This is a genomic window from Massilia niabensis (assembly GCF_042655085.1).
GTDB lineage: Bacteria > Pseudomonadota > Gammaproteobacteria > Burkholderiales > Burkholderiaceae_D > Telluria > Telluria niabensis.
Genome location: NZ_JBHSMU010000007.1, coordinates 1 through 57,671 on the forward strand (window position 1 = coordinate 1; position 57,671 = coordinate 57,671).

Annotated in this window: 44 protein-coding genes and 1 tRNA gene (1 of these 45 running past the window's edge); 32 read left to right on the forward strand and 13 right to left on the reverse strand. The window is 64.6% G+C overall.

The annotated features are described in order from the left end of the window. The 13 genes from ACFPN5_RS06065 to ACFPN5_RS06125 form a co-directional block, all read left to right on the forward strand. A partial coding sequence (locus ACFPN5_RS06065; protein WP_465263164.1) for an EF-Tu C-terminal domain-related protein occupies positions 1-76 on the forward strand: 76 nt, incomplete at its 5' end. Between the two features lie 137 nt (positions 77-213). Beyond that, positions 214-289 (forward strand) — tRNA-Trp (locus ACFPN5_RS06070). Between the two features lie 36 nt (positions 290-325). Further along, a complete protein-coding gene (gene secE / locus ACFPN5_RS06075) occupies positions 326-712 on the forward strand; it encodes a preprotein translocase subunit SecE (protein WP_379781170.1) in 387 nt (128 codons plus the stop codon). After that, on the forward strand, positions 712-1,356 hold the full coding sequence (gene nusG, locus ACFPN5_RS06080) for a transcription termination/antitermination protein NusG (protein WP_379781172.1): 645 nt from the start codon (positions 712-714) through the stop codon (positions 1,354-1,356). Before secE ends, nusG begins: the two co-directional genes overlap by 1 nt. Before the next feature lie 112 nt (positions 1,357-1,468). Beyond that, the gene (gene rplK / locus ACFPN5_RS06085) at positions 1,469-1,900 is read left to right on the forward strand and encodes a 50S ribosomal protein L11 (RefSeq protein WP_192055850.1); all 432 of its coding nucleotides are present in this window, start codon (positions 1,469-1,471) and stop codon (positions 1,898-1,900) included. Then, positions 1,900-2,595, forward strand: a complete 696-nt coding sequence (gene rplA / locus ACFPN5_RS06090; protein WP_379781174.1) for a 50S ribosomal protein L1 — start codon at positions 1,900-1,902, stop codon at positions 2,593-2,595. The genes rplK and rplA overlap by 1 nt, the downstream gene beginning before the upstream one ends. A 273-nt stretch (positions 2,596-2,868) precedes the next feature. Beyond that, the gene (gene rplJ / locus ACFPN5_RS06095; protein WP_379781176.1) at positions 2,869-3,399 is read left to right on the forward strand and encodes a 50S ribosomal protein L10; all 531 of its coding nucleotides are present in this window, start codon (positions 2,869-2,871) and stop codon (positions 3,397-3,399) included. Positions 3,400-3,462: 63 nt separating this feature from the next. Next, the gene (rplL, locus tag ACFPN5_RS06100) at positions 3,463-3,837 is read left to right on the forward strand and encodes a 50S ribosomal protein L7/L12 (RefSeq protein WP_379781178.1); all 375 of its coding nucleotides are present in this window, start codon (positions 3,463-3,465) and stop codon (positions 3,835-3,837) included. A 278-nt stretch (positions 3,838-4,115) separates the two neighbouring features. Then, positions 4,116-8,225: a DNA-directed RNA polymerase subunit beta gene (gene rpoB / locus ACFPN5_RS06105; RefSeq protein WP_379781180.1), complete on the forward strand. Its 4,110-nt coding sequence runs from the start codon at positions 4,116-4,118 to the stop codon at positions 8,223-8,225. Between the two features lie 149 nt (positions 8,226-8,374). Then, positions 8,375-12,625 carry a DNA-directed RNA polymerase subunit beta' gene (gene rpoC / locus ACFPN5_RS06110; protein WP_379781182.1) on the forward strand — a complete coding sequence of 1,417 codons (4,251 nt, stop codon included), beginning with the start codon at positions 8,375-8,377 and terminating at the stop codon, positions 12,623-12,625. 127 nt (positions 12,626-12,752) lie between these two features. After that, entirely contained in the window at positions 12,753-13,250 is a 498-nt protein-coding gene (locus ACFPN5_RS06115; protein ID WP_379781184.1) for an arsinothricin resistance N-acetyltransferase ArsN1 family B, read from the forward strand. A 28-nt stretch (positions 13,251-13,278) separates the two neighbouring features. Further along, positions 13,279-13,842, forward strand: coding sequence for a cysteine hydrolase family protein (locus ACFPN5_RS06120; RefSeq protein WP_379781186.1), 564 nt, complete (start codon positions 13,279-13,281; stop codon positions 13,840-13,842). 203 nt (positions 13,843-14,045) lie between these two features. Next, entirely contained in the window at positions 14,046-14,732 is a 687-nt protein-coding gene (locus ACFPN5_RS06125; protein WP_379781188.1) for an alpha/beta hydrolase, read from the forward strand. Between the two features lie 38 nt (positions 14,733-14,770). Here the strand turns inward: ACFPN5_RS06125 and ACFPN5_RS06130 are convergent, their stop codons facing one another. Further along, positions 14,771-16,030, reverse strand: coding sequence for a hypothetical protein (locus tag ACFPN5_RS06130; protein WP_379781190.1), 1,260 nt, complete (start codon positions 16,028-16,030; stop codon positions 14,771-14,773). 210 nt (positions 16,031-16,240) lie between these two features. Here ACFPN5_RS06130 and sodC point away from each other — a divergent pair, with 210 nt between their 5' ends. Next, the gene (gene sodC / locus ACFPN5_RS06135; RefSeq protein WP_379781192.1) at positions 16,241-16,768 is read left to right on the forward strand and encodes a superoxide dismutase [Cu-Zn] SodC; all 528 of its coding nucleotides are present in this window, start codon (positions 16,241-16,243) and stop codon (positions 16,766-16,768) included. A 57-nt stretch (positions 16,769-16,825) separates the two neighbouring features. Here the strand turns inward: sodC and ACFPN5_RS06140 are convergent, their stop codons facing one another. The 3 genes from ACFPN5_RS06140 to ACFPN5_RS06150 form a co-directional block, all read right to left on the reverse strand. Continuing rightward, positions 16,826-18,457, reverse strand: coding sequence for a M28 family peptidase (locus tag ACFPN5_RS06140; RefSeq protein WP_379781476.1), 1,632 nt, complete (start codon positions 18,455-18,457; stop codon positions 16,826-16,828). A 63-nt stretch (positions 18,458-18,520) separates the two neighbouring features. Beyond that, on the reverse strand, positions 18,521-20,860 hold the full coding sequence (locus ACFPN5_RS06145) for a M28 family peptidase (protein ID WP_379781195.1): 2,340 nt from the start codon (positions 20,858-20,860) through the stop codon (positions 18,521-18,523). Positions 20,861-20,968: 108 nt separating this feature from the next. Continuing rightward, positions 20,969-21,649, reverse strand: coding sequence for an energy transducer TonB (locus tag ACFPN5_RS06150; RefSeq protein WP_379781197.1), 681 nt, complete (start codon positions 21,647-21,649; stop codon positions 20,969-20,971). 252 nt (positions 21,650-21,901) lie between these two features. On the opposite strand from ACFPN5_RS06150, the gene ACFPN5_RS06155 reads away from it, so the two are divergent. From ACFPN5_RS06155 to ACFPN5_RS06175, 5 genes are all read left to right on the forward strand, one after another. After that, on the forward strand, positions 21,902-22,549 hold the full coding sequence (locus ACFPN5_RS06155) for a response regulator (RefSeq protein WP_379781199.1): 648 nt from the start codon (positions 21,902-21,904) through the stop codon (positions 22,547-22,549). Between the two features lie 102 nt (positions 22,550-22,651). Continuing rightward, complete coding sequence (locus ACFPN5_RS06160) at positions 22,652-23,494, forward strand: hypothetical protein (RefSeq protein WP_379781201.1); 843 nt, start codon at positions 22,652-22,654, stop codon at positions 23,492-23,494. Beyond that, the gene (locus ACFPN5_RS06165) at positions 23,491-24,999 is read left to right on the forward strand and encodes a sensor histidine kinase (RefSeq protein WP_379781203.1); all 1,509 of its coding nucleotides are present in this window, start codon (positions 23,491-23,493) and stop codon (positions 24,997-24,999) included. The genes ACFPN5_RS06160 and ACFPN5_RS06165 overlap by 4 nt, the downstream gene beginning before the upstream one ends. 29 nt (positions 25,000-25,028) lie before the next feature. After that, complete coding sequence (locus ACFPN5_RS06170; RefSeq protein WP_379781205.1) at positions 25,029-26,717, forward strand: M14 family zinc carboxypeptidase; 1,689 nt, start codon at positions 25,029-25,031, stop codon at positions 26,715-26,717. A 148-nt stretch (positions 26,718-26,865) separates the two neighbouring features. Beyond that, a complete protein-coding gene (locus ACFPN5_RS06175) occupies positions 26,866-28,566 on the forward strand; it encodes a PQQ-dependent sugar dehydrogenase (RefSeq protein WP_379781207.1) in 1,701 nt (566 codons plus the stop codon). A gap of 67 nt (positions 28,567-28,633) precedes the next feature. Here ACFPN5_RS06175 and ACFPN5_RS06180 read toward each other — a convergent pair whose 3' ends face one another. From ACFPN5_RS06180 to ACFPN5_RS06195, 4 genes are all read right to left on the reverse strand, one after another. Then, positions 28,634-29,269, reverse strand: coding sequence for a phasin family protein (locus ACFPN5_RS06180; protein ID WP_379781209.1), 636 nt, complete (start codon positions 29,267-29,269; stop codon positions 28,634-28,636). Between the two features lie 222 nt (positions 29,270-29,491). Further along, positions 29,492-31,300, reverse strand: coding sequence for a DUF885 domain-containing protein (locus ACFPN5_RS06185; protein WP_379781211.1), 1,809 nt, complete (start codon positions 31,298-31,300; stop codon positions 29,492-29,494). A 12-nt stretch (positions 31,301-31,312) separates the two neighbouring features. Next, positions 31,313-32,446, reverse strand: a complete 1,134-nt coding sequence (locus ACFPN5_RS06190; protein WP_379781213.1) for a branched-chain amino acid ABC transporter substrate-binding protein — start codon at positions 32,444-32,446, stop codon at positions 31,313-31,315. Positions 32,447-32,514: 68 nt separating this feature from the next. Next, a complete protein-coding gene (locus ACFPN5_RS06195) occupies positions 32,515-33,000 on the reverse strand; it encodes an Lrp/AsnC family transcriptional regulator (protein ID WP_379781215.1) in 486 nt (161 codons plus the stop codon). Between the two features lie 168 nt (positions 33,001-33,168). On the opposite strand from ACFPN5_RS06195, the gene ACFPN5_RS06200 reads away from it, so the two are divergent. The 5 genes from ACFPN5_RS06200 to ACFPN5_RS06220 all read left to right on the forward strand — a co-directional run bounded on the left by ACFPN5_RS06200 (position 33,169) and on the right by ACFPN5_RS06220 (position 47,177). Next, positions 33,169-34,713: an aminotransferase class V-fold PLP-dependent enzyme gene (locus tag ACFPN5_RS06200; RefSeq protein WP_379781217.1), complete on the forward strand. Its 1,545-nt coding sequence runs from the start codon at positions 33,169-33,171 to the stop codon at positions 34,711-34,713. Between the two features lie 134 nt (positions 34,714-34,847). Then, complete coding sequence (locus ACFPN5_RS06205) at positions 34,848-43,358, forward strand: GH36-type glycosyl hydrolase domain-containing protein (RefSeq protein WP_379781219.1); 8,511 nt, start codon at positions 34,848-34,850, stop codon at positions 43,356-43,358. Beyond that, positions 43,355-44,221: an outer envelope protein gene (locus ACFPN5_RS06210; protein ID WP_379781221.1), complete on the forward strand. Its 867-nt coding sequence runs from the start codon at positions 43,355-43,357 to the stop codon at positions 44,219-44,221. The genes ACFPN5_RS06205 and ACFPN5_RS06210 overlap by 4 nt, the downstream gene beginning before the upstream one ends. Before the next feature lie 108 nt (positions 44,222-44,329). Next, on the forward strand, positions 44,330-45,400 hold the full coding sequence (locus ACFPN5_RS06215) for a sugar-transfer associated ATP-grasp domain-containing protein (protein ID WP_379781223.1): 1,071 nt from the start codon (positions 44,330-44,332) through the stop codon (positions 45,398-45,400). Between the two features lie 124 nt (positions 45,401-45,524). Further along, positions 45,525-47,177 carry a CehA/McbA family metallohydrolase gene (locus tag ACFPN5_RS06220; RefSeq protein ID WP_379781225.1) on the forward strand — a complete coding sequence of 551 codons (1,653 nt, stop codon included), beginning with the start codon at positions 45,525-45,527 and terminating at the stop codon, positions 47,175-47,177. Positions 47,178-47,226: 49 nt separating this feature from the next. On the opposite strand, the gene bfr is transcribed toward ACFPN5_RS06220, so the two are convergent. Beyond that, positions 47,227-47,697, reverse strand: a complete 471-nt coding sequence (gene bfr / locus ACFPN5_RS06225; protein ID WP_192055800.1) for a bacterioferritin — start codon at positions 47,695-47,697, stop codon at positions 47,227-47,229. Positions 47,698-47,793: 96 nt separating this feature from the next. Then, positions 47,794-48,006 (reverse strand): (2Fe-2S)-binding protein, encoded by a 213-nt coding sequence (locus tag ACFPN5_RS06230; protein WP_379781227.1) that lies wholly within the window; start codon positions 48,004-48,006, stop codon positions 47,794-47,796. Positions 48,007-48,194: 188 nt separating this feature from the next. Between ACFPN5_RS06230 and ACFPN5_RS06235 the strand changes: the two genes are divergently transcribed. The 4 genes from ACFPN5_RS06235 to ACFPN5_RS06250 all read left to right on the forward strand — a co-directional run bounded on the left by ACFPN5_RS06235 (position 48,195) and on the right by ACFPN5_RS06250 (position 51,228). Then, positions 48,195-48,452 (forward strand): FeoA family protein, encoded by a 258-nt coding sequence (locus ACFPN5_RS06235; protein ID WP_379781229.1) that lies wholly within the window; start codon positions 48,195-48,197, stop codon positions 48,450-48,452. 3 nt (positions 48,453-48,455) lie between these two features. Beyond that, complete coding sequence (gene feoB / locus ACFPN5_RS06240) at positions 48,456-50,336, forward strand: ferrous iron transporter B (protein WP_379781231.1); 1,881 nt, start codon at positions 48,456-48,458, stop codon at positions 50,334-50,336. A 2-nt stretch (positions 50,337-50,338) separates the two neighbouring features. Further along, positions 50,339-50,602, forward strand: a complete 264-nt coding sequence (locus ACFPN5_RS06245) for a DUF6587 family protein (RefSeq protein WP_379781233.1) — start codon at positions 50,339-50,341, stop codon at positions 50,600-50,602. A gap of 86 nt (positions 50,603-50,688) precedes the next feature. Then, a complete protein-coding gene (locus ACFPN5_RS06250; protein ID WP_379781235.1) occupies positions 50,689-51,228 on the forward strand; it encodes an REP-associated tyrosine transposase in 540 nt (179 codons plus the stop codon). Positions 51,229-51,238: 10 nt separating this feature from the next. On the opposite strand, the gene ACFPN5_RS06255 is transcribed toward ACFPN5_RS06250, so the two are convergent. Both ACFPN5_RS06255 and ACFPN5_RS06260 read right to left on the reverse strand, forming a co-directional pair. Then, the gene (locus tag ACFPN5_RS06255; protein ID WP_379781237.1) at positions 51,239-52,144 is read right to left on the reverse strand and encodes a DUF72 domain-containing protein; all 906 of its coding nucleotides are present in this window, start codon (positions 52,142-52,144) and stop codon (positions 51,239-51,241) included. An 84-nt stretch (positions 52,145-52,228) separates the two neighbouring features. Then, positions 52,229-53,809: a methyl-accepting chemotaxis protein gene (locus ACFPN5_RS06260; RefSeq protein ID WP_379781239.1), complete on the reverse strand. Its 1,581-nt coding sequence runs from the start codon at positions 53,807-53,809 to the stop codon at positions 52,229-52,231. 205 nt (positions 53,810-54,014) lie between these two features. Here ACFPN5_RS06260 and ACFPN5_RS06265 point away from each other — a divergent pair, with 205 nt between their 5' ends. Genes ACFPN5_RS06265 through ACFPN5_RS06275 form a run of 3 tightly spaced genes read left to right on the forward strand, consistent with a single transcriptional unit; the run spans position 54,015 to position 55,914 of the window. Further along, positions 54,015-54,686 (forward strand): glutathione S-transferase, encoded by a 672-nt coding sequence (locus ACFPN5_RS06265; RefSeq protein ID WP_379781241.1) that lies wholly within the window; start codon positions 54,015-54,017, stop codon positions 54,684-54,686. 6 nt (positions 54,687-54,692) lie between these two features. After that, positions 54,693-55,469 (forward strand): 5'-3' exonuclease, encoded by a 777-nt coding sequence (locus ACFPN5_RS06270; protein ID WP_379781243.1) that lies wholly within the window; start codon positions 54,693-54,695, stop codon positions 55,467-55,469. Positions 55,470-55,512: 43 nt separating this feature from the next. After that, on the forward strand, positions 55,513-55,914 hold the full coding sequence (locus tag ACFPN5_RS06275) for an ANTAR domain-containing response regulator (RefSeq protein WP_379781245.1): 402 nt from the start codon (positions 55,513-55,515) through the stop codon (positions 55,912-55,914). Positions 55,915-55,940: 26 nt separating this feature from the next. Here ACFPN5_RS06275 and ACFPN5_RS06280 read toward each other — a convergent pair whose 3' ends face one another. Continuing rightward, the gene (locus ACFPN5_RS06280) at positions 55,941-56,663 is read right to left on the reverse strand and encodes a helix-turn-helix domain-containing protein (RefSeq protein WP_379781247.1); all 723 of its coding nucleotides are present in this window, start codon (positions 56,661-56,663) and stop codon (positions 55,941-55,943) included. A gap of 234 nt (positions 56,664-56,897) precedes the next feature. Between ACFPN5_RS06280 and ACFPN5_RS06285 the strand changes: the two genes are divergently transcribed. Beyond that, positions 56,898-57,671: the beginning of a sensor domain-containing phosphodiesterase gene (locus ACFPN5_RS06285; protein ID WP_379781249.1), read on the forward strand. Its footprint extends 1,038 nt past the window's final position; 774 of the gene's 1,812 nt are visible here — the first part of the coding sequence; the start codon lies at positions 56,898-56,900; the stop codon falls past the right edge of the window.

Sequence of the window (57,671 nt, forward strand, 5' to 3'; positions counted from 1 at the left end):
AGAAGGCCTGCGCTTCGCAATCCGCGAAGGCGGCCGTACCGTCGGCGCCGGCGTGGTTGCAAAGATCCTGGCTTAAGTTTCAAGAAGTTTGTAGTAGGCATTAAAAAGTAGTAAACCTTTTGAAGGAGAGAATTTATTCCTCTCCTTCAAAAAAAACATTCTCCACCATACGCGCGTATGGTGTAGAATGCGCGATTCAGCTGAAGTCTTCGTAGGGGTGTAGCTCAATTGGCAGAGCGTCGGTCTCCAAAACCGAAGGTCGCGGGTTCGATTCCCTCCGCCCCTGCCACCGAATTCTGGTGCGCAGCACCGAAAGTAAAGAAGAATGTCTAATCAATCCGTGCAAACCGTTAGCACCTCGAATGACAAGTTTAAGGTGGTCCTGGCGGTGGTTGCCGCGATTGCAGGCGTAGTCGGGTTCTTTTACCTGAAAGGCCAAAACAAACCAGCCTTGGTCGCCGGCGGCGCCCTGATGGCTGGTTTAGTTTTTGCTCTCCTGCTTTTGTGGACGTCCACCACCGGCCGCGAGTTCTTGAACTTCGCCAAAGAGTCCGTCCGTGAGGTCAAGAAGGTTGTCTGGCCGACCCGCAAGGAAGCGACTTCGATCACCATGATCGTGTTCGCTTTTGTCGTCGTCATGGCGCTCTTCCTGTGGGGCACGGACAAGCTGCTGGGATTCCTGTTGTACGACCTGGTTCTTGGGTGGAAATAATGAGCGATAACGTGCAAGACAATGCGCCGGACGAAGTTCCGGCGGCCGGCGTCCCGGCACAAGATGCTGGTGCAGCTCCGGTTGACGCCGCTCCGGTGAGCGTCCCGGTCAGCAACAAGCGCTGGTACGTCGTTCACGTCTACTCCGGTATGGAAAAGAGCGTCATGCGCGCCCTGACCGAGCGCATCGAGCGCGCCGGCATGAGCGAGCAGTTCGGCCAGATCCTGGTCCCGACCGAAGAAGTCGTGGAAGTCAAGAACGGCAGCAAATCGGTTACCGAGCGCCGCTTCTTCCCTGGCTACGTGCTGGTCGAGATGGAAATGACCGACGAGACCTGGCACCTGGTGAAGAACACCAGCAAGGTCACCGGTTTCATCGGCGGCAAATCGAACAAGCCAACCCCGATTCCAGCGCGCGAGATCGACAAGATCATGCAGCAGGTCCAGGAAGGCGTCGAGAAGCCACGGCCGAAAGTGCTGTACGAAGTGGGCGAGCAGGTCCGCATCAAGGAAGGCCCGTTCACCGACTTCAACGGCAACGTCGAGGAAGTGAATTACGAAAAATCGAAGGTGCGTGTGACTGTCACCATCTTCGGCCGCGCAACTCCGGTGGAACTGGAGTTCGGGCAAGTCGAAAAAGTTTAAACGCAATAATCGGAGCGTCGCAGCAGCAAGGCGGAATCCGGTAAGAGGAGCCCCGCCGAGCTAGGTAGTAGCGGTGGGGCGCTACTACTCAAAGCCAATTTAGGAGCCATCCATGGCCAAGAAGATTATTGGTTTTATCAAGCTGCAAGTTGCAGCTGGTAAAGCAAACCCATCCCCACCGATCGGCCCAGCACTGGGTCAGCGCGGCCTGAACATCATGGAATTCTGCAAGGCGTTCAACGCCCAGACCCAGGGTCTCGAGCCAGGCATGCCGATCCCAGTCGTGATCACCGCGTTCGCCGACAAGTCCTTCACCTTCGTGATGAAGACCCCACCGGCAACCTACCTGATCAAGAAAGCCGCTGGCATCACCAAAGGTTCGCCGAAGCCACATACCGACAAGGTTGGCACGCTGACCCGTGCGCAGGCTGAAGAAATCGCAAAAACCAAGCAGCCGGACCTGACCGCAGCCGACATGGACGCCGCAGTGCGTATCATCGCCGGTTCGGCACGTTCGATGGGCATCACGGTGGAGGGTCTGTAATGGCTAAGCTGTCCAAGCGCGTCAAAGAAATGAAAGCGAAAGTCGACCGTAACAAGGTCTACGCCTTCGACAACGCACTGTCGCTCGTCAAGGAATTCGCAACCGCCAAGTTCAACGAGTCGATCGACGTCGCCGTTCAACTGGGCGTGGATCCGAAGAAGTCGGACCAGGTCGTTCGTGGTTCGGTCGTCCTGCCAGCAGGCACCGGCAAGACCGTTCGTGTCGCCGTGTTCGCCTCCGGCGACAAGGCCGAAGCTGCCCGTGCAGCCGGCGCCGACATCGTCGGTATGGAAGACCTGGCTGAGCGCGTCAAAGCCGGCGACATGCCGTTCGACGTCGTCATCGCCTCGCCAGACACCATGCGTATCGTCGGTACCCTGGGCCAGATCCTGGGCCCACGCGGCCTGATGCCTAACCCGAAGGTCGGCACCGTCACCCCTGACGTCGCCACCGCGGTGAAGAACGCCAAAGCCGGTCAGGTCCAGTACCGTACCGACAAAGGCGGCATCATCCACGCAACGATCGGCCGCAAGTCGTTCGCTGACGCCGACCTGAAGGCCAACCTGGCTGCCCTGATCGACGCACTGAACAAGGCCAAGCCGGCCACCTCGAAGGGCGTATACCTGCGCAAGGTGGCGATCTCGTCGACGATGGGCGCTGGCGTCCGTGTCGATCACGCTTCGATCGCCGCTTAAATTTTAGAAGAATCAAGTCCCCGCAAAACATTAGCGGGGCGCATCTTTGGGCTGTCGGGGCTGAATCAGCTCCGGCAGGCAATCAAAGACCGTTGGGCCGGGAGCAGTGGTTGGGCAACTGGTTAATACATCACCCAACGCAGATGGTGTACCCGAACAAGTTTTGTAGTCCATGCTGCGTGAATTCATCCGCGTTAGTTTGACTTCTTAACTTCGGACGCCGTGTTCGAACCGATGCGAACGCTTTTGTTTGCATCATTTAAGGAGATGACCGTGGGTCTTAATCTGAATGACAAAAAGGCTGTCGTCGAAGAAGTGAGCGCGAAAGTAGCATCCGCGCAAACGATCGTCGTCGCCGAGTACCGTGGCATCCAGGTTAGTCACTTGACGAAACTCCGTGCAGCCGCGCGCTCGCAGGGTGTGTACCTGCGTGTTCTGAAGAACACGCTGGCACGCCGCTCTGTCGAAGGCACGCAGTTTGCCCCGCTGGCTGACGCCATGACCGGTCCGCTGATCTATTCGATCTCGGACGACGCCGTTGCTGCCGCTAAAGTCATCGCTGACTTTGCGAAAACCAACGACAAGCTGGTCGTGAAAGCCGGTAACTACGCTGGTAAGCAGCTCGACGTTGCTGCTGTTACCGCGTTGGCAAGCATCCCATCCCGTGAAGTCCTCATCTCGCAGCTGTTGGGCGTGATGCTGGCTCCGGTGTCGGGCTTTGCACGTGGCTTGGCTGCCCTGGCAGCGAAAAAAGGCGAAGGTTCGGAAGCTGCTCCTGCAGCCGAAGAAACCGCTGCAGCGTAAGCGCGGCCTTTTTTCTCAAGTAACTGATCTGTACTACAAACACACACAAATCTGGAGTTTCAAATGGCAATTAGCAAAGACGATATCCTGAACGCAGTGAGCGAAATGTCCGTCATGGACCTGAACGACCTGGTCAAGGCATTCGAAGAGAAGTTTGGCGTGTCGGCAGCTGCAATGGCAGCACCGGCAGCTGGCGGCGGCGCTGCTGCTGCTGCTGTCGAAGAGCAGACCGAATTCAACGTCGTGCTGACCGAAATCGGCGCGAACAAGGTCGGCGTCATCAAAGCCGTCCGTGAAATCACCGGTCTGGGCCTGAAAGAAGCCAAGGACGTGGTTGACGGTGCACCAAAGACCGTCAAGGAAGCCATGCCTAAAGCTGACGCTGAAGCCGCCAAGAAGAAGCTGGAAGATGCTGGCGCCAAGGCAGAACTGAAGTAATCAAAAGCAATGGGCATCGCAAGGTGCCCAACGCCCGAGTCAAAGCTTGCAAGCCCCGTCGGAAGGCGGTGCTGCGGCTTTGGCTCTTTTGTCGTCCCTGCGGCAAACGCAACATGCTTGGTACCACCGCAACACGGCAGGAATCGTAGCACAGCATCAGCAGCACGCTAGTCCCTTTTCATTTGATGGAACAGCAAGAGACTTGAGGCCTTGTATGTGGTCGCTCCACCACTGGCAATCCCTGAATTCTCATCCTTTCTGTCACTCACGGAGTGTCCATGCACTACTCATTTACTGAGAAGAAACGCATTCGCAAGTCGTTCGCGAAGCGCGCCAACGTTCACAACGTTCCATATCTTCTGGCTACCCAGCTTGAATCCTACGAGAATTTCCTGCAAGCGGACGGCGTGCCGTCCGGCCGCAAGAACGAAGGCCTGCAGTCGGCCTTCAGCTCGATCTTCCCGATCGTGTCGCACAACGGCTTCGCTCGTCTCGAATTCCTGTCCTACGTGCTGGGCGACCCCGCGTTCGACGTCAAGGAATGCCAGCAGCGCGGCCTGACCTTCGCCTCGCCACTGCGCGCCAAAGTGCGCCTGGTGATCCTGGACAAGGAATCGCCGACCAAGCCGGTCGTCAAGGAAATGAAAGAGCAGGAAGTGTACATGGGCGAATTGCCGCTCATGACCGCTAATGGTTCGTTCGTCATCAACGGCACCGAACGTGTGATCGTCTCCCAGCTGCACCGCTCGCCGGGCGTGTTCTTCGAGCACGACCGCGGCAAGACGCACTCGTCGGGCAAGCTGCTCTTCTCGGCACGTATCATTCCTTACCGCGGCTCCTGGCTGGACTTCGAGTTCGACCCGAAAGACATCCTGTTCTTCCGCGTCGACCGTCGCCGCAAGATGCCGGTGACGATCCTGCTGAAGGCCATTGGCATGACGCCGGAACAGATCCTGGCGAACTTCTTCGTGTTCGACAACTTCACCCTGCGCTCGGAAGGCGGGGAAATCGAATTCGTGTCCGAGCGACTGCGCGGCGAAGTTGCGCGCTTCGACATCGTCGATCCGAAGACCGGCAAGACCCTGGTCACCAAGGACAAGCGCATCAATGCCAAGCATGTGCGCGATATCGAAGCGGCCGGCATCAAGGCCATCTCGGTTCCTGAAGACTACCTGATCGGCCGTATCCTGGCCCGCAACATCGTTGACGCCGACACCGGCGAAATCATCGCGTCCGCCAACGACGAGCTGACCGACGAGCTGCTGGGCAAACTGCGCGACGCCGACGTCGACGCGATCCAGACCCTGTACACGAACGACCTGGACCAGGGCGGCTACATCTCGCAGACCCTGCGCACCGACGACACCGCCGACCAGATGGCCGCGCGCGTGGCGATCTACCGCATGATGCGTCCTGGCGAACCACCAACCGAAGAGTCGGTGGAAGCCCTGTTCAACGGCCTGTTCTACAGCCCTGAGCGCTACGACCTGTCGGCCGTCGGCCGCATGAAGTTCAACCGCCGCATCGGCCGCGACGAACTGACCGGCGCCATGACGCTGTCGAACGACGACATCCTGGCCGTGATCAAGATCCTGGTCGAGCTGCGCAATGGCCGCGGCGAAGTCGACGATATCGATCACCTGGGTAACCGCCGCGTGCGTTGCGTGGGCGAACTGGCCGAAAACCAGTTCCGCGCCGGCCTCGTGCGCGTCGAGCGTGCAGTGAAAGAACGCCTCGGCCAGGCCGAAGCGGACAACCTGATGCCGCACGATTTGATCAATTCCAAGCCGATCTCGGCCGCGATCCGCGAATTCTTCGGTTCGTCGCAGCTGTCGCAGTTCATGGACCAGACCAACCCGCTGTCGGAAATCACGCACAAGCGTCGTGTTTCCGCCCTGGGACCTGGCGGCCTGACGCGCGAACGTGCGGGCTTCGAGGTGCGCGACGTGCACCCGACCCACTACGGCCGCGTCTGCCCGATCGAAACGCCTGAAGGCCCGAACATCGGCCTGATCAACTCGCTGGCACTGTACGCCCGCCTGAACGAATACGGCTTCCTGGAAACCCCGTACCGCAAGGTCGAAGGTTCGAAGGTCACCGACAAGATCGATTACCTGTCCGCCATCGAAGAAGGCCGCTACATCATCGCCCAGGCGAATGCAGCGATCAACGAAGAAGGCCAGCTGGTCGACGAACTGGTCTCGGCACGTGAAGCCGGCGAAACGATCCTCGTCTCGCCAGAGCGCATCCAGTACATGGACGTCGCCCCTGGCCAGATCGTCTCGGTCGCAGCCTCGCTGATTCCGTTCCTCGAGCACGATGACGCGAACCGTGCACTGATGGGCGCGAACATGCAGCGCCAGGCCGTGCCTTGCCTGCGTCCTGAAAAGGCGCTGGTCGGTACCGGTATCGAGCGCACCGTCGCGGTCGACTCGGGTACCACCGTGCAGGCCATCCGTGGCGGCGTCGTGGATTACATCGATGCGGGCCGTGTGGTTATTCGTGTCAACGACGACGAAGCAACCGCGGGCGAAGTCGGTGTCGACATCTACAACCTGATCAAGTACACCCGTTCGAACCAGAACACCAACATCAACCAGCGTCCGATCGTGCAGGTTGGCGACCGCGTTGCCCGTGGCGACGTGATTGCCGACGGCGCATCGACCGACCTGGGCGAGCTGGCCCTGGGCCAGAACATGCTGGTCGCGTTCATGCCGTGGAACGGTTTGAACTTCGAGGATTCGATCCTGATCTCGGAAAACGTCGTCAAGGACGACCGTTACACCTCGATCCACATCGAAGAGCTGTCGGTTGTCGCCCGCGACACCAAGCTCGGCGCGGAAGAAATCACCCGCGACATCTCGAACCTGGCTGAAAACCAGCTGGCGCGCCTGGATGAATCGGGCATCGTCTACATCGGCGCGGAAGTCACCGCCGGCGACGTGCTGGTCGGTAAGGTCACGCCAAAAGGCGAGACCCAGCTGACGCCGGAAGAAAAGCTGCTGCGCGCGATCTTCGGCGAAAAAGCGTCGGACGTGAAAGACACCTCGCTGCGCGTGCCTTCGGGCATGGTCGGCACCGTGATCGACGTGCAGGTGTTCACCCGCGAAGGCATCACCCGCGACAAGCGCGCCCAGCAGATCATCGACGATGAGCTGAAGCGTTTCCGCCTGGACCTGAACGACCAGATGCGTATCGTGGAGGGCGACGCCTTCCAGCGTCTGGAGCGTATGCTGGTGGGTAAGGTCGTCAACGGTGGCCCGAAGAAGCTGGCGAAAGGTGCGGTTATTACGTCGGAATACCTGGCGGACCTGGACAAGTTCCACTGGTTCGACATCCGTCCGGCTGATGATGAGTCCGCTAACGCACTCGAAGCGATCAAGGAATCGATCAACGAGAAGCGTCACCAGTACGACCTGGCCTTCGAAGAGAAGCGCAAGAAGCTGACGCAAGGCGACGAGCTGCAGCCTGGCGTGCAAAAGATGGTCAAGGTCTACCTGGCCGTCAAGCGCCGCCTGCAGTCGGGCGACAAGATGGCAGGCCGCCACGGTAACAAGGGTGTGGTCTCGCGTATCGTGCCGGTGGAAGACATGCCGTTCATGGCGGACGGCACTCCAGCCGACGTCGTGCTGAACCCGCTGGGCGTTCCGTCGCGTATGAACGTCGGCCAGATCCTCGAAACCCACCTCGGTTGGGCAGCGAAGGGCCTGGGCCTGCGTATCGGCGAAATGCTGCAGAAGCAGGCAGCCGTCGAAGAAGTCCGTGGTTTCCTCGGCCAGGTCTACAACGAGACCGGCAAGAAGGAAGACCTCGACGGCTTCAACGACGAGGAAATCATGGGCCTGGCCGGCAACCTGAAGAAGGGTGTGCCGTTCGCGACGCCGGTCTTCGACGGCGCGCACGAGTCGGAAATCCATCGCATGCTGGACCTGGCTTACCCGGACCACATTGCCGCGCACCTCGGCATGACCCCGTCGAAGAACCAGGTCACCATGTACGACGGCCGCACCGGCGAAGCGTTCGAGCGCAAGGTCACCGTTGGCTACATGCACATGCTGAAGCTGCACCACCTGGTCGACGACAAGATGCACGCGCGTTCGACCGGTCCGTACTCGCTGGTGACGCAGCAGCCGCTGGGCGGTAAAGCCCAGTTCGGTGGCCAGCGCTTCGGTGAGATGGAGGTGTGGGCACTGGAAGCGTACGGCGCATCGTACGTGCTGCAGGAAATGCTGACTGTGAAGTCGGATGACGTGAATGGCCGTACCAAGGTGTACGAGAACCTGGTCAAAGGCGACCACGTGATCGACGCCGGCATGCCTGAATCGTTCAACGTGCTGGTCAAGGAAATCCGCTCGCTGGGTATCGATATCGACCTCGAGCGTAACTAAGAAGCAGAGAAGGGAGGCAAGGTCGAGCAATCAGGCCTTGCCTTTTGGACGGGAGCCCCAAAGTACTCCCGTTCCCCTTTCGAAATGCCGCTTGGTTTGGGTCGCACTAGCGTCCCGAAATAGAAATTTAGTCACCTCTGGAGTGATACATGAAAGCACTGCTCGATCTATTCAAGCAAGTACAGCAAAACGAGAGCTTCGACGCCATCAAGATTGGCCTGGCGTCGCCCGAAAAAATTCGTTCGTGGTCGTTCGGTGAAGTCAAGAAGCCCGAGACCATCAACTACCGTACCTTCAAGCCTGAGCGTGACGGCCTGTTCTGCGCCAAGATCTTTGGCCCGATCAAGGATTACGAGTGCCTGTGCGGCAAATACAAGCGCCTGAAGCATCGTGGCGTGATCTGCGAGAAGTGCGGCGTCGAAGTCACGCTGGCCAAGGTGCGCCGTGAGCGCATGGGCCACATCGAACTGGCTTCGCCAACCGCGCACATCTGGTTCCTGAAGTCGCTGCCGTCGCGTCTGGGCATGGTCCTGGACATGACGCTGCGGGATATCGAACGCGTCCTGTACTTCGAAGCATACGTCGTGACCGATCCTGGCATGACCCCGCTGAAGAAGTGCCAGATCATGTCGGAAGACGATTACGCCGCCAAGTACGAAGAGTACGGCGACGACTTCACCGCCTACATGGGCGCCGAAGGTATCCGTGAACTGCTGCGCTCGATCGACATCCACCGCGATGCCGAAGCCCTGCGCGTGGAACTGAAGGAATCGAAGTCCGAAGCGAAGATCAAGAAATACGCCAAGCGCCTGAAAGTGCTCGAGGCATTCCAGCGTTCGGGCATCAAGCCGGACTGGATGATCATGGAAGTGCTCCCGGTCCTGCCGCCGGAGCTGCGTCCGCTCGTCCCGCTGGATGGCGGCCGTTTCGCGACCTCCGACCTGAACGACCTGTATCGCCGCGTCATCAACCGTAATAACCGCCTGAAGCGCCTGATGGAACTGCGCGCACCGGAAATCATTACGCGTAACGAAAAGCGCATGCTGCAGGAAGCAGTCGACTCGCTGCTGGACAACGGCCGTCGCGGCAAAGCGATGACCGGTGCCAACAAGCGTCCGCTGAAGTCGCTGGCCGAGATGATCAAGGGTAAAGGCGGCCGTTTCCGTCAGAACCTGCTGGGCAAGCGCGTCGACTACTCGGGCCGTTCGGTCATCGTGGTCGGTCCGCAGCTGAAACTGCACCAGTGCGGCCTGCCGAAGCTGATGGCCCTGGAACTGTTCAAGCCATTCATCTTCAACAAGCTCGAACTGATGGGTCTGGCAACGACCATCAAGGCGGCGAAGAAGCTGGTCGAAATCCAGGAACCGGTGGTCTGGGACATCCTGGAAGACGTCATCAAAGAACACCCGGTCATGCTGAACCGTGCACCAACCCTGCACCGTCTCGGTATCCAGGCGTTCGAGCCGGTCCTGATCGAAGGTAAAGCAATCCAGCTGCACCCGCTGGTCTGCGCGGCGTTCAACGCCGACTTCGACGGTGACCAGATGGCCGTCCACGTGCCGCTGTCGATCGAAGCGCAGATGGAAGCGCGTACCCTGATGCTGGCGTCGAACAACATCCTGTTCCCGTCGAACGGCGAGCCGTCGATCGTGCCGTCCCAGGATATCGTGCTGGGTCTGTACTACGCAACGCGCGAGGCGATCAACGCCAAGGGCGAGGGCATGCTGTTCCCGGACGTGTCGGAAGTCATCCGCGCGTACGACAACAAGGAAGTCGAACTGGCGACCCGTATTACGGTTCGTATCGTCGAGTTCCCACGTGTTGCCGGCAGCGACGAGTTCGAGCGCACCGTGACCCGTTACGAGACGACCGTCGGCCGTGCGATCCTGTCCGAGATCCTGCCGAAGGGCCTGCCATTCTCGGTGCTGAACCGCGCCCTGAAGAAGAAGGAAATCTCGAAGCTGATCAACACGTCGTTCCGCAAGTGCGGCCTGCGTGCGACCGTCGTGTTTGCCGACAAGCTGATGCAGTCGGGCTTCCGCCTGGCGACGCGCGCCGGTATCTCGATCGCCGTCGACGACATGATGATCCCGGACGTCAAGAAGGGCATGATCGCGACCGCCGAAGCGGAAGTGAAGCAGATCGAGCAGCAGTACAGCTCGGGTCTGGTCACCGCCGGCGAGCGTTACAACAAGGTCGTCGACATATGGGGCAAGACCTCCGATGAAGTCGGCAAGGCGATGATGGACCAGCTGAAAGTCGAGCCGGTCACCCGTCGTGACGGCACCCAAGGCACCCAGGAATCGTTCAACGCGATTTACATGATGGCCGACTCGGGCGCCCGTGGTTCGGCAGCCCAGATTCGCCAGTTGGCTGGTATGCGAGGCCTGATGGCCAAGCCGGACGGTTCGATTATCGAAACGCCGATTACCGCGAACTTCCGCGAAGGCCTGAACGTGTTGCAGTACTTCATCTCGACGCACGGCGCCCGTAAGGGTCTGGCCGACACCGCGCTGAAGACGGCAAACTCGGGTTACCTGACCCGCCGCCTGGTCGACGTGACCCAGGATCTGGTGGTGATCGAGGACGATTGCGGCACCAACAACGGCACGCACATGAAGGCAATGGTCGAAGGTGGTGAAGTCATCGAAGCCCTGCGCGACCGTATCCTCGGCCGCGTGACGGGTCACGATGTCGTCAATCCTGAGACCCAGGAAACCGTGTACCCGGCCGGCACCCTGCTGGACGAAGACATGGTCGAAGAGATCGAGCGCCTCGGCATCGACGAAGTCAAGGTCCGCACCCCGCTGAACTGCGACACCCGTTATGGCCTGTGCGCATCCTGCTACGGCCGCGACCTGGGCCGCGGCTCGATGGTCAACAGCGGCGAAGCAGTCGGTGTGGTTGCAGCACAGTCGATTGGTGAGCCGGGTACCCAGCTGACCATGCGTACCTTCCACATCGGTGGTGCGGCGTCGCGTGCGGCAGTGGCATCGTCGGTGGAAGCCAAGTCGAACGGCACGGTGCGCTTCACGGCCACCATGCGTTACGTGACCAACGGCAAGGGCGCGCAGATCGTCATCTCGCGTTCGGGCGAAGTCCTGATCACGGACGACCACGGCCGCGAGCGCGAGCGCCACAAGGTGCCGTACGGTGCGACCCTGATGGTCAAGGACGGCATGACCGTCAAGGCCGGTATCGCGCTGGCCACCTGGGATCCGCTGACCCGTCCGATCATTACCGAGTACGCCGGTACGATCCGCTTCGAGAACGTGGAAGAGGGCGTCACCGTTGCTCGCCAGGTCGACGAAGTGACCGGTCTGTCGACCCTGGTCGCAATCGATCCGAAGCGTCGTGGTTCGGCTGGTAAAGTCGTGCGTCCGCAGGTCAAACTGCTGAACGAAGAAGGCCAGGAAGTCAAGATCGCCGGCACCGAACACGCCGTGACGATCGGTTTCCAGATCGGCTCGCTGATCATGGTGAAGGACGGCCAGGCTGTCTCGGTGGGTGAAGTGCTGGCACGTATCCCGACCGAATCGCAGAAGACCCGTGACATTACCGGTGGTCTGCCACGCGTTGCCGAGCTGTTCGAAGCACGTTCGCCGAAAGACGCGGGCATGCTGGCCGAAGTCACCGGTACCGTCGCCTTCGGTAAGGAAACGAAGGGCAAGCAGCGTCTGGAAATCACGGACATGGACGGCAACAAGCACGAGTTCCTGATTACCAAGGACAAGCAAGTGCTGGTGCACGACGGCCAGGTGGTGAACAAGGGCGAGATGATCGTCGATGGTCCGGCCGATCCGCAGGACATCCTGCGCCTGCTGGGTATCGAAGCGCTGGCCCGTTACATCGTCGACGAAGTGCAGGACGTCTACCGTCTGCAGGGCGTGAAGATCAACGACAAGCACATCGAAGTGATTGTTCGTCAGATGTTGCGCCGTGTGGCGATCGTCGAAGCCGGCGACACCGACTACATCGTCGGCGAGCAGGTGGAGCGTTCGGAGCTGCTGGAAGAGAACGATCGCATGGACGCCGCAGGCAAACTGCCGGCAACCTACGAAAACGTGCTGCTGGGTATTACCAAGGCATCGCTGTCGACCGATTCGTTCATCTCGGCCGCATCGTTCCAGGAAACCACCCGCGTGCTGACCGAAGCGGCGATCATGGGCAAGCGCGACGGCCTGCGCGGCCTGAAGGAAAACGTCATCGTCGGCCGCCTGATTCCTGGCGGTACCGGTCTGGCATTCCACCGTGCCCGCAAGGAGAAGGAAGTGTGGGAGGCGGAAGAGCGCCAGGCACTGCTGCAGCAGGAGAAGGCCAACATGGCTGCCGAACTGCAGGCGATGGAAGACCAGCAGAATGCTGCAGCTCCGGCTGAGCATCATGGGGATGGCGAGTAATCGTCGGAACTAGCTGAACAAGACGGCACCTTCGGGTGCCGTTTTTTTTTGCCCATGGTCCCTAGAACGAATACACGCTACTATCAAGCATAGTTGCTTAATAAACATTCCTGCTGACCCGTCCACCATGACACGAATCATTCGCCCCGTGCACCCCGCCGATGCGGACCGCATCTGCGCCATCTATAACCATTACGTCGCGACCACCACCATCTCTTTCGAAGAAGAGCCGGTAGCGGCAACCGAGATGCAGCAGCGCATCGCGGATGTCACTGCAGCGGAACTGCCCTGGCTGGTGATGGTCGATGGCGACACGCTGATCGGCTACGCCTACGCTACCAAGTGGCGTGCCCGGGCTGCCTACCGCTATTCCGTCGAAAGCTCGATCTATCTCGACCCGGACTATGCAGGGAGGGGTGCGGGCGGCACGCTGTACGAGGCCTTATTGGCTGAACTGAGCCAGCATGACCTGCATCTGGTGATCGGCGGGATCGCGCAGCCGAACGAGGCCAGCGTGCGGTTGCACGAACGGCTGGGGTTTCGCAAGGTGGCGCACTTCAGCGAAGTGGGGCTGAAATTCGGGCGCTGGGTCGATGTTGGGTACTGGCAGTTGGCATTGAACTAATATTGATATGAACGGACTCGTGACGCGAATGCACAAACCACTTCCATGTCTCATCATTATCGATATGCAAAAGGGGATGGCGCAGCCTGAAGCAGGGACCCGCAACAATTCTGATGCGGAATTGCATATTGCTCAGCTTTTGAATACTTGGCGCGCTGCCGGTGCGCAGGTCGTGCATGTGCGGCACATTTCGCGCTCATCGGCGTCGCCCTTCGCGCCAGGGCAATCCGGGGTCGAGTTTCAGGAAGCGCTGCTGCCACTGCCGCACGAGCATGTGGTCGAGAAAAACGTCACGGACGCGTTCATTAATACGGGGCTCGAGCGTTGGCTGCGGGTGCGTGGGGTGGATGAGGTCGTCTTTGTTGGCGTGAGCACCAATTATTCGGTGGAAGCGAGTGCGCGTACGGCGGGTAATCTCGGCTTCAAGTCGGTGGTCGTGTCGGACGCGACCTTTGCATTTGCCATGCGTGACTATGCGGGCGTGCAGCGCAGTGCGGAGGAGGTGCATGCGATGTCGCTGGCGAATCTGGATGGGGAATACGCGACGATTATGACGACGCAGGCTTTGCTTGAGCAGACGGCTGCGGGCTGACAGGGGCATGCTTCCGGACGGTACATTGGCTGGTTGAACGCGTGGGCGGCATTACCGCAGCGTGAATGCGTGTTGGCGGGTGTAGCCGCACACCCTACATCCCTCCGATATGCAGTGGTGTTCGGCCGCAAACAACACCAGGCGAATCTCGCGCCATGGGCCATCGCACGGTTTTACACTGCCCTCGAACAGGAGGGAACAGCATGAACGACCGTGGTCATCTTGACGTGGAGCTGCCGGCGGCCGGCGCCGTGCCAACGTCGGGCGCCGCGACCGGCCTGCAAAAGCTGGATATCGGGAGCCGGCGCGACAGTTATATCTATGTGCCGGAGCACTATCGGGTGGATCGGCCGCTGCCGCTGGTCCTCCTGCTGCACGGGGCCGGCGGCCATGCCCACGATGGCTTGCGCATCTTCCTGCACCTGGCCGATCACGCCGAGCTGATCCTCGCCGCGCCCGCATCGCATGCGACAACTTGGGACATCATCGCCAAACGCACTTATGGGCCGGACCTGGCCATGGTGGACCGGACGCTCGCGCATGTGTTCGCGCACTACGCGATCGACACGAACCGCATCGGCATTGGCGGCTTCTCGGACGGGGCATCGTATGCGCTGACGCTGGGCCTGGCCAATGGCGAACTGTTCACCCACGTGCTGGCGTTGTCGCCCGGGTTCATCGGTCCAATCGAACAGCAGGGTGCGCCCGCCGTCTTCATTTCCCATGGCGACGCCGATACCGTGCTGCCGGTCGACCCGTGCAGCCGCGCGATCGTTCATCAATTGCGGGCGGCGGGGTATCCGCTGACGTACCGGGAATTCCACGGTGGACATGAGATCCCGCCGGATATTGCGACAGACGCCATCAGCTGGTTCACCGGCAGGCAATAGCGATCCGGCACTGCTGTCAGGCGATCAGCAATGCAGGATCAGCAACGGACGGATGGATTGCTGACAACCATCCTCTTTCCTTGTGTAAGCGCCACGAAGTCGTTCAAGAAATTGCGCAGCGATTCTTCGAAAATACCGCTGTGCTGGATAACGAGGTCGTTATTTGTGTACGCAACGATGAACGGGTTATAGGGCGTGTTCTTCAGCGGCTTCACATGCACATTCTGGAAGCTGCGCTCGGCGCCCAAGTCCATCTTCGCCAGGACGCATGGCCGCTCCACATAATCGGACGGATCGAACGGCCTTTCGCCAAGCGGGCGTTCCAGGTCGACGTGTATTACATGGGTGCGATGCGGGACGTACTCGCCTAGGGCCAGTCCCCACAACTCCGGTGGCCCGCTCATGCGTTGGCCAAAACCTTTCCCGAGCATTCTCGCCGCCGGAAACATCCATTTTCTTGCCCAGTCACCTTCCGACGATAGCACGAGCAACAAAGGCGATTGGGCCGGATGATACGAGCGTCGCGTGCTCAGCTGGTGGATGCTTTCGTACTGCCCGGCTTCCAGGGCCGGGTTGACCAGTACGGTCAGGTCGCCATATCCCTGCAGTACCGCACCGTTTGGAGCGGTATTGAGCTCGTGCTCCAGAGTCTCGGCGACCGCCTTGAAGGCGACCTGTCCCCCAAAACTATGACCGAAGGTTGCAAGGCCCATGAATGGCGCGCCGGGGCGGTTCATCCGGGCTTTGTTGCGCTCGCGGTAAATCCGATTCAGGTTCAGCAGGAACGGTTTCAGGTCGCCCGCGCCGACCTGCTCCGCAGCCTTTTTGCGTCCCCAGAACGTCAGGTAGTTAAGAGGCATCGGCAAGGAGCGGCCACGCCAGCCCACGTAGATGCCGATTACCTTCACGTCACCGCTCGTGGTCAGGGCAAGCCGCGATGCGGTGTAGGGGCCCGGGTTGCCGGTTGGCGCGTCGTCAAGAACAGCCCGGGTTCGCGCCAGCGCGCGGGCAAAGTCGAGCACGTTTGCATCGTCGGTGCGGGCATTGTGATGCCAGCCATGGACGAAGGTGAGGACAATGGTGTTGGTGATCCGGGACTGGTAGGCAATCGTGTCAAGCGCACGCTGTGCTACGGCGGTATCCCATATGTTTCCCTTGTCGTCAAACTGCAGGACGAAGTCATGAGGCTCGTGAAAGAAGCCTTTATCCTGGCGAATGTTGCCGTGACCGTAGCTGCATCCCCACAGCGCCAGCGGCAGTAACACGAGTAGCAGGCAGAGGTAGAGCGCGCGCATCATGCCCCCGAACGTCGTTACCAACCATGCTAGCAGGGTTGTAAATACGCGTATCGACGTTTGTGCGACGCAAAGGACAAAGGGCAAGGCACTCGACTGGCGACGTGAGCCCCGTACGCCGGTCCTACAGAGCACCCCTCGGCAGTCGAATGGTCTACACTCGGGCGCGTTGAATTGTCTCGTTCAAAAACCGGACTAGTGAAAGGGAATCAGATGAAAGCTCAATGGATTTGCGCGGCGCTGCTGTGCTCGACGTATGTAGGGGCGGCCGTGCACGCGGCCGAGATGCGGGCGACGATGAATACGGTGTCGGAGAAGGGTGTCGGCGCGTCGGCCGGGACCGTCACGATCAGCGAAACGAAATACGGGCTGGTCTTCACGCCGGCATTGACCGGATTGCCGCCAGGGGTGCATGGGTTCCACGTGCACGAGAGCGGCAGTTGCGGGACCAACCAGAAGGATGGGAAAGCGGTGCCGGCGGGCGCGGCGGGCGGGCATCTGGACACCACCGGGGCCAAGAAGCATGGCTTGCCGTGGGGCGACGGGCATATCGGTGATTTGCCGGCTTTATACGTGGAGAGTTCGGGGGCGGCGAATAATCCGGTGTTGGCACCGCGCTTGAAGGCGGCCGATGTCAAAGGCAAGGCCTTGATGGTGCATGCGGGTGGGGATAATCATGCGGATCATCCGGCGCCTTTGGGTGGGGGCGGGGCGAGGATTATGTGCGGGATTATTCAGTAAAAACAGAAACGCCCGGCCGATTTTTCGGGCCGGGCGTTTTTGATTGCAGAACGTGGATTACTTGGCGGCGGCGCGGATCTTGCCGAACGCGTCGCCTGCTTTCCACTGCGGCATCTTCGGCGAGTCGGCGATCATGCGGCCCAGGTTCAGCGTGAACTGCGCCTGCTGCACCATGCCGGTCAAATCCCAGCTCGGGTCGTATTCGTCGTTCTGCTGGTGATAGCGCGCGCGGTAGGCCTTGGCCTTGGCGTTGTTCGCTTCCACGTCCTTGGTCCAGGCGCTGCCGCCCCCGACCGAGAAGGCCGGGATGCCGGCTTTCGCAAAACTGAAGTGGTCGCTGCGGAAGTAGCCACCCGCGAGGTCCGGCTTGGCTTCGGCCACGACAAGGCCCATCGATTTCGCGGTGGCCGCCGCCATCGCGCCCAGATCCGTGCGCTCGCTGCCCTGCACACCGATGTCCTTCGCCGCGCCGACGAAATTCAGGCTGTCGAGGTTGAGGTTGGCGGCGGTTTTCGCGGCAGGCCACAGCGGTTTCGCTGCGTAGGCCGCGCTGCCCAGCAGGCCCTGCTCTTCCGCCGCCACCCACAGGAACATCTGCGAACGCTTGGCCGGGTTGCGCGAGGCTTCCTGCGCCATCGCCAGCAGGCCCGCGGTGCCCGATGCGTTGTCGACGGCGCCGTTGAAGATGGTGTCGCCCTCGGTGCCCTGCTTGCCCATGTGGTCCCAGTGGGCGCTGTAGATGACGACTTCGTCCTTCAGCTTCGGATCGGTGCCCGGCACGATGCCGGCCACGTTGTATTCGTTCAGCATGCGGACCGCGGCGCGGGTCTCGCCTTTTACGCGCGCGTTCAGGGTCACCGGCTTGAAGGACTTGTCTTCGGCGGCGGCGCGCAGTTTATCGAGGTCCTGGCCGGCGGCGGCGAACAGTTTGCGGGCAGTGGCGTCGGTCATCCAGCCCTGCATGGCGCTGCCGAGGTCCTTGTCGGCGAGCTGGAAGCGCTCCGCGGCGGCCCAGCTGTTCTGCACCACGCTCCAGCCGTAGGAGGCCGATGCGTCGGTGTGGATCAGGAGGACGCCGGCCGCGCCCTGGCGCGCCGCTTCCTCGAGTTTGTAGGTCCAGCGGCCGTAATAGGTCAGGCCGGCGCCGTTGAAGCGCTTCGGTTCTGCCGCAGTCGGGGCCGGATCGTTCACCAGCATGACCAGCACTTTGCCTTTCGCGTCCAGGCCCTTGAAGTCGTCCCAGCCTTCTTCCGGCGCGCTGATGCCATAGCCGACGAAGACCAGTTCCGCATCCATCTTGTGCTCGGGCTTCGCATCGCCCGGCCCCCACACCCAGTCCGCGCCGAACTGCAGCGGCAGCGCCTTGCCACCGGCGACCAGTGCCACATTGCTCTGCTGCGGCAGCGAACGCACGCCGGCAATTTTCACCTCCTGGCGGAAGCTGTTGCCGTTGGCGGGTTTCAGGCCGGCGGCCAATGCCTGCGTCTCCAGGTAGGTGACGGTCAGCTCGCCGCCGCGCTGGCCGGTGCCGCGTCCTTCGACGGCGTCCGACGCCAGGAAGGCCAGGTGGCCGCGCAGTGGCGCTTCTTTCACAACAGCGGCCGGTGCCTTGGCGGCGTGGGCGGGATAGCAAAGCGCCAGGCTGCTGGCGAGGGCGGTGAGGACGACGGAGGAGACGATCTTGTGCATGGAATCCTGCTGCGAATAGTTGATGGGTACGCTCATGGCGCGCGCCACATTGTATTGCAAGCGCTAGTAAAACCACAGCACATCGGCCGAGACGGACTTCGCGCTTAACGGCACCAGCGGCGTGCCGCCTGCCGGCCGTGCCGGCAACGAGCGCAGCAGCCGTTCCGGCAGCCCGGGCAGGATTTCCTCGACCTTCACGTTGAAGATCGGATCGCCCAGCACGTCGATGCGAAAATGCAGCAGTTCGTCCTCCATCCCGTACAGCACGATGGTCAGCGTCTTGGCCTCCACGTCGAGCAGCACGCGCTTGTTCACGGTCACACGGGTCGGCCGCGCGTAGTTCACCTGCAGACGGATCTCGGGCGCGCGGTTTTTCGAGATCAACGTGAAGTCGGCATACCGGTTCGGTGTCTTACCGTTGCGCAGGATGCGCACGAACGGGAATTCGAGGCCGTCGCGCGGCGCCCAGGCATACCACTGCCTCGGGCTCTCCCAGCCGAACACGTTCACGAAGATATGGGGCTCTTTCAGGTTGGAGAACAACGTGCGCTCCCAGGGATCGAGCGGCGCGTCCGGGTGCAACCAGTAGGCATCCCAGCTCGGCATGTCCTTGTAGTAGACCAGGCCATCGGCGCGGATGAGTGGGGCCTCCTGGAATTCGTCGGCGCTGCCGGCCAGCGCCAGCCCGCCCAGGCCGGCCAGCAGCAGGACACGGGCGACATAGCGCCGCGCCTGCGCCAGCAGGATCGTGGACACGCCCAGCAGCAGCGCCAGCATCGCCACCGGCAGGTTCATGCGCAGCGGCGAGAGCGCCATGTAGGTATCGCGCAGCGCCGGCAGCACCAGCACCACGGCCGGGAGCACGCCAAGCAGCAGCACGGCCAGCCGGGCGGGGGCCGGCCAAGCGGCCACCCGGCGCGAGTGCAAGGCGAAAAACGACGCCAGCGCCCCCAGCAGCGGCCAGGCGAGCAGGTAGCTGGCGCCCGGCGCCAGCCAGCTTGCCAGCACCAGCACCAGCATCAGGCTGATCAAGCCGCCCAGCATAGCAGCTGCCGTGCCGGTCAGCCGCTGCAGGATGCGCTGCGCAACGATGAACAGCGCGGCGCAGAGCGCGCATATCGCGCCGAGATAGAGCAGCGCTTGTTGTGCATGCCAGGGCGCCACCGGATTCCATGCGCGGTGCAGCGCGGGCACGTGCATCCACAACTGCCAGGCCAGCATGCCGAGCGCGATCGCGATCGAGGGCGCGATGAAGCCGGCCTGCAGCAGCGCCGGATAGCGCACGCCAGCGCGCCGCATCGCGATGCCAACGGCGCCCACCAGCAGCAGGCAGGCCAGCGGCGTGGCGATCCAGGCCAGGGCGCCGTTGTAGTGCACGGTCCCGACGAACGGCAGCGCGAAAACCACTTGCCCGTTCGATGCCCGCGTATCGAGTTCCTGCGCGCCGAAGTGGCGCGCCAGGCGCAGCATCGCGCCGCCCATGTGCTGCAGCGTGGCGCGTTCCAGCCGCGCGGGGGTATCGAGCACGCCGGCGCCGTCGAACGGACGGCCGCGGTTCGCGAACTGCAGCACCGGCACCTCCAGCCGGGCCAGGGCGCCGAGGCGCAGTGGCCGCGGGGCCAGCTGATAAATCTCGTGCATCAGCGAGGAGCCGCGCACGTCGGGCACGGCCTGCAGCCAGCCATCGATGGCGGCGCTGTTCGCGCCATGCGTGTTGACCAGCTCGAGCGGGCCGCCGCTGCCGGCGCCGTCGAAGCGCAGCGCCAGCCCGACCTGGCGCGCCCACGGGTGCTGTTCAACAAAAGCCTGCATGCCGAGGCTGCCGACACGCTCGCCGTCGGCGAACAGCACCAGCACGTCGTTGGCGAGCGGCGCGCTGGTATGCAATGCGTGCAAGGCGCGCAGGGTTTCCAGCAGCGCGGCCACCGGCGCCGCGCCGCTGGCCGCACCGAGACTGGCCTGGGCGCTGTCGAGATGCGCGACGAGCAGCAGGCCCGGGCGGCGCAGCCGGTCCGGCGCCGTGCCGGGCAGGCGCACCAGCACGTTGTGCACCACGCCCATCGTCGACTCGTAGTTGGCGTTGTAGTCCACGTAGTTCTTCAGCACCACCGCTCGTTGCACCTGCGGCTCCAGGCCGAGTGCGCGCAGCTGATGGAGCAGGTAGTCGCGCGCTGCGCGGTTGGCATTGCTGGCGATCGGGCGCGGCGTGCGCGCCAGCACGGCGAGGTGGGCTGCCGCGCGCGCTGCCGAGAACTGCGCCGCCGGCGCGTCGGGCGGCGCGGGCGTTGGCAGGGGCGGCTGCGTCGGCCGCAGAGCGGCCCACCCGAGGGCTGCAACGAGCAACAAGCCGGCTGCGAGGCCAGCCAGGCCACCGGGAGCGGGTGCGGCGGAATCAGGGAACATGAAATGCATCCTTCGTTGTGCAGGGGTGAGCAGGGGCCTGCCGAATGCGCAGGCACAAAAAAACCCGCCAGGCTGAGGGGTGGCGGGTAAAAAGGGACTCGGTTCAGCTTATTCGAGCGACCACACGTAGGCGATCTGCGCCCAGCCGGCTTCGGCTACGCCGTTGTTCATCGCAGGCTTGAACTGGCACAGGCTCAGGGCATTCACGGCGGCCCGGTCGAGGTCGCGCGAGCCGCTCGACTTCTGTACGCGCGAACCGGTCACGCGACCATCGGTTCCGACCAGCAGGGCCAGGGTGACGGTGCCGGTGTCGCCGTTGCGGGCGGCGCTGATCGGGTACTCGGGCTTGGCGCAGCCGCTGGCGTCGGCCAGTACGGCGCTCCGCATTGCACCCATGTTTGCGCCGCTGTTGGCCGATGGCGTGGTGGGCTGGGGCGGGGTCTCGGCCTGATACGGCTGTGCCGGTTCCGGCAGCGGTTGCGCCTCCATCGTCGCCCGCACCGGGTTGTCCATCGGTGGTGGCGGCACGTCGATTTCCACCTTCGGCACCGAGATCTGCGGCGGCGCCACCTTCGGCATTGGGGTCGGCGGCACGAGCGGCGGTGGTAGCGGCTCCACGGGCTTGGGCGTCATGAAGACGGTGATATCGTCGGGCAGGCTCGGCATCGAGATGCCCTTGTTGTTCATCATGTTGACGACGCCGACCGCGATCAGGGCGTGCAGCCCGGCGACCAGGGCAAATTTGCCGGCTTTGCTTCCGTTGTCGTGTTCCAGGTGAGCGAAATGCATGGCGATCTCCTTTTGTTATGCCCCGAGCGAACGGCCGATCGCGGCTTTTTGCTTACGGAAAGTGCGTCATATGTCTAACGTGTAGAAATAATATATGCCATCAACTAGCAATAAGTAAAGCGATTTCTTGGTAATTGTGTATGGGGGCCGTTGTATGGAATAATCCCCTTCTACCCAATCCGCCTTCTGTCCAATGGCAGACATCGCTGCCAGAGGCGGGTAAGGATGTAACGACACCGAACGGAGAGACGAGTGACGAACCAGAAAACAATCCGCGTCATGCTGGCCGACGACCACCCGATCGTAATGACGGGGTTCGCGATGTCGCTCGCCGCCGAGGGCATGGACGTGGTGGGCCAGGCGCGCACCCCGAGCGAAGCGGTGGCGCTATATTCGGAACTGCAGCCCGACGTCGTCGTGCTCGACATCCGCTTCGGTACCGAATTGACCGGGCTCGATGCGGCCCAGAACATCCTGCGCGCGGACCCGCACGCGAAGGTCGTCTTCCTGAGCCAGTTCGACCAGGACAGCCTGATCAAGGAAACCTACCGCATCGGCGCGCATGCCTTCGTGACCAAGGATTGCGACCCGGCCGACCTGGCCGCGGCCGTGCGCCAGGCGCATGGCGGCAAACTCTACTTCCCGCCGCAGATCGCCGAGCGCCTGGCCAGCATCGCCGTGCGCGGCGACGTGTCGCCGCAATCGCAGCTCGACGAGCGCGGGCTCGAGATCTTCAAGCTGATGGCCGAAGGCCTGACGAATGCCGAAATCGCCGAGAAGCTGAACCTGTCGACCAAGACCATCAGCAATACCAGCCAGTCGATCAAGGAAAAGCTGGGCGTCGATCGCCAGGCCCACATCACCAAGCTGGCCGTGAAGTACGGCCTGATCCAGCCTTAACGCGCAATGCGCTTCGCCAGTACGTCGATGTGCAGGCTGGCGGCCGGGTTGGCCTTGACCTTGGCACTCGGGCTGGCCTCTAGCGTGGCAGTGGCAGCGTCCGTGCCTGCACCCGTTGTCCGACCCGTGCCCACCTCCGGCTACCGCTTCCAGATCGTCACCGGCGACGACAGCAGCGTCACCGCGCGCATCGCCGAAGACCTGTACAAGCGCCTCGTGCCCACCTTTGCCGGCTTTCGCACCGAACTGGCCCAGCGCCGGCGCATGGTGTATGTCGCGATCGGCCCGATCGCCCTGCGCGAGGTGGCAGGGCGCCGCTGCGATTGCGTGGTCATTGCCGCTTTTACTTCGAGCCAGGTGTGGCAGTCGGTGGTCGACAAGCTGCCGCCCGCGCGCGCAAAAGCCATGACCGCGGTGTATGCCGAACCCGCGCCAGCCGACCAGCTGCGCCTGGCCGCGCTGCTGTACCGGCGCCCGGTGCGCGCCGCGGCCATCCTCGGCCCGGAGACCGGCTTTCTCTTGCCGCATCTGGTCCCCCATTTGCTCGGCCAGGCCGAGATCGTGCACGCCCCGAGCGGCGCCGACATGAGCGACGTCCTGGCCCGGATCGGCCGCAGCGAGGTGCTGCTGGCGCTGCCCGACAGCGCGGTGTATAACCCCGAAAACATCCGCAACATCCTGCTCTCGACCTACCGCCGCAAGCAGGGCGTGATCGGTTTTTCAAGCGACATGGTGAAGGTCGGCGCCCTGGCGACGACCTATTCCGAGGTCGAGGACATCAACGCCCAGGTGGCGGAAATGGCCGCCCGCTTTGTCGCCACCGGCGAGCTGCCGCCGCCCCAGTTCCCGCGCTACTTCCGCACCGCGATCAACGAGGGCGTGGCGCGCTCGCTCGACATCGCCGTGAGCGATGAAGCGCGCCGGTTTGCGCGCCCGCGGCCATGAAACTGAGATCCCTGCAATTCTGGCGCAGCTGGAGCATCGGCCTGCGCATGGCCTTCATTACCATGTTGCCGGTGGTGTTCCTGTTCACGGCATTCGTCTGGTACTCGTGGTACGCGCACCGCGCGCAGGTGGCCGAGGAACTCAGCGAACGCGGGCGCATCCTGGCGCGCGCGCTGGCCGAGACGAGCGAATACAACGTCATTTCCGGCAACCTTACCGACCTGCGCCTGACGATCAACGGCCTGGTGCAGTCGGATAAAAGCATCCGCCAGGTCGACATCGTCGATGCCGAGGGCAAGACGGCGGTGCGCGTCACCTCGACCCTCGCCCAGGACGCCGAGCCGCATTTCTACGAGGCGCCGATCCGCAAGCAGGTCGTCTGGATCAACCTGTTTTCGGATAACGGCACGCCGCACGTGTCGGCGTCCAGCGACGCGCGCCCGCCCACGCTGACCACCGAAATCGTCGGTGCCGTGCGGGTGACGATGTCGCCCTCGAACATGCTGGCCAAGCAGGCCGGGCGCTTTCGGATCGAGCTGGCGATGGCTGCCCTGGCGCTGGTTGCCAGCGGCGTGCTGGCCTGGGTGCTGGCCCGGTCGCTGACGCTGCCTTTAAAAGAGGCGATCGACGCGCTGCGTTCGATCCGCGGCGGCCAGTACCGGGTCGAGCTGCCGGTGACCACCGGTGGCGAGGTAGGGGAGCTGCAGGCCTCCATTGGCGAAATGTCGGTGGCGCTCGAGCGCTCCACGCAGGACCTGGAAAACAAGGTGGCCGAGCGCACGCGCGACCTGGTCGAATCGCGCAACGAGGCGCTGCGGGCCGACGCCGACAAGAGAAAGCTGATCCAGAAGGTGAACAGCATCATCGAGGACGAGAGGAAGAGCATCGCGATCGAGATCCACGACGAACTGAATGCCTCGCTGATCGCGGTGCGCCTGGAGGCCCAGAGCATCGGCATGCTGGCGGCGAAAGCACCGCCAGCGCCGGAAGTGGACGAGATCCGCGCCAAGGCCGGTGCGATCACAAAGTTGGCGCTCGACCTGTACGCCAACGGCCGGCGCCTGGTGCGCCGCCTGCGCCCCGAAGTGCTCGACATGCTGGGCCTGCACGGCGCCGTTGAGGAGATGCTCCGCCATTACGACAGCGGTTCCGGCTGCCGCTTCGCCTTCCACTCCGAGGGCGACTTTTCGCGGCTCGGCAATGAGCTGGCCATCTCCGCCTACCGCATCGTGCAGGAAGCGCTGTCGAACGTCATGAAGCACGCGGGCGCGACGTCCGCCGAGGTGACGCTGGTGCTCGATGCGGTGAGCGACCTGCTGCGCATCGAGGTCGAGGACAACGGCAGCGGCTTCGATCCGACGCACAATTCGGAAGGCATCGGCATCATCGGCATGCGCGAGCGCGTGTATGCGCTGCACGGCACGATCGCCGTACGCTCGGCGCCCCAGCGCGGCACCACGGTGACCATCACACTGCCACTCTCTAGCGCAACTGCTGTATCGTAGCGGCTTGCCTTAAACCTCCCCTCCAGATCATGTCGAACGAATTGAAGACGCCCTACGAGCAGGGCAACCAGAACCAGACCACCACCTGGAGCGATTGCATCGCCTGGTATGAAGAACTCGCGCAACGCTACCCGAACGTACTGCGCTTTGGCGTGGTCGGCACCTCGGACGCCGGCGTGCCGATCCACGCGGGCGTGGTCAGTGCCGATGGCGTGTTCGACCGCGAGCAAATCAAGGCGGCCGGGCGCCCGGTCTTCTTCAACAATAACGGCATCCATCCGGGCGAGCCGGAAGGCGTCGACGGTTGCATGGCGCTGGTGCGCGACTTCTGCACCCAGCCCGAACGCCTCGCCGCGCTGGGTAACACCGTGTTCCTGTTCGTCCCGCTGTACAACGTCGACGGCAGCATCAATCGCGCCGACACCTCGCGCGTGAACCAGGACGGCCCGGAGCAGTTCGGCTTCCGCGGCAACAGCCGCCACCTCGACCTGAACCGCGACTTCGTCAAGTGTGACACGCTCACTGCCCAGGTGTTCAACAAGCTGTTCACCAGCTGGGATCCGGACGTGATGGTCGACACCCATACCTCGAACGGCGCCGACTACAGCTACACGATGACGCTGATCCACACCCAGGCGGACAAGCTGGGCGGAGAATTGGGCGCCTTCCTGACCGGCACCATGCTGCCGGCGATGTACGCCGAGATGGACGCGCGCGGCTGGCCGACCTGCCCCTACGTCAATCCCGTCAAGGACAGCCCGGACCACGGCATCGCCGAATTCCTGGAAACGGCGCGCTTCTCGACCGGCTACGCGGCGCTGCACCACACGATCGGCTTCATGCCCGAGACGCACATGCTCAAACCCTTCAAGGACCGCTACGAGTCCATGCGCGCCCTGGTGGAAACCGCGCTCGACTTCACGGTGAAGCATGGCGCCCAGATCCAGGGGCTGCGCCGCGCGGCGAAAGCGGCAGGGCGCACCCGCGCCGAGTGGCCGATCCACTGGGTCATGGACGAGCAGAACACGTCGACCTTCCGCTTCAAGGGCTACGAGGCGAAGTACAAGCCGAGCGCGCTGGGCGACTACACGCGCCTGTACTACGACCGCACCAGCCCGTGGGAGCGCGACATCGCCTACTACAACCGTTTTAACGCGGACGTGACGGTGAAGGCGCCGAAAGCCTACGTGATCCCGCAGGCCTGGCGCGAAGCGATCGAGCGCCTGGAGTTCAATGGCGTGACGATGGAACGCGTGGCTGAAGACCGCATGCAGGAAGTGGCGTACTACCATGTCGTGTCAGTCGCCTCGCGGCCGAACGCGTACGAGGGCCACATGTTCCACGACGACGTGCAGCTGGAAAAGCGCAGTGGATCGGTATTGCTGCGCGCCGGCGACGTCATCGTTTCGCTCGACCAGGACCGGGCGCGCTACGTCGTCGAAACCCTGGAACCGCTCGCCCACGACAGCTTCTTCCGCTGGGGCTTCTTCAACAGCGTGCTGGAGAAGAAGGAAGCGTATTCGGACTACGTGTTCGAGGACGAAGCAGAGAAGCTGCTGGCCGAGGAGCCCGAGCTGGCCGTGAAGTTCGGCGCCTGGAAGGCCGCCAACCCCGCGCTGCTGGCGAACCAGGAGGCAGTCCTCGACTTCATCTTCGCCAACTGCGCCAGGTACCGCGAGCCGGAATGGCGCCGTTATCCGGTCTTCATGATTCAGTAACGCGACACCTGCATGCCGCGTACCGGATACGCGGCCCGTCCTGTAGGGGTCATTGAGGCCAATGGCCTCAATGACAGGTTCACCGGGCTCTTGAGCCCACGCGGATCCAGCACACCAATAACAGAACAGGCAACAGCCCCAATCACGCATGAAAAACCCTATCCACGCCGCCCAGGCCACGATCGCCGCCGCCTGCCTGGCGCTTACGGGCATCGCCTCCGCCGCCCCCACCATCGGCCAAACCTACTTCGAACAAAACTGCGCCAGCTGCCACACGGTCGACTCCAAAATGTCCTCCCGCGCCGGCCCCGGCCTGTACAACGTCATCGGCCGCAGGGCCGCCGGCGTCCCCGGCTTCAACTACACCGACGCCATGACGAAAGCCGGCGCCGCCGGCAAGACCTGGACCCGCGAAGAACTCGACCTCTTCCTGCGCGACCCGAACAAGAACGTCCCGGGCACGGCGATGCCGATCGGCGTCGCCGATACCGCCCGCCGTGCCGCCGTGATCGACTACCTGGCCACGCAAAGCGGCAAGGCCGCCGCGCCCGCCAATGTCGCCAGCGCGAAGGTCGCCGGCACCGGCGACAGCGCCGCCTGGACCGCCGACAAACCCGGCGACCTGCACCACATCAAGGTATCCGGCCTGGTCGCCCCCTTCGGCACCGAAAGCGCCGGCAACGGCCCGAAACTGGCCGCGCGTCCCGATGGCGCCATGCCGGCCGTCCCGAAAGGTTTCAAGGTCGGCATCTACGCCGACGGCCTCGGCAAACCGCGCCTGCCGCTGCGCGCGCCGAATGGCGACATCTTCCTGTCCGAAGCGGCCAAGGGGCAGATCACCGTCCTGCAGGCGAATGGCGGCGACAAGGCCGGCACCGTGAGCGTCTTTGCCACCGGCCTGTCGCGCCCTTACGGCATGGCCCTGTGGCCCTCCGCCAGCAAGCCGACCCACCTCTACGTGGCCAACGTGAATTCGGTGGTGCGCTTCCCGTACACCGTGGGTGACTTGAAGGCCAAGGGCGAGCCGGAAGTCGTGATTGAAAAAATCAGCGACACCAGCGGCGGCCACGTCACGCGCACGATCGCGTTCTCGAACGACGGCAAGACCATGTTCCTGTCGGTCGGCTCGGCCACCAACTACGCCTCGAAGATCGGCCCGACGCCGCCGCAGCCGCTGGCGCAGTGGGAAGCAAAATACGGCGTCGGTGCCGCCTGGGGCGAAGAGACCGAGCGCGCCGCCGTGCTGGCTTTTGATCCGGACGGACGCAACCGCCGCCCCTATGCCAACGGCCTGCGCAACTGCGTCGGCATGATCGTGCACCCGACAACAAACGACCTGTTCTGCAGCGTCAACGAGCGCGACGAGCTGGGCGACAACCTGCCGCCGGACTACATCACCCGTGTCAAGAAGGACGGTTTCTACGGGTGGCCGTGGTACTACATCGGCGCCAACGAAGACCCGCGCCTGAAAGGTATCCGCCCCGACCTGAAGAACAAGGTGCTTGTCCCCGACACCCTGATCCAGTCGCACTCGGCGCCGCTGGGCATGGTGGTCTACCATGCGCCGAAGGGCGCGAAGCACGCCTTCCCGAAGGCCTACGAGGGCGACATCTTCCTGGCGCTGCACGGCTCCTGGAACCGCGGCATCCGCACCGGCTACAAGGTGGTGCGCGTGATGATGAAGAACGGCGTGCCGACCGGGCAGTACCAGGACTTCATGACCGGCATGGTGCTGAGCGACCGCGATGTCTGGGGTCGTCCGGCGGCGGTCGAGGTGGCCGCCGATGGGGCGCTGCTGGTGGTGGATGATGGCGGCGGGGTGGTGTGGCGGATTACGCCGCAGGCGTGATGCTCCGGTTCCCGTAGCGTGGGCAGCGTCGCTGCCCACGCCAACTACCGATAACGGGACAGGCAGCTTAGATCGACTTGCTTGCTTTGGTATCGATCCGACTGCCTTGCGACGCCTGACTGCCTTGCAGGTTGCCCTGGAACGAGGCTCGGTCGCCGTCTACGTGGACTTGCGCATCGGCGCTCCCTGCCTGGCCCGCGGCCTGCATGCTGCCGTGGTGCGTACTGCCATTGGCCCGTTGCGCAGCGCCGTTTTCAAACGGGTCGCGGAAGCTTTTCAGCGACTCTTCCTGGTGCCGCACGCTGCGTTCCGTCTCCTCGCTAGCCGTGCGTGCAACTTCATCGGCCAAACTGCGTGCGGTGCGGGACGTTTCCTGCACATGCTGTTCAGCGACCCGCGCAAACTCGACCTGCGAATCCGCGGCAATACGCGATACATGCTGCTGGTAGGCGCGCAGTTTTTCCGAGGCAGGCTGTGCGCGTGCCGCCGACACGGAAATCATGTCGTTCGGGCTGTTAGTGGTCAGCAACTGCTGGCTGACGATTGTGCTTTCTTCGAGCAGGGTTTGACCGAGCTGGAGGTTGAGCTTGCAAAGCTCCTGGAACGAGTGCGACAGCGATTTCGACATATCGTTCAGGAATGCGGTTTGTGCATTCAGATGGGTGCGGACTGCGGGCGTGACGGAGTGCGAGAACGGGAACATGGCATACCTCATGAAGTGAAGGTTCACAAACAGGTGGAGCACGTCAGTTACTCAAATGCGGCATCTGGCGGGCCACGCGAACGTGCAAGGTAACTGCTGAGTTGCACATCGTCGGGCTCAGGATTGGGCCCGAGATCCTCACCTTAGGCGCCATTTGTGACAGGCATTTGACATGAGGAGGACAAATGCCGGCGGATGGTGTTACCCGCCGGCTACATGGCTTTACTTCGACGCCGCAATCCAGCGATCCACCTTCGCCTCCAGCAGCGACAGCGGCAGCGTCCCTTCACCCAGCACGATGTCGTGGAACTTGCGGATGTCGAATTTCGCCCCCAGCGCAGATTCCGCCCGGCGGCGCAGTTCGACGATCTTCAGCGAACCGATCTTGTAGCCCAGCGCCTGGCCCGGCCACACCATGTAGCGTTCGATCTGCGCGCGCGATTCCGCTTCGCTGTAGCCCAGCGTCTCCGAGAAATACTTGATGGCTTGCTCGCGGGACCAGCCCTTGGTGTGCAGGCCGGTGTCGACCACCAGGCGTGCCGCGCGCAGCATTTCGTCGTTCAGGTGGCCGAAATAATCTTCCGGCTTGTCGAACAGGCCCATCTCCTTGCCCAGCGTCTCGGCGTACAGCGCCCAGCCTTCCGTGAAGGCGTTGTTGCCGCCGAAGCGGCGGAAGTTCGGCAGGCCCAGTTCCTGCACCAGCGCGATGTGGAAGTGGTGGCCCGGCGCGCCTTCGTGCAGGTACAAGGTCACCATGCCGGTGCTGCCGTACTGGCGCGGGTCGTTCACGACCGACCAGAACACGCCCGGGCGGGTGCCGTCCACGGCCGGCGGGGTGTAGTGGTCGGAGGCGGTGGCGCGGCTCAGTTCAGGCTCGAGGCGCAGGTCGAGCGGCGCCTTTGGCTTGAGGTTGAACATCACCGGCAGCTTGGTGCGCAGTTGCGCGTCCAGCTTGCGGTAGACCTCGATCACTTCCTGTTCGGTCTTGAACGGCTTGAATTTCGCCTGCTGCGCCACCCAGCCCGGCAACCCGGCGGCAGGCCCCGTGTAGCCCATCTTCGGTCCGATGCGGCCAAACTCTCCCTGGATGCGCGCCACTTCCTTCAGGCCGATCTGGTGGATTTCTTCCGGCTTCAAATTGGTGGTGGTCTGGCTGGCGACGCGCACCAGGTACCAGTCGGCGCCGTTCGGCAGCGCGTTCCAGCCGCTGCTGGTGCGCGTGGCCGGCAGGTATTCCTTCTCCAGGAAGGTCGCCAGGCGCGCCAGTGCGGGATTCAGTTTGCCGCCGACGGCGTCGCCATACAGCTTGGTGAGTGCGCGCTTATCGGCATCGGAGAAACTGGCCGGGAAATTCTTCACCGGGGTGTAGTAGATGCTGGCTTCCGTCGATGCCGCCACCAGCTGCTTGAACTGGGGCAGGGCGGAAGTCATCACCGGCTTTGGATGCACGATGCCGCGCTTGATCCCTTCGCGCATGTTGGCGACGGCCTGGTCGACCCAGGGCCCGAGCTGCGCCAGCCGGCTGGCGTAGGCGCGGTAGTCCTTGACGGTGGTGAGCGGCTGCGCGCCCTGGCCGCTGGCGTAGTTCGCCAGCGTCACCGGCAGGCTGTCCATCTGGTTGATCGGCAGCAGGTGTTCCGGGAAGGGCTCGAAACGCAGGGCTGTGGTCAGCTCGTAGTCGAGGATGTCGTAGCTGGTCTGGTCGCGCGTGTTCAGGCCGTCGCGCTTGATGGCGCGCAGGCGCTTCTGGAAGGCTTTATAGCGTGCAAATTGTTTAGCCCGTTCGGTCGGCGAGATCGACATGCCGATCTGGTCGATGAAGCGGTTGTCGCCGCTCTCGCTGCTCGACACCGGGTCGAAGCGGGCGAGGGCGTCGTAGTATTCGTCGGCAAGGACGTTCAGCGCCTTTGCGGCTTGCGGGTTGGCGGCTGCCTGTTTGGATGGGGCGGCGGCCTGCGGCGCAGCAGTCGCAGGTGCGCAGGCGATCATTGCGGCGGCGGCCAGGGCGCCGAGCTTGAAAATCTGGGTCATGTCGTAGTTCCGTTAATAGCTTGCCAGCGGCGCCAGCGCGCCATTCTTGAAAGTGTAGACGGTGACGGCGGTCTTTTTCAGGTTGCCCTTGTCGTCGTAGCCGTAGGTGCCGACCACGCCCGGATAGCTGAGGGTGCGCAGCTGCTGCGCCACCGCGGCCGGCGCGAGGCTGTTGGCGGCCTTCATGGCCTGGGCGATGAACATCGTCTGGTCGTAGAACGAGGGCGCGTAGACGTCCGGCTCGCGCTTGAAGCGCCCCTTGTACTTGGCCAGGAAGGCCGGACCGGTTGGCTGTTTGGCGATGATTGCGCCGGCCTGTGCGCAGCGCACGTTTTCGCCGACGGCCGGGCCGCCGAGCTTGGCCATCTCGGGGCTGCACAGGGTGTCGCCGCCGAGCAGCGGCACGTTCAGGCCGAGCGCCTTCATCTGGCGCGCCATCGGGGCGGCCTGCGGCGCATAGCCGCCGAAGAAGACCGCGTCGACCTTCTTCGCGCGCAGCGAGGTGAGGATGGCGGCGAAATCGCTCGCCTTGTCGTTGGTGAATTCGTGGCCCGCGACCTTCATGCCGGCAGCCTGCGCCTGGCGCTTGAATTCGGTCGCGATGCCGGTGCCGAAGGCCGTGCGGTCATCGATGATGCCGACGTTCTTCAGCTTCAGTTCGCGCGCGGCGTAATTCGCCATCGAGCCGCCGACCTGGGCGTCGCTGGCGACGATGCGGAACACGCCTTTGTAGCCGCTCTGCGTGATCTTCGGATTGGTGCCGACCGTGGACATCAGGGCGCCGGCATCGTTGTAGACGCGCGAGGCGGGAATCGCGACACCCGAGTTGTAGGGGCCGAGCACGAACTTCACGCCGCCGTCGGCCAGCTTCTGGGCCACCGTGACGCCTTGTTTGGGGTCGCCGGCGTCGTCTTCGGACTGCAGCTCGAAGCGGAGAAGCTTGCCCGCGACCTTGATCTTCTGGGCGTTGAGTTCCTCGACGGCGAGGCGCACGCCGTTTTCGTTGTCCTTGCCGGCAAAGGCGTTGGCGCCCGAGAGGGGCCCGGTCACGCCGATTTTGACGACTTGTTCCTGCGCCAGCGCAGCACTCGACGCGCACAGCAGCGCGGCCAGCGCCAGTGGCGCCATGTTCATTTTAGTTGGCATCAGCCTGTCTCCGTTATGTTCCAAACGGACGCCATCATGCCACGAATCAGCTCAGCGGTGCGGTCGTCTCAGGCAGGCAGGCCATGCGCAATCAGTTCCAGCGGCAGGGCGGTCGTGCACTTGATCTGCTCCATCGAAAAGGCCGAGGACACGCCGCTCAGTTGCGCCGTCTTGATCAGCTTTTTGTAGAAGCGGTCGTAGCCGGCGATGTCGGTGGTGGCCACCTTCAGCAGGTAGTCGACGTCGCCGCTCATGCGGTGAAATTCCAGCACCTCGGGCAGGGCGACGACGGCGGCGGCAAAGCGCGCCAGCCATTTTTCGTCGTGTTCGCTGGTGCGCACGCTGACGAACACGGTGACCGGCAAGCCGACCTTCTGGCGGTTGATGATGGTGACGCGGCTTTCGATGTAACCCTCTTCTTCGAGGCGCTTGACGCGCTTCCAGCAGGGGGTGCTGGAGAGGCCGACCTTTTCGCTGAGACCGGAAATGGACAGCGTCGCATCGGCTTGCAATGCGGCGAGGATCGCACAATCAAACTTGTCTAGTGAATTCATTTTAGTTATAGGTCACTAACAGAACGTACATGCTAAATCTGGGCGAATATTAGCAGAACTAGAAACGTGCTCTCCGCCCCATCTAGGTAACATATTGCTTAACCATAACACGATCTCGCCGTGTTGACGCTTTTTGGGCGCTTTTTACAATGGCTTTTTACAATAATCATGCATAGTGAAATTTACCTCGATGCGAACGCGACGTCCACGGTGCTGCCGGCGGCAGTCAGTGCCGCCCTGGCGGCGCTGACGGGCACCTTCGGCAACCCGAGCAGCAGCCACGGCGCCGGCCTGCGCGCGCGTGCCCTGCTCGGCGGTACGCGCGCCTGTGCGCGGCGCGTGCTCGGTGCCGAGGCCGGGCGCCTGGTATTCACCAGCGGCGCCACCGAGGGCATCCAGACGGCCGTGCTGTCGGCGCTGTGCGCAGTGCGCGAGCGCCGCGCGGCCGGGCTGCCCTGCGGCGACCTGCTGCTCTACGGCGCGACCGAGCACAAGGCAGTGCCGGAGAGCCTGGCGCACTGGAATCGCGTGCTCGGCACCGGACTGAGGCTGCAGTCGCTGCCTGTGGGCAGCGACGGAAGGCATTGTCTCCATCTGCTGCGCGCGCTGGCGCCACGCACCGCCTTCCTGTGCACGATGGCGGCGAATAACGAGAGCGGCGTGGTGTCGGACCTGGATGGGATTGCGGCCGTACTCGAAGAAACCGGCAGCACGGCGCTGTGGATGGTCGACTGCGTGCAGGCACTCGGCAAGCTGCCGCTGGCCTTGAGTGGCACGCGGATCGACTACGCGCCCTTCTCGGGGCACAAGCTGTATGCGCCAAAAGGCATCGGCATGCTGTACGTGCGCGAAGGCGCGCCGTACACGGCCCTGGTCTGCGGCGGCGGCCAGGAGGCCGGGCAGCGCTCGGGCACCGAGAACATGGCGGGCATCGCCGCCCTCGGCGCGGTGCTGCGCGCGCTGGAAGAGGGCCGCACCTTCCGTCCCCATGCCGAACTGGCGGCCTGCCGCGACCGGCTGGCGGCGGCCCTGCGCGCAGCCTTCCCCGCTATCGAATTCAACGCGCCTTTTGCAACCACGCTGCCGACCACGCTCAACTTTTCGGTCCCCGGCGTGTCGGGCAAGGAGCTGCTCGACCTGTTCGATGCCGCCGGGGTGCGCGTCAGCGCGGGCTCGGCCTGCTCCGCCGCCAAGGCCGCGCCCAGCTATGTACTGCAGGCGATGGGCTTGCCGGATGCGCGCTGCGCGGATGCGGTGCGCATGTCCTTCGGCCCGCTGGTGGACGACGCGTTCATCGAACAGGCCTGCGCGCGCATCGCCCACTGTGGCCGCGCACTGGCTGTGAGGCCGAGTGCACTCCCCAGCGCGGAAGCGCCATGGCCAGCGTTCGACCTTGTCGAAGACGAGTGCATTGCCGTCGATGCGGCTGGGCTCGCGCAGTTCCTCCTCCAGCATCCGGGCGCGCTCCTGATCGACGTGCGCGAAGCCTGCGAGCATGCGGCCGGCACACCCGCCCTATATGGCCGCGCGGCCTACAACCTGCCGCTGTCGCGGCTTGCCGGGCATGCCAACTGGCTGCGCGCGGAGACGCGGCCGCTGGTGTTCTTCTGTCGCAGCGGCAACCGCAGCGCCCGGGCGGCGCAGCTGGCGCAGGGGCTCGGGCACCCGACCGTGCGCCACCTGGCCGGGGGGCTGGCGTTGTTTTCAAGTTGATTGCAACCCATCCGGGGTAGCGACGGCACCTTTGTTCGTTATCGCACCGTCTCGATTTTGATGAGGTCTTAGCATGGCACCAGGCGTGTGCAGCGATGCTCGCCTGGCATGCACGCTCATCATCGAGGCTCCTGTTGAACGAAGAATTGCACACCCTGCCCGACGCACTGCACGCAGGGGATTCACCCATCCGTACCCTGGACGCCACAGGCGCGGCGCCCCTGCGCGCCGAGGTCTTCAGCGCCGCGCAGATGGCAGTGCACGGCCGCCAGCTTGCCGCACGCCACGTGCTCGCACAAGAACAGGAGCAGGGGCGGGACCACCTGCTGGCGCGCCTGGACGACAACGCCGGCGTCATCGCCGCCGTGAATGCCAATACGCGTGCCGCCGCCACGCAAGCGGCCGACGTGGGCAAGCTGGCGGGCAAGCTCGCCGATAACCTGTCTGCCGCCGCCGAGTCGCTGCTGGACCATCACTACCTGATCGACGAGCAGGTCCGCTTCGTGCGCCGGCACCTGCCCAGGCCTGCCAGCCGCGCCTTGCCGCGACTGGTCGCGCCCCTGGACGCTGCCGGCAGCGCGCGCATCTACCGGCTGGCGCTGGAAGCGGTCGCGCATGGCGACGGGCAACTGGAACCCGACACCCTGGCGCGCTTCATCGCCGCCTACCAGGAAGGCGCGCCGCTCGCGCTGGGCGAGCTGCGGGCCTTTCCCCTCATGCTGCGCCTGGCGCTGATCGACAACCTGCGCCGCCTGGCCGCCCGCCTCGAGAGCGGCCGCGAGCAGCGCGCGCTGGCCCGCGACTGGTCGGCGCGCATGGAGCTGACGGCCGACGCCCGTCCCGGCGACCTCGTCCTGCTGATGGCCGACATGGCGCGCGCGGTGGAACCGATGGGCACGGCCTTCGTGGCCGAGCTGGCGCGCCGCCTGGATGGCCGGGATGGCCCGCTGGAGGGCGTGCTGCAATGGCTCGGCACGCGCCTGGCGGACGATGGCGTCACGCTCGGGCAGCAACTGGAAATGGACACGCTGGACGATGCCGCCGACGAGGTGTCGCTCGCCAACAGCCTCGCCAGCCTGCGCGCCCTGGGCACGATCGACTGGCCCGCGTTTCTCGAGACGGCAAGCGCGGTCGACGCAGCGCTGCGCACGGACCCGGCCGGCGTCTACCCGCATATGGATAGCGCGAGCCGCGCGCTTTACCGCGGCGCTGTCGAGCGCCTGGCGCGGCAGTCGGGCCAGTGCGAGGCGCAAGTCGCGGCCGAGGCGCTGGCGCTGGCAGGCAGCAATGGTGTGCCGGAGGAGGGCGGGCTTGAACCGCATACCCGCCACGTCGGCCATTACCTCGTCGGCGATGGGTTGCCGGCATTGCTCGCGAAACTGGGGCAAGGCCCGGGCGTGCTGCCGGCGCTGCGCGGTGCCGCGCGGCGCCGCCCGCTGCTGGCTTACCTGGGCGCGGCCGGCGCCTTCACGCTGCTGTTTATTGTTGCGCTGGTGGTGCATGCCTGGCGCGGCGGCGCCAGTGCGAGCTTGCTGGCACTGGTCGGGGTGCTGGCCACCTGCGGCGCCAGCCAGCTTGCGCTTGCCCTCACCGATTTGATGGTCACGCGCCTGGTGGCGCCGCGCCCGCTGCCGCGCATGGACTTCAGCGGGGGCATCCCGGCGCGCATCCCGGCGAGCCTCCAGGCCATGGTAGCCGTGCCCGCAGTCCTCAGGAGCCGCGCCGACGTGGTCAAGCTGTGCCGCAGGCTCGAGCTGCATTACCTGGCCAACCGCGACCCGCAACTGCGCTTTTGCCTGCTGGGCGATTTCGACGACGCACCAAGCCAGACGCTGCCCCGCGACGCCGAGCTGCTGGATGCGGCACGGGGCGCCATCGCTGCGCTCAACGCGCGCTACGGCCAGGCCGGGGCACAACCCTTCCTGCTGCTGCACCGGTGGCGCGCCTGGAGCACGAGCGAGCGCGCCTGGATCGGCCGCGAGCGCAGGCGCGGCGCGCTGGCCGACCTGAACGCTTTCCTGCGCGGCGGTGCGCACGAGCGCTTTGCGCTGGCCGAAGGGCGCCTGGATGGCTTGGCCGGCGTGCGCTACGTCATCGCACTCGACGCCGACACCCAGCTCCCACAGGGCAGCGCCGGCCAGATGGTGGCGGCCATGGCGCACCCGATCAATGCGCCGGTGCTCAGCCCTGACGGTCGCCGCGTGACCGCCGGCCACGGCTTCTTGCAGCCGCGCGTGACGGCCTCGGTGCCTCTGAACGGGACTTCGCGCCATGCGCGCCTGTGCGGCGGCGAGCCCGGCATCGACCCGAATCCGTGCCCGGTGCCGGACGCCTGGCAGGACCTGTTCGGCGAGGGTGCAACGGGCGGCCAGGGCATCTACGAGGTGGACACCTGCGCGCGCGTGCTGGCCGGCCTGCCAGAACACACCGTGTTGTCGCACGACCTGCTGGCGGGTTGCCATCTGCGCGGCGGCCTGCTGAGCGACGTCCAGCTATATCAACCCTGCCCGAACCGGTTTGGCGACGACATGGCGCGCCGCCAGCGCCGGATATGCGGCGACTGGCAGCTGGCGGGCTGGCTGCGTTCGCGCATCAAAACCACCTCGGGCACGCGCCAACCGAATCCGCTGCCGCCGCTGGCGCGCTGGAAGCTGCTGGACAGCCTGCGCCGCAGCCTGGTCGCGCCAACGCTGACAGGCATGTTGGTGTTGTGCTGGGCGTGGCTGGCCTCGCCCGCGTTCTGGAGCGCGGCGGCATTGTCGGTGTTTTTCCTGCCAGCCTTTTTTACATTGCTGGTCGATCTGGCGGACAAACCGCACGACGCCTTGTGGCGCCAGCACCTGTCCAACTGGGGGCAGGACGCGCGCATCGCCCTGCGCCGCGCCGTACTGCAGGCCGCGTTCCTGCCGCACGAAGCCTGGACCAGCATCGATGCGATGATGCGCGCCGGCTGGCGCATGCTGGTGTCGCGCCGCTCCCTGCTGCAAGCCCGTAAAGCCGGCCCTGCGCGCCCGATGCGCGACATCGAACTGAACGTGCGCAGCATGTGGTTCGCCCTGCTGCTGCCGGCCTGCGTGGCCGTGCTGCTCACTTTCCTGCACCCGCTGGCGCTGTTCGCGGCGGCGCCCCTGCTGCTGCTGTGGTTCCTGTCGCCGGTGATCGCATGGTGGGTCAGCCAGCCAGGGGAGCGGGGGGAGCGAGGAGCGCCGCCGCTGTCGGACCACCAGGCCCTGTTCCTCGCCACCGTCGCGCGCCGCCACTGGGGCTTTTTCGAGACCTTTGCCGGCCCCGAGGACAACTGGCTGCCGCCCGACAGCATGCAGGAGCACCCCCAGGCGAAGCTCACGCACCGCACCTCGCCGACCGACATCGGCATTGGCCTCCTGGCCAACCTGACGGCCTGGGATTTCGGCTTCATTCCGCAGGCCGAGGTGCTGGCGCGCGTGCGCGCGGGCTTTGACAGCATGGCGCTGCTGGCGCGCCATCGCGGCCACTTCTGCCACTGGTACGACACCCAAACGCTCGCTCCCCTGCAGCCGATGATGGTGTCGACGAGCGAGAGCGGCAACCTGGCCGCGCACCTGCTCACGCTCGCCGCCGGCCTGGAAGCCCTGGCCGACGCACCGGTCGCCAGCAGCCAGCCGCTGGCCGGCATGCGCGCGACGCTGCGCATCCTGGAGGACTGTGCGCAAGAGGCGCCGGGCGCCATGCCGCCGCCACTGCGCGAGGCCATCGCGCGCTGCCGGAACCTGCTGCAGCAAGAGGCGGGCAAGACAGGCACCTTGCCGGACCTGGCGCACTGCCTGGAGCGTGCCGCGCATGCGGCATCGAACCTGCGCCGCGCGTTGCCAGCGGACGCGAGCCCGGAACTGCGCGACTGGAGCGAGCGCTTCGAGGTTGACTGCCACGGCGCCTGGGCCGACCTGCTGGCGCTCGCCCCGTGGATGCTGGCGGCGCAGGAATACGTGTTCGAGGCCAGCCTGACGCGCATCCCGACCCTGCGCGAGCTGGCCGCTTACCAGGCACCCGCCCGCGCAGCGGCAGACCATGCACTGGCGGCGATGGTGGAAGAGGGTGCTTGCGCGGCGCGTGCGCGCCTGGATGCTATTCACCAGCTGGCGCAGCGCGCGCGCGAATTCGCCGACATGGATTTCGGCTTCCTTTACCAGAGCGACACCGGCCTGCTCGCCAGCGGCTACAACGCCAGCACGGATGAACTCGAGCCTGGCGCCTGCGAGCTGCTGGCCGCGGAGGCGCGCCTGGCCAGCTTCATCGGCATTGCCCGCGGCCAGCTGCCGCAGCAGCACTGGTTCGCATTGAAGCGCCCGCTGGGCATCATCGATGGCGAGCAGCTGCTGTTGTCCGGCAGCGGGTCGATGTCGGATTACCTGGCGCCGCAGCTGGTGCTGCCGGGCTACCCCGGCACCCTGTTCGACAAGGCCTGCCAGGCGCTGGTGCGCGTGCAGGCCGGTCATGCGGAGCGTCATGGCATCCCCTGGGGCATGTCCGAGTCCGGCTTCAACACTTTTGATGCGGCGATGAACTATGGCTACCGCGCGTTCGGCGTGCCGGGAACGGGCGTGGCGGACGCAATGGGCGAGGACCTCGTCATTGCGCCCTACGCCTCGATGCTGGCGCTGATGGTGGCGCCCGCCGCGGCCTGCGCCAACCTAGAGCGCATGGCGGGCCTCGGCTGGATGGGCAAGTACGGTTTCTACGAAGCGGTCGACTACACCCGGGCGCGCCTGCCGCGCAACCAGACGCACGCGACCGTGCGCGCGTTCATGGCGCACCACCAGGGCATGGGTCTGCTGTCGCTGTCGCACCTGCTGCATGGACGCCCGATGCAGGCGCGCTTCGAGGCCGATGCGCAGCTCGCCGCAGCGCTCCCGCTGCTGTACGAGCGCATGTCGAAGTCGGGCGCTTTCGATGTCGCTACGAACCACGCGGCAGCGTCGCATGCCGCCGGACCGCAAGCGCCAGGCGCACACCGTTCGGTCGAGCGCACCGGTGTGCCCCATGAAGTGCAACTGCTGTCGAACGGCCGCTACCACGTGATGGTGACCAGCGACGGCGCCGGCTACAGCCGCTGGCACGGGGACGCGGCGATCGGCAATGCGGGCGTGTTCTGCTACCTGCGCGACCTGGGCAGCGGCGCGGTCTGGTCCGCGGCCTTCCAGCCGACGCTGGCCGAGCCCGCGCAGTACGAGGCCGTGTTCCCCGAGGGCCGGGCGGAATTTCGCCGGGTCGACGACGGTATCGAACTGGCCACCGAGATCGTGGTGGCGCCGGACGACGACGTCGAGCTGCGCCGCATGCGCATCCGGAACGGCAGCACAGGCCGGCGCAGCATCGAGCTGACCACGTATGCCGAACCGGTGCTGGCGGCGCAGGGCGGCATTGCCGGGCCCTTGCATAGCGAGATCCTGGCCGAACAGAATGCGATCCTGTGCACCCGCGCGCCGGAACCGGCCATCGCGGCGCCCTGGCTGTTGAACCTGATGGCGGTGCACGGCGCTATCACCGAAGTTACTACCCCTTCCGCTTCGTTCGAGACCGACCGCCAGCGCTTCATCGGCCGCGGCAACGCCAGCCTGCTGCCGGCGGCGCTGCGCGAACCGGGGCCGCTCGGCGGTGGAGAAAGTGGGGGAGCCGATCCGGCGCTGGCGATCCGCCGCGTCGTCACGCTGGCCCCCGGCGAGGAAGTCACCGTCGATCTCGTCCTCGGCGTCGCCCCGACGCGCGAGGAAGCGCTGCGCCTGGTCGACAAATACGGCGACCGGCATGCGGTCGGTTATGCGTTCGAACTGGCCTGGACCGCATCCCAGGCGCTGCTGCGCCAGCTCGACATCGCCGAGCCCGATACCGGTTTGTATGCGCGCCTTGCCGGCGCCGTGCTGTACCCGAGCCGTGCGCTGCGCGCGCCAGCCCCCGTCATCGCGCGCAACCGCCTGGGGCGCGCGAACCTGCGGCCCTACGGGATTTCGGGCGACTTGCCAATCGTGCTGGTGCAGGTGCACGACAGCGTCCACCTGGGCCTCGTGCGCCAGCTGGTGCAGGCGCAGGGCTACTGGCGCCGCAAGGGCCTGGCGGTCGACCTAATCGTTTGGTACGCCGACGCGCTGCAGCGCCAGGTCACGCGCCTGGTGGCAGCCGGCGGGGCTGCCGAAAACGAGGCCGGCGAAGGCATGGGCGGGCTGTTTGGGTTTGCAGTCGACGGCATGCCGGAAGAAGACCGGGTGCTGATGCAAGCGGCGGCGCGGGTCGTGCTGCAGGACAGGCGCGGCGGCCTGTTTGAACAGATGCGGCGCGCGGCGGCATCGGCGCTGGAGGCGACGCCGGCGCTGAACCCCGCGCAGGCGCCGCAGGAGTGGGCCGTGCAGGCACCTGATACCACGCCGCTCCTGCTCGACAACGGCATCGGCGGCTTCAGCAGCGATGGGGGCGAATACGTGATCCGCACCGCGCCGGGCCACCCCACGCCGGCGCCCTGGTCGAACGTGCTGGCCAATCCGGCGTTTGGCGCAGTCATGTCCGAGAGCGGCGAGGCCAGCACCTGGAGCGGGGAGGCGCACTACCTGACCGCATCTGGCGAAGCCTTCTACCTGCGCGACGAAGCGACGGGCGTGTTCTGGTCGCCTACCGCGCTGCCGGCGCCGTCCGGCGGCGCCTACCTCACGCGCCATGGCTTCGGCTACAGCGTGTTCGAGCACACGGCGCACGGCATCCATTCCGCGATGACAAGCTTCGTTGCGCTGGACGCGCCCGTTAAATACACGGTGCTGAAGGTGCGCAACGACAGCAGCACGCCGCGCCACTTGTCGGTAACCGGGTACGTCGAATGGGTACTGGATGACGTGCGGGATGAAGGGCAGCGCACGCAGTCGGCGCTGCACGTGGTGACCGAACGCGATCCAGCCAGCGGCGCGCTGGTCGCCCGCAATCCGTGGAACAGCGATGTGGCGCACTGCGTCGGCTTCTTCCACGTCGACGCCCCGGATGTCACCGTCACGGGCGACCGCCTCGAGTTCATGGGCCACAACGGGCGCCTTGCCGCTCCACAGGCGCTCGGCAGGACCGGCCTGTCGGGCAGCCTTGGGGCCGGGTTCGATCCGTGCGCGGCGCTGCAGGCCGCGTTCGAACTCGCGCCGGGCGAGCAAAAGGAATTCGTGTTCATGCTCGGCGCGCAGCAGGACCCGGACATCGCCGGCCTCATCCAGGGCCACCGGGATGCGGCGGCGGCACTCGCACAGGTGCGCGCCTGGTGGAACGAGACCCTGGGCGCACTGCGCATCGAGACGCCCGACCGCTCGCTCGACGTGCTCGCCAACGGCTGGCTGCTGTACGGGTCGATCGCGCGCGGCATGTGGGCGCGCAGCGGCGGCGCTCAATCCGGAGGCAGGTGGTGCTTCCGCGACCGGTTGCAGGACGCGATGGCCCTCGTGAACGCGCGCCCGCAACTGCTGCGCGAATACCTGCTGCTGTGCGCGGCGCGCCAGTTCATCGACGATGGGCAGGCGCCGAACCGCAACGTGCGCATGCGCCCCTCCAGCGACCTGCTGTGGCTGCCGCTGGCCACCTGCCGCTACCTTGCCGCCACCGGCGACACGGGCGTGCTCGGTGAAGCCGTTCCCTGGCTGGAGGAGCGGGCGCTCGAGGCCGGGGAAGATGCCGGTGCCGACGTTCAGGAGGGAGTGCAGCGGCATGGCGACCTCTACGAGCACTGCGTGCGCGCCATTCGCCAGGCCATGCGCTTCGGCAAGCACGGCCTGCCGCTCGCCGAAGGCGACGATGTGGACGGCGGCGAGAGCGTCTGGCTGGGCTTTTTCATGGTCGAGGTGCTGCGCCGCTTTGCCGACCTGGCCGACCGCCGCGCCGACTACGGTTTCGCCACCACCTGCCGCGCCGGTGCACTGGCGCTTGCCGCCCAGATCGACGAGCACGCCTGGGACGGCGAACGCTACCGCAGCAGCCTCCATGCAGGCGTCCCACAGGAGAAGGCATGCGCGGTCGACCTTGCCGTGCAGGCGTGGGCCGCGCTCTCGGGCGCGGCAAGCCCCGAACGCGCTGCCTGCGCGCTGGCCGCCGCAGATGCAGGCGTGATCCGCAACAGCGCCGGCCAGCCGCTGGAAGCCGCCGCCTGGGCCGCCATGGCCTTTGCAAGCCTGGGGCAGGGCGAGCGCGCCTGGCAAATGGTCGAGGCGATGAACCCGGCGCGCGAGGGCGTGATGCCTGGAAGCTGGTACCCACCTTACCTGTTGCCCGCTGAAGTGTTTGGTGCGCCGCCAATCGGACACGAGGGTGCGGACTGGTACACTGGCGCGGCCGGCCCGATGTACCGGCTGATCGTCGAGTCGCTGCTCGGCGTCGAGCGGATCGGGCAGCAGCTCGTGCTGGCGCCGCAATTGCCGCAGGGCTGGCCAGGCTTCCGGCTGCAGTACCGTTACCGGAGCACGACCTATGCGATCGAGGTGCGCGCCGCCGAGGCGGGTGCGCTGCTGGTCGATGGACAAATAATCGAAGGCAGTGCGCTGCAGCTGGTCGACGATGGCGCAACCCATCGCGTCGAGTTGCATGTCGCGCGCCGGCAAGAGCCCGCCGTTTCGGCGGAACGCGAAGAAACACAGTCGAAAACCATTCCATGACGAACAACATCAAGCTGGCGGCCTGCGCCGCCTTCCTGCTCTCCTGCGGCGCCGTTCAAGCCCAGGCTGCCGACTGGAGCGATACCTCCATCAGCTGGCGCTACGGCACCCGTTTCGCCGAGCCCTTCAATCCCGAGCACATCAAGAAGCACATCTTTGCGCTGACCCATGCGAGCGGCTACAAGTACGGAAGCAATTATTTCAACGTCGACCTGCTGCAGTCGGACGAAAGCGACCCGGCTTCGCTGACCCAGTCCGAAGGGGCGCAGGAAGCCTATGTCGTCTACCGCCACACGGTCGACATCGGCGCGCTGCGGGGCAAGGAGATCCGCTTCGGCGCGGTCAAGGGCGTGGGCGCGACGGTCGGCTTTGACTGGAACACGAAAAACGACGTCGGCTACAACTCGCGCAAGCGCATGCTGGTCGCTGGTCCCACCCTGATGTGGGACGTCCCGAAGGGCTTCCTGAATACCAGCCTCCTGCTGCTACGCGAAAGCAATGCGCCGAGCGGTGCCTTCCCGCCGATCTCGAACGTCAACGGCCGCTACACCTACGACACCCATGCCATGCTGTCCGTCACCTGGGCCATCCCCGTGATGGAGCGGTTGTCGTTCGAGGGCTACGGCAACTACATCGGAGCCAAGGGCCGCGACGAAGTCGGGCTTGCCACCGGCGCCGAAACGAATATCGACATGGCGCTGATGTACGACCTCGGTTTCCATTTGAACCAGCCGAAGAACCGCATCCGCGTGGGCCTCGAGTACCAGTTCTGGAACAACAAGTTCGGCAATACCCGCGCCATGACCGGCGGACGCGGCCAGCGCGCCAGTACCCCGATGGTGCGCGCGGAGTACCACTTCTGATCTTGTCTACCGTGCCCAGCTATTGCGCGTAGGAATGGCATAATACTTCGATAATTTTTTGAGAAGCGCCATGCGCACAAGTTTTGGGGTGCCGGTGAGAGGATTCGGATGCAAGTCGTAAAAGATATCAAGCGTGCCTGGGCGCACCTGCGTTCGGGGAAGGGCGGACACGCTTACCTGCCGTTCTGGCGCCAGTCGATGGAGATGGGCGCCTTGTTCCTGTTGCGCGGCATCGGCCCCGGCTACTACCTGCAGGCGCGCTGGTGGCGGCCATCGGTGCCGTTCGCCGACAAGTGGGCGCACGTCAACCGGAAGGAATACAACGCCTTCATCGACCGCTGGAACCGCCCGGGTTATCAGAAGAGCTCGCAGCACAAGGTGATCGAGAAGGCCATCCTGCAACTGGTCGGCGTGCCGACGCCCGAATTCATCGGCTACCTGCACCCGCAGCGCGGTGCGCGCGCCGATGGCGTCGCCCTGCGCGGCGCCCAGGATCTTGAGCAACTGTGCCGGGAATTGATGGGGAAAAAGGTCTGCTTCAAGCCGGTGGAAGGCTATGGCGGCGCCGGCTTCTCGGCGTTCGAGATCGGCCAGGCGGGCGAGCAGCCCGTGTTCCGCCATCCGGTCACCGGTGCCGAAACGTCGATCGCCGACTGGTGGCAGCTTGCCGGAAAGAACCGCGAAGGCTATATCGTCGAGCACTACCTGCACCAGCACCCGGTACTATCAAGCATCCATCCGAATTCGGTGAACACCCTGCGCATCTGGCTGTACCAGGCGCGCGGCGAATGCCGCATCGCCGGCGCTTTTCTCCGCGTGGGGCGCAAGGGCAGCATGGTCGACAACACGAGCCAGGGCGGCATTTTTTGCCCGGTCGAGCTGGAAACGGGCATCCTGACTTATGCGGCGAACGCGAAAAATCCGCTCGAGACCATGGATGCGCATCCCGACACGGGCGGGCGCATCAGCGGCGTGCAGCTGCCTTACTGGAAAGAATGCCAGGAAGTTGCAATGCAGGCGCTGCGGGCCTTCCCGCACGTGAATGTGGCGGGGGTTGACGTCGCGATCGCCGTGGATGGACCGCGCATGATCGAACTCAACGTGCGTCCGGACCAGATCGGCTGCGCACGCATCAATTTGCCGCTGAAGCAGGTCGACCGCTGGATGCGTGCGGCATAGACGGAAGACGACGCGGGAGCGCGCTGCACGCCGCTGTCCTTTTGTCAAAAAAAGTATAAATATTGGCAACGTGCAAGGGCGCTAGCGCAAGTTGAACTCATGATGCAATTGCAACAATTGCATCATGAAAACCTTAATCCTCCCCCCAGTCCGCCTCGCCTTGTTCTTGATGTGCTGCTGCGCGCCCGGCGCATACGCCAGTCCGGACGAACACAGCGAATTCGAAGCCACCCTGCATGCGCCTTACCGGGCTGCCAGTCCCGGGATGTCCGAAGCGCGCACTTTCACCCTCGCTTTCGATTTCCCGAATGCGCGTACGCCCCAGGTCGTCGACTGGCAACTCGAAGTGATCCACCTGCGCGGGCGCGTCGTGCGCCGCTGGCAGGGCAGCACGCCCATGCCGCAGGGGCCGGTGTCGGTCGCGGTGCCGTGGTCGGGACTCGATTCGGGCAAGCTCGCCGCCGGGATCTACCAGGTGCGCCTGCGCGCCGGCAGCCGCGATGCAGGATCGAACACGCCCTCGCCGGACGTCCACGAGCAGGCCTGGCAGATCGAAATCGGCCCGCCCCAGGCGCCAGCCTTGCCGCGTTTTGCGCCACTCCCCGTGGCCAGGGGCCCGCTGGCCGCCGCGCCGGCCCCGGCATCGCTGCCCTACACCATCTACTTCGGCAACCTGCACAGCCAGACCAACCACAGCGACGGCGGCGCCGAACTGTCCGACTGCAAGGGCGCCAAGGAACCCCTGAGCGCGAAGTACGGTCCGGACGCGGCCTTCGCCTACGCCCGCCAGCACGGCCTCGACATCCTCGTCACGTCCGAGCACAACCACATGTTCGACGGTTCCGACAGCACCCAGGTGGAAGCCGATCCGGCCACGGCCAAAGGGCTCTATCGGAAGGGACTCGAGAGCGCGGCAAGCTTCAATGCCGCGCATCCAGACTTTCTCGCCGTGTACGGGATGGAGTGGGGCGTCATCAACAAGGGCGGCCACATCAACATTTTTAATAGCGATCAATTGCTCGGCTGGGAAAAAAATGCGAAGGGCGAGCTGCTGGCCGACCTGAATACGCCGCGCAGCGATTACGCCGCGCTCTACACCCTGATGCGCCAGCGCGGCTGGGTGGGGCAGTTCAACCACCCGTCGATGAGCGGGCAGTTCAGCGTGGGTGGCACCGCGCTCGGCTATACGGCCGATGGCGATGAGGCGATGGCGCTCTGCGAAGTGGTCAACAGCACCGCGTTTTCAAAAAATGACAAGGAAGGCGAAACCCGCCGCAGCAATTTCGAGATGGCCTGCAACAAGGTGCTGGAAGCCGGCTTCCACGTTGCCTTCAGCACCAACCAGGACAACCATTGCGCGAACTGGGGCACGGCCTACACCAACCGCACCGGCGTCCTGATCCCGAATGGCGTGCCCCTGAGCCAGGCCAGCTTCATTGACGCCTTGAAAGCCCGGCGCGTGTTCGCGACGATGGACAAGAGCTCGCAACTGGTGTTGACGGCCAACGGCCGGATGATGGGCGAGCGGTTGACGAACACCGGACCCCTGACGCTGGTCGCGAATTTCGCGAGTTCAAGCGGCAAGCAGGTGGCGTCGGTGGCCATCATGGAAGGCGTGCCGGGAAGGGGAGGCAACGTGACGCAGATGTCGAGCGAGGCGAGCGTGACCTTCACGCCAAGCGTTGGCGCGCATTTTTATTATGCGAAGGTGACGCAGGCCGACGGCAACGTGTTGTGGTCGGCGCCGGTATGGGTGACGCAGGAGGCGGGGAAATGAGGGGGCGCCGGCGATCCCAGGATCGCCGGTCCGCTCAAACAAACGGCGCTTACTCCACCATCTGGCTCTGCAGGTAATTCTGGATCCCGACTTTCACGATCAGGTCGAGCTGGGTTTCCAGCCACTCGATATGCTCTTCGGTGTCTTCGAGGATGACCAGCAGCAGGTCGCGCGACACATAGTCGGCGGCGGCTTCGGCGGCGGCGATGCCTTCCTTGACGGTGAGCTGGGCGGCGCGCTCGAGCTTCAGGTCGGCGGCCAGCATTTCCTCGGTGTTTTCGCCGATCAGGAGCTTATGCAGCGCCTGCAGGTTCGGCAGGCCGTCGAGCATCAGGATGCGGTCGATCAGCTTGTCGGCGTGCTTCATCTCGCCGATCGATTCGTCGTATTCCTTCTTGCCGAGCTTGAAGAAGCCCCAGTGGCGGTACATGCGCGCGTGCAGGAAATACTGGTTGACCGCGGTGAGTTCGTTGGTCAGCTGCGCGTTGAGCAGCCGGATGACGTTGGGATCGCCCTTCATGATTTTTTGCCTTGTTGTGGTGTGCGTTAACCGCAACTATAGCAAAAGGGGGCGCGGGCGCGCGGCAAGAACCGCTTGCGCCCGTAAGAAATTGAATCAGGCCGGCTGCGAAGCGCGGAAGCTCAGTTCGGTAACAACGGTCTTGCTGTCGATCGCCTCATGCAGGACTTCGCGAGCGTAGCTGATGCACTTGCCGCAGTCGGTGCCCAGGCCCAGTTCCGCACGCAGTGCGGCAATCGAGGTGATGCCAAGGTCGACGGCCTGGCGGATTTCACGGTCGGAGATGTTGTTGCAAACACAGACGATCATCGAAGTAGTTCCCTGGCATTGTCGGTTAAATAATGAGAATCGTTCTCATTCGTGTTCTATTCTGAGGAAACTTTTCGAGGAACGCAAGCGGTTTTGTCGTGTGATCGTCCTGCAAATAGAAATTATTCGCATTTAGGTTTATGATGCTCGTATCTGTCTCATCAGCGCTACATCACCGGACCGTCGCCATGACCCTAGCCCCAACTTTGACCACGCTCGATACCCTGAAGGTCGGGCAGAGTGCCACCGTGATCCACCTCGCGCCGACCGCGCAGGGCGGCGTCGACGTGCCGCGCCGGCTGATGGAGCTCGGCTTCGTGCCGGGCGAACGCATCCGCATGCTGAAACGCGGCCTGCCGGGCGGCCCGGTCGCGGTCAAGGTCGGCGAGTCGACCTTCGCGCTGCGCAAGTTCGAAGCGGCGCTCGTCTCCATTCAGCCGGAATAATCGATGGGTGTCATGGAACAACAGGTGGCGACCGGGTCGCCCCTGATCGCATTGCTCGGTAATCCGAACTGCGGCAAGACCGCGCTGTTCAACCGTCTCACCGGCGCGCGCCAGAAGGTCGCGAACTATGCCGGCGTCACCATCGAACGCAAGGAAGGCAGCTTCACTTCGCCCGCCGGACGGGCGCTGCGCGTGCTCGACCTGCCGGGCGCCTACAGCCTGTCGGCCCAGACCCCGGACGAAGCAATCACGCGCGACGTCGTGGCCGGCCTGCGCGATGGCGAACGGGCGCCCGACGCCGTCATCTGCGTCGTCAACGCGACCAACCTGCGCCTGAACCTGCGCCTGGTGCTGGAAATCCAGCGCCTCGGGCTGCCGATGCTGCTGGCCCTGAACATGGTCGACGTCGCCAAAAAGCGCGGCATCGAGATCGACACGGCCAAGCTGTCGCAGGAACTGGGCATGCCGGTGGTGGAGACCGTCGCCATCCAGGCCGGAGGCGAGACGGCGCTGCTCGAGGCGCTCGACCGCATGAACCTCGATAGCCCGGTCCAGCCCAAGCCCTTATCTAGCATCGACGCGGTGCCGGTCGAACAGACCCAGCGCGAAGTGCGCCGCATCCTCGACGCCTGCGCCAGCTTCGCGCACGACAAGGGCAACCTGTCGGAAAAGATCGACAACGTAGTGCTGCACCCGGTCATCGGGCCGGTCCTGCTGGCCGCGTTGATGTTCGTGATCTTCCAGGCCGTGTTCAGCTGGGCCGAGGCGCCGATGGACCTGATCACCGGGACGGTGGAGGGCATCGGCAGCTGGATCGGCGGCGCCATGCCGGAAGGTCCCCTGCGCAGCCTGATCGTCGACGGCATCATCGCCGGCGTCGGCGGCGTGCTGGTGTTCCTGCCGCAGATCCTGATCCTGTTCTTCTTCATCCTGATCCTGGAAGACATCGGCTACCTGCCGCGCGCGGCCTTCCTGCTCGACCGCATGATGGGCGGCGTGGGGCTGTCCGGCCGTGCCTTCATTCCGCTCTTGTCCTCGTTCGCCTGCGCGATTCCCGGCGTGATGGCCGCGCGCACCATCCAGAACCCGCGCGACCGCCTGGTGACGATCATGATCGCGCCGCTGATGACCTGCTCGGCGCGCCTGCCGGTGTACGCCCTGATCATCGCCGCCTTCATTCCCGAGCGCGAGGTCGGTATCTTCAACCTGCAGGGACTGGTGCTGTTCGTGCTGTACGCGATGGGCATCGTCAGCGCCATGGCGGTGGCCTGGTTCATGAAGCGGCGCAGCGGCGGCAAGCAGCATCCGCTGCTGCTGGAACTGCCGTCCTATCACTGGCCGCACCTGCCGACGCTGGCAATGGGCCTGTGGGAGCGCGCGAAGATTTTCCTGATGCGCGTGGGGACCCTGATCCTGACGCTGATGATCCTGCTCTGGTTCCTGTCGAGCTTCCCGGGGGCGCCGGAAGGCGCCACGCAGCCGCCGATCTATTACAGCGTCGCGGGCATGCTGGGCCGCGCCCTGGCGTTCATCTTCGAGCCGATCGGCTTCGGCTGGCAAATCTGCATCGCGCTGGTGCCGGGCATGGCCGCGCGCGAAGTGGCGGTCGGCGCCCTGGGCACCGTGTATGCGCTGTCGGCTTCGGGCGACGACGTCGCCAATACCCTGGCCCCCCTGATCGCCGGCTCGTGGCCGCTGGCCACTGCCCTGTCGCTGCTGGCCTGGTACGTCTATGCGCCGCAGTGCATCGCCACCCTGTCGGTGGTGCGCCGCGAAACCGGCAGCGCCAAGTACGCCTGGATGATGGCCGGCTACATGTTCGCGCTGGCCTATGTCGCCTCGTTCATCACCTACCGCGTCGCGCTGGCGCTCGGCGGAGGCTGACCATGTGGCAGGAACTCGTCGTCGCGTTGGCGGTGCTCATCGCCGCCGTGTATGTCGGCGCGAAATACCTGCCGGCCGCCTGGCGCCTGCGCATCGTCAACCGGCTCTCGAGCGGTGGGGCCGACTCGAAGCTGGTGCGCTGGCTCGACACCGGCGGCAGCTGCGGGGGAGGGTGCAAGACGTGCAATACGTGCGAGACGCCCGCCGAGCCGGCGCCGCCGGCCGGGGGCAAGCATCGCGTCATCAAATTGCACGAGAAGCGATAAACGGGGTCGACGAATTTCGTACCGTCTGCGTCCCGATTGACTTAACACATCTGTAACCACGTGGCGCCGCATTACGATGCAAAACTATGTCGCGCTACTTTCGCCCCCTTGCTGGCTCCACCTACTTCTTCACGATCGTCGCTCACCAGCGGCGTCCCATCTTCTGTAACCCGGCCATCCGGTCGAGCCTCGCCCAGGCGATCCAGTGCGTGCGGGATACCCGGCCGTTTGTGGTCGACGCCTGGGTTCTGCTGCCTGATCACATGCATTGCATCTGGACGCTGCCTGAGGGCGATGTCGATTATGCGACGCGCTGGCTGGTGCTGAAACGGTATGTGTCCCTCGATGTTGGACGGCGCCTGCAGGAATCGGCCTTCATGGACCCGTCCGAGCATCATCGGCGCGAGGCGAATCTTTGGCAGCGCCAGTTCTGGGAACACCAGATCCGCGACGACAGCGATTTTGACCGGCACATGGATTACGTTCATTTCGATCCGGTCAAGCACCGCCACGTCGAGCGTGTCCGCGATTGGCCGCATTCGACCTTTCATCGCCATGTGCGCGAAGGGACGTATGCGATGGATTGGAACGGGTCCGCCGAGCTCGCCAGGATGTGCATCGATTAGGGCCCCAGCTTCAGGCCGGCGACAGGCCGACCACGTCGAGGGCAGGGTCCGCACCCAGGGCCGCGATCAGGCGCTGCGCATCATACGGCGCATGCACCTTGATGTCGTTATCGAAGTAGCAGTAAACATCCCGGCTGGCCCGCTTCACAGGCGCCTGCGGCGACACCCTGCACCCATCCTCCGGCTGCCCGCCCGTGCTCCAGGCCCGGATTCGCGACGCCCAGAGCGCGATTGCCTCGTCGTTGTAGCCGCTCGCGTACAGCTCCTTGTCGCCGTGCAGGCGGATGTAGACGAAGTCCGCCGTCACGTCCTCGATATATGGCCAGCGGCCCGCGGTGTCGGCCGCCACCAGCGCGATGTTGTACTTGCGCAGCAGGGCGATAAAACGTTCGTCGCGAAAGCTCTCGTGGCGGATTTCGACGGCGTGGCGCATGGGCCGCTTCGCGTCCATGGCGAGCGAGACCTTGCCCTCCATGCGCGACTGGTACTGGGACGCGAGCGCCAGCGCCGCTTCGGTATCCTGGGGCAGCAGGCTGAAAAAGCGCTCGAAGCGTTCCGGGTCGAATTTCACCATCGGCGGGAACTGCCACAGGAAGGGGCCGAGCTTGTCGCGCAGCTCGAACACGCCCGAGGCCATCACATTCGCCAGCGGGCCTTCGATGTCGTTCAGCTTGAGCATGTGGGTGATGAAGCGGTTGCCCTTGACCGCGAACAGGAAGCCCGGCGGCGTGGCCCGGTACCAGCTGGCATAGCTCTCGGGGCGCTGCAGCGAGTAGAACGAGCCGTTGATCTCGATCGTCGGCAACTGGCGCGAGGCGTAGTCGAGCTCGCGCGCCTGCGCCAGCCCGCCCGGATAGAACACGCCGCGCCATGGCACGTAGCGCCAGCCGGAGATGCCAATGTGGATCTTGCCCATGCATCCATCATAGTTGGGGCCGCCCGGTGGCTCGGTGCGCTGCCGTACCATGGCCGGCCCGGCAACTGCCTGCCTCTATCCCGGTCACGCCGCCAGTAACAGACGCTTCTCGCTTCCGGCCGCCACCTTGAACACCCCGACCACCTCCGCCAGGCGACTGGCCTGCTGGCGCATGGCTTCAGCCGATGCCGCCGCCTCTTCAACCAGCGCCGCGTTCTTCTGGGTGACCCCATCCATCTCGGCAATCGCCTGGTTGATCTGCCCGATTCCCGCTTCCTGCTCTTCACTGGCGGCCGTGATGTCGGCGATGATCCCGTGCACCTGGCGCACGCTCGTGACGATGTCGTCCATCGTCGCGCCGGCGTCCCGCACCAGGGCACTGCCGGTAGCGACGCGACTTACCGAATCGTCGATGAGCGCCTTGATTTCCTTCGCGGCTCCGGCCGAGCGCTGCGCCAGCGTGCGCACTTCACCGGCAACGACGGCAAAGCCGCGTCCCTGTTCGCCGGCGCGCGCCGCTTCGACCGCAGCATTCAGGGCCAGGATGTTGGTCTGGAAGGCGATGCCGTCGATGACACCGATGATGTCGACGATCTTGCGCGAAGACGTATTGATCGATTCCATGGTCTGCACCACCTGCTGCACCACGCTGCCGCCACGCACGGCCACTTCAGCGGCAGATACCGCAAGGCGATTGGCCTCGCGTGCATGCTCGGCATTCTGCTGCACGGCGCTCGTGAGCTGCTCCATTGAGGAGGCTGTTTCTTCGAGCGACGCCGCCTGCTGCTCGGTACGCGCAGCCAAATCATGATTGCCGGCCGCGATCTGGGCCGAGGCGCTGGCAATGGCATGGATACCGACGTCGACTTCGCCGACGATCGTGTTCAGGCTGCCGTTCATGTCGCGCAGGGCGTCGAGCAGGTGCGCCGTCTCGTCGCTGCCGCGCACGTCGATCACCGTGGTCAGGTCGCCGGCGGCCACGGTGCGCGCCAGCGTTACGGCGCGCGTTAGGGGGCGCGCGATGCTGCGCGAAAGTGATACGCCAAACAGCATCAGCAGACCGGACAGCGCAAGGGTGGCGGCCGAGAACCAGAGCACACGGGGCCAGAACACGGCCCCGACGGTATCCATGTAGACGCCCGAGCCGATTACCCAGCCCCAGCCTGCCACCCCCTTCACGTACGACACCTTCGGCACCGGCGCGTCCTCACCGGGCTTTGGCCACATGTATGAAATGAACCCGGCGCCATCCTTGCGCACGATGTCGACGGCGACGCTGAACAGGCGCAGGCCGTGCGGGTCGGCAATCTGGCCGATCTCCTGGCCGTCGAGTTCCGGTTTCGTCGGATGCATCATCATGCGCGGCTGCATGTCGTTGACCCAGAAATACTCCGACCCGCTGTAGCGCAGCGTTTTCAGGTCGGCCAGGGCGGCCCGTTTCGCATCCGCCTCGGGTACGGTGCCTGCGGCCGCGGCCTCGCGGTGGCGCTCGACGATTCCCGTCGCCACTTCGACCGCCTGGCGCACGCCGTGGCTGCGCTCGTCGAGAATCAGGTTGCGTTCTGAAATGAGGAAGCAGGCGGCGACGATGGCCATGCCGAGGCCGGTGCAGATCGTCAGCAAGCCCAGCTTCTGGGAGATGTTAAGGCGGAAGAGGTTTCGCATGGTGAGCATCAAATGTGGCCGGTGCAGGAGTGTGTTGGCCGGCAAGGGGTGGCATGCTGAGGTGTGATAAGTAATAACCCGTAAAGAGTTGCCAAGTATAAAACAACTATTGCATTAAAAAAACATTAATGAACAAAAGATCGCTTGGCTTTTTGTAACGACGCAACAGTGCTAAGCTAACGCTCCTTTGCTCCAAGGCCGTTTTATGATCACCGTCCATCACCTGAACAATTCGCGCTCGCAGCGCATCCTCTGGCTGCTCGAAGAGCTGGGCGTGGCATACGAGATCAAGAAATACCAGCGCGACCCGAAGACGATGCTGGCGCCGCCCGAGCTGAAGGCCGTGCACCCGCTGGGCAAGTCGCCGGTCATCACGGACGGCGACACAACCGTGGCCGAGTCCGGCGCGATCGTCGACTACCTGGTCGAGCGCTACGGCAACGGGCGCCTGGCACCGCCGGCCGGCACGCCGGAAAAGTTGAAATACACGCATTTCCTGCACTTCGCCGAAGGCTCGGCCATGCCGCCGCTCCTGATGAAACTGGTGTTCGACCGCATCGAGAACGGGCCGATGCCGTTCTTCGCCAAGCCGATCGCGCGCAGCATCGCGCGCAAGGTGAAATCCAGCTTCATCAACCCGAACATCCAGAACCAGCTCGACTATCTCGAATCGGAACTGGCAAACCGCGAGTGGTTCGCCGGCAGCGACTTCAGCGCCGCCGACATCCAGATGAGCTTCCCGCTGGAAGCGGCGGCCTCGCGCGCAGGCTTGAAAGCGCAGTACCCGCGCCTCACCAGCTTCCTGCAGCGCATCCACGCGCGCCCGGCCTATGCACGCGCGCTCGAGCGCGGCGGCAAGTACGACTTCGCCAGCTAAGATGCCATGCCGAAGCTGCTCGCGATCGACGGCCTGAACATCGTGCGCCGGGTCTTCGAGGCCAGCCCGGAGCCCGACTCCGACCTGAAGGCCAGCATCGCGCTGCGCCACGCGTTCTCGTCGTTTCGCAACCTGCTCGAGGCGCACGCGCCGACCCACGTGCTGGCCGCGTTCGACCACGGCGGCGACACCTGGCGCCACGCGCTCTATCCGCGCTACCGCGAGCATCGCGACCCGATGCCCTCCTGCCTGCGCGAAGCGCTGCCGGAGTTCCAGGCGCGCTTGAGCACGGCCGGCGTGCACGTGGTGGTGGTGCCGGAAGTGGAAGCGGATGACGTGCTCGCCACCTGCGTGATGCGCTGGCTCGGGGAAAACCGGGGCGAGGCGATCGTCGCCACCACCGACAAGGACCTGCACGTGCTGATCGCGCACGGCGCCCTGGTGTGGGACCATTTCAAGGGCGAGTGGCACGACGACGCCTGGGTGCGCAACAAGTTCGGCATCGCCCCCGAGCAGCTGCACGACCTGCTCGCGCTGATGGGCGACGCCACCGACGGCGTGCCGGGCGTGTCGAAAATCGGCATGAAGACGGCCGCGCGCCTGCTCAATGCCTACGGCAGCCTGGACGCCGTCATGGCCGGCGCCGGCATCCTGAAGACCCCGCTGGGCGAGAGGCTGCGCGCCGAGCGCGATATCCTGTACCTGTCGCGCCAGCTCGTGGAGCTGAAAACCGACGTGCGCCTGGGCGTGACGTGGAAAATGCTGGCCTACGATTCGCCATAAGATTCACCATGAAATTCACCCTGACATCCAGAAGGACCCGGCTATGCTCAAGGCAGTACTAGTCGATTCGAACGCGGTATCGCGCGGCCTGTTGAATACGGTGCTGCAGGACGGCGGCTACGAGGTCGTCGGCCAAACGCATACCGCCCACGGGGCGCTGCTGCTGGCCGCCAAATTCCATCCGCAGATCGTGTGCATCGCGCGCGAGCAGGTGGAGGAGGGCGGCCCGGACGGCAGCGGCATCGTCGAGCAGCTGCGCACAGCGCTGCCGAAAACCCTGATCTTCATGGTCTCCGGCACCTTCGATGCACCCACCATCGAGGCAGCCGTGGCGCGCGGCGTGCACGGTTTCATCGTCAAGCCGTTCAAGGCCGACACCGTGCTGAAAACCATCCGCAACACGGTACTTGCCCTGGTGCGTCGGCAGCAGGCTGGCGGCGCCTGATTGTTGGCGCTTAAGTTCGTCGGCGTCTAAGTTCGTCGGCGCCTGAGTTCGTCCCCCGCGATCGCCGCCAGTTCGCCGAGCGCGCGCAGTTCGCGTTCGCGCAGGCGGCGCGGTTCGCGGTCCATCACGCACAGCGCGCCGAGGCGGTAGCCACGGCTGTCGGCCAGCGGAAAGCCGGCGTAGAAGCGCACCTGCGGCTCGCCCCTGACCAGCGCACTCTCCCGGAAGCGGCTGTCGAGCTGCGCATCGGGCACCACCAGCGGCCCATGCTGTTCGATCGTGACACTGCAGAATGCATCGGCGCGCGGCGACTCCGCCAAGGCAAGGCCGACCCGCGCCTTGCACCACTGGCGCTGCGCCGTCACCAGCGTGAGCAGGGCAATCGGGCACCCGGTCACCTCGCCGGCAAGCCAGGCCAGGCGGTCGAACACGGCTTCCGGCGCGCTGTCGAGAAGGCCGCTTGCCTGCACTGCCGCCAGGCGCGCCCGTTCATGGCCTGGCAGGGCGCCCGGGTCCTGGGGTGAAATGTCGGCGGACTTGGCCACGCTCTGCAAGCCGGCGCGTTCGCGCAGCAGGGCGCTGACGTCGGAAAGGCGCACACGGCGGTGCCCACCCGGCGTCTTCCAGGCCGGCAGCACACCGTTCTCGATCCAGAGCTGGGCCGTGCTCACCGCAATGCCCAGCAACCGGGCCGCTTCGCGCGTCGTCAGGACCGGGTCGCCCGGCTCACCGTGGCAGGACGGATACATGATGTTTTTTTTACCAAAGCAATGAATGTCCGCATTCTACGTGAGCAAGCGCGAAAATGCCGAAATTGATGATTGCTGAACAGCCGCTATTATTAACCGTTCACAATTTGCCACTTAATTGTGACATGGCCTGACAATTTAGTTGACTGCTGGAAATTTGACGATCAGAATGAAGATCATCATCATTTTTCAGCACTCAGCGATCGGCCCGCAGCCGGCAGTTACAAGGACACCATGAGTCACCCACCGCCGGCGCAGCTGGAAGCAGCCCGTCTCGACGCACTGCGCAAGCTCGACCTGCTCGATACGCCGCCGAATGAGGCATTCGACCGTATCACGCGCATGGCGGCCCAGCTGTTCAAGCTGCCGATTGCCGCAGTCTCGCTGACCGACACCGACCGCCAGTGGTTCAAGTCGCGTGTCGGCGTGGCGCATTGCTCGATTCCGCGCGAGCGCGCACCCTGCGCCGAGGTGGCCGACACGGCCAGCATGCTCGTCATTCCCGACTTGCTGGATGACCCGTTCTACTGCGACAGCCACCTGGCCGCCAATGGTGTGCGCTTTTATGCGGGTGCGCCCCTGAACACGCGCGACGGTTACTGCCTGGGGGCGATGTGCGTGCTCGGCCTCGAGCCGCGCAGCTTCAGCGACACCGAGCGCGCGGGCCTGGCCGACCTGGCCGCGATGGTCATGGACCAGGTCGAACTGCAGCACGCGCTCGGCCGCGTCGACCCGGTCAGCGGCATTCCGAACCGCACCCAGTTTTTTGACGACATGGCCGACCTGGCGATCGACCGTCCCGAGGGCGAGGCGCGCCTGGCCGCGCTGGTGAACCTGGCCACGGTCGAGCAGCTGAGCAATGCGGTACGCGCCATGGGCGCCGCCTATCTGGACGAAATCGCGCGCGAGGCGGCGCGCATGCTGCGCACCGCACTAGGGCCGACGCGCCGCCTGTACCACGTTGGCGTGACCCAGTTTGCCTTCCTGGCCGAACCGGGCGAGGACCTC

What these genes read in the sequence shown, in the direction of transcription:
- secE (WP_379781170.1), top strand. Translation starts at nt 326, where the DNA reads ATGTCTAATCAATCCGTGCAAACCGTTAGCACCTCGAATGACAAGTTT.
- nusG (WP_379781172.1), top strand. Translation starts at nt 712, where the DNA reads ATGAGCGATAACGTGCAAGACAATGCGCCGGACGAAGTTCCGGCGGCC.
- rplK (WP_192055850.1), top strand. Translation starts at nt 1,469, where the DNA reads ATGGCCAAGAAGATTATTGGTTTTATCAAGCTGCAAGTTGCAGCTGGT.
- rplA (WP_379781174.1), top strand. Translation starts at nt 1,900, where the DNA reads ATGGCTAAGCTGTCCAAGCGCGTCAAAGAAATGAAAGCGAAAGTCGAC.
- rplL (WP_379781178.1), top strand. Translation starts at nt 3,463, where the DNA reads ATGGCAATTAGCAAAGACGATATCCTGAACGCAGTGAGCGAAATGTCC.
- rpoB (WP_379781180.1), top strand. Translation starts at nt 4,116, where the DNA reads ATGCACTACTCATTTACTGAGAAGAAACGCATTCGCAAGTCGTTCGCG.
- rpoC (WP_379781182.1), top strand. Translation starts at nt 8,375, where the DNA reads ATGAAAGCACTGCTCGATCTATTCAAGCAAGTACAGCAAAACGAGAGC.
- ACFPN5_RS06115 (WP_379781184.1), top strand. Translation starts at nt 12,753, where the DNA reads ATGACACGAATCATTCGCCCCGTGCACCCCGCCGATGCGGACCGCATC.
- ACFPN5_RS06120 (WP_379781186.1), top strand. Translation starts at nt 13,279, where the DNA reads ATGCACAAACCACTTCCATGTCTCATCATTATCGATATGCAAAAGGGG.
- ACFPN5_RS06125 (WP_379781188.1), top strand. Translation starts at nt 14,046, where the DNA reads ATGAACGACCGTGGTCATCTTGACGTGGAGCTGCCGGCGGCCGGCGCC.
- ACFPN5_RS06130 (WP_379781190.1), bottom strand. Translation starts at nt 16,030, where the DNA reads ATGATGCGCGCGCTCTACCTCTGCCTGCTACTCGTGTTACTGCCGCTG.
- sodC (WP_379781192.1), top strand. Translation starts at nt 16,241, where the DNA reads ATGAAAGCTCAATGGATTTGCGCGGCGCTGCTGTGCTCGACGTATGTA.
- ACFPN5_RS06140 (WP_379781476.1), bottom strand. Translation starts at nt 18,457, where the DNA reads ATGCACAAGATCGTCTCCTCCGTCGTCCTCACCGCCCTCGCCAGCAGC.
- ACFPN5_RS06145 (WP_379781195.1), bottom strand. Translation starts at nt 20,860, where the DNA reads ATGTTCCCTGATTCCGCCGCACCCGCTCCCGGTGGCCTGGCTGGCCTC.
- ACFPN5_RS06150 (WP_379781197.1), bottom strand. Translation starts at nt 21,649, where the DNA reads ATGCATTTCGCTCACCTGGAACACGACAACGGAAGCAAAGCCGGCAAA.
- ACFPN5_RS06165 (WP_379781203.1), top strand. Translation starts at nt 23,491, where the DNA reads ATGAAACTGAGATCCCTGCAATTCTGGCGCAGCTGGAGCATCGGCCTG.
- ACFPN5_RS06170 (WP_379781205.1), top strand. Translation starts at nt 25,029, where the DNA reads ATGTCGAACGAATTGAAGACGCCCTACGAGCAGGGCAACCAGAACCAG.
- ACFPN5_RS06175 (WP_379781207.1), top strand. Translation starts at nt 26,866, where the DNA reads ATGAAAAACCCTATCCACGCCGCCCAGGCCACGATCGCCGCCGCCTGC.
- ACFPN5_RS06180 (WP_379781209.1), bottom strand. Translation starts at nt 29,269, where the DNA reads ATGTTCCCGTTCTCGCACTCCGTCACGCCCGCAGTCCGCACCCATCTG.
- ACFPN5_RS06185 (WP_379781211.1), bottom strand. Translation starts at nt 31,300, where the DNA reads ATGACCCAGATTTTCAAGCTCGGCGCCCTGGCCGCCGCCGCAATGATC.
- ACFPN5_RS06190 (WP_379781213.1), bottom strand. Translation starts at nt 32,446, where the DNA reads ATGCCAACTAAAATGAACATGGCGCCACTGGCGCTGGCCGCGCTGCTG.
- ACFPN5_RS06195 (WP_379781215.1), bottom strand. Translation starts at nt 33,000, where the DNA reads ATGAATTCACTAGACAAGTTTGATTGTGCGATCCTCGCCGCATTGCAA.
- ACFPN5_RS06200 (WP_379781217.1), top strand. Translation starts at nt 33,169, where the DNA reads ATGCATAGTGAAATTTACCTCGATGCGAACGCGACGTCCACGGTGCTG.
- ACFPN5_RS06210 (WP_379781221.1), top strand. Translation starts at nt 43,355, where the DNA reads ATGACGAACAACATCAAGCTGGCGGCCTGCGCCGCCTTCCTGCTCTCC.
- ACFPN5_RS06215 (WP_379781223.1), top strand. Translation starts at nt 44,330, where the DNA reads ATGCAAGTCGTAAAAGATATCAAGCGTGCCTGGGCGCACCTGCGTTCG.
- ACFPN5_RS06220 (WP_379781225.1), top strand. Translation starts at nt 45,525, where the DNA reads ATGAAAACCTTAATCCTCCCCCCAGTCCGCCTCGCCTTGTTCTTGATG.
- bfr (WP_192055800.1), bottom strand. Translation starts at nt 47,697, where the DNA reads ATGAAGGGCGATCCCAACGTCATCCGGCTGCTCAACGCGCAGCTGACC.
- ACFPN5_RS06230 (WP_379781227.1), bottom strand. Translation starts at nt 48,006, where the DNA reads ATGATCGTCTGTGTTTGCAACAACATCTCCGACCGTGAAATCCGCCAG.
- ACFPN5_RS06235 (WP_379781229.1), top strand. Translation starts at nt 48,195, where the DNA reads ATGACCCTAGCCCCAACTTTGACCACGCTCGATACCCTGAAGGTCGGG.
- feoB (WP_379781231.1), top strand. Translation starts at nt 48,456, where the DNA reads ATGGGTGTCATGGAACAACAGGTGGCGACCGGGTCGCCCCTGATCGCA.
- ACFPN5_RS06245 (WP_379781233.1), top strand. Translation starts at nt 50,339, where the DNA reads ATGTGGCAGGAACTCGTCGTCGCGTTGGCGGTGCTCATCGCCGCCGTG.
- ACFPN5_RS06250 (WP_379781235.1), top strand. Translation starts at nt 50,689, where the DNA reads ATGTCGCGCTACTTTCGCCCCCTTGCTGGCTCCACCTACTTCTTCACG.
- ACFPN5_RS06255 (WP_379781237.1), bottom strand. Translation starts at nt 52,144, where the DNA reads ATGGGCAAGATCCACATTGGCATCTCCGGCTGGCGCTACGTGCCATGG.
- ACFPN5_RS06260 (WP_379781239.1), bottom strand. Translation starts at nt 53,809, where the DNA reads ATGCGAAACCTCTTCCGCCTTAACATCTCCCAGAAGCTGGGCTTGCTG.
- ACFPN5_RS06265 (WP_379781241.1), top strand. Translation starts at nt 54,015, where the DNA reads ATGATCACCGTCCATCACCTGAACAATTCGCGCTCGCAGCGCATCCTC.
- ACFPN5_RS06270 (WP_379781243.1), top strand. Translation starts at nt 54,693, where the DNA reads ATGCCGAAGCTGCTCGCGATCGACGGCCTGAACATCGTGCGCCGGGTC.
- ACFPN5_RS06275 (WP_379781245.1), top strand. Translation starts at nt 55,513, where the DNA reads ATGCTCAAGGCAGTACTAGTCGATTCGAACGCGGTATCGCGCGGCCTG.
- ACFPN5_RS06280 (WP_379781247.1), bottom strand. Translation starts at nt 56,663, where the DNA reads ATGTATCCGTCCTGCCACGGTGAGCCGGGCGACCCGGTCCTGACGACG.